Below are 55,499 nucleotides of genomic sequence, written 5' to 3'. Positions count from 1 at the left end.
GCGGCCGCCAGCACCCAGCGCGGCACGTTCCACCGCGCGGCGAGCACGGCGCAGGCCAGCGCAACCGGCACGAGGCGGTAATCGGCGAAGTCTCCCCCGCCCAGATGACGCGGCATGATGAAGCTGAGCGCCACGAAGATCAGCGCCGCGCGCCCAATCCGGCCATCCACGCGGCCCTGCCGCCACGCGATTGCCGCCACGCCGACCAGCAGCACAACGGTAAGCAGGTCAAGCTGGGCCGACTGATCGCGCAGGGCCATGATCCAGTTCGACACCTTGTCGACCAGCACGCCATCGCCCCACGACGTGCCGCCCTTGCCCGAACCGGCCAGCAGAGTCAGCAGGGCCGGCGGCCACAGCGGCCATGTGCGCGGGATCGCGGCGAGGAAACCGCGTCGTTGCCACTCATGCCCGAAGACCAGCACGCCCAGCACGCCCCATGCGGAGAGATGGCAGAGCCAGACCAGCGGCGCGATCAGCATGAAGGCGTGCGGACGCCAGCGCTTGCCCTCCCACGCCACCCAGCCGGCAAAGGCGAAAAAGGCCAGCGCCAGCCCCAGCCCCCAGTTGACGAAGCCCATCAGCACCGATGGCGACCACACCGTCACCAGCGCCAGCAATCCGCCTATGCCGATACGCTTGTGCAGCACGCGGTCGACCGTCAGCAACGATGCCGCGAGCAGCGCCGGTACCAGCACGGCAATCACTCGCCCCGCGGCTTCCAGCCCCAGCAGTTTCGCCAGCGGCCAGACCAACAGGTCTGCACCAAGGTTGGGAATCCATTGCCACGTGAAGCCGTAATGCCGCTGCAGGTCGGCGCTGGCGTCAAGGTTCAGCATCACGTGCCAGCGCGCCAGATGCGCCGGATAGTCCGCCATCTGCGGCCATGTTGCCAGCAATGCCGGCAGCGCGGCGAGCAGGGAAAACGCAGCAATTGCCAGCCACGCTCGCCGCGCTGCAATCATTTCGCTGCCTTGACCGCTGGCACAGGCGGGGCCTCAGGCTCGGGCAGCACCGGCTCGGGATGGTGCATCCGGGCGAGGAACGTATTCTGCGTGCGGAAGATGACCTGCGCCCCCTCAGGCATGCCGACCGGCGGCCTTGCACCATAGTACCAGAGGAAGTCGGCCTTGTAAGCCGGAGCGAAATTCTTCAGGTCCACGCGCTGTTGCTTGCGCAAAAGATAACGCTGCGATGGGTCGGCATAGCTCCAGCCCGGCGCCTTCACCTGCAGCATGTGCACGCCGGGAATGGCGAAGTTGCAATTGGTCAGCGCATCTCGCCGTACCGTGGCATAGGAGCCGATGTGGCCGTTGGGCGGGATCGGCCAGAGCCCCGACACTTCCTCGAACGCATAGGCCACGCGCGCGCCGCGCGGGACGAGGTCGAGCGCCTTGACCATCTCCGCCGTGGCCAGCGAATGACTCTTCCACGCCAGCGTCGTCACCGCGATGCGGATGAGGAACGGCCCGGCGGCCAGCGCCATCGAGAAAGCGGGCGGGCGAAAGTCGATCGAGAGCAGCCCCAGCATGATCGCTACAGCCACCAACCGGTAATCGGCGTAATCCCCGCCCCCCAGATGCCTTGGGACCACCAGCGCCAGCATCGCTATCAGCAGCGCCGACCAAGCCAGCCGTCCGTCGAGCTTCTTCGTGAACAGCGCCAGCACCGGCAGAGCGACGAACAGGCAGACCGTGGCAACATCAAGATAGCCACGCTGGTCGCGCAGCGCGGTCTTCCAGAAAATCCATTTCGACAGCAGCGCGCGGCGGCCATAACTGAACGATGCCGGCGCCTGCTGGCCGGCAAGGATCGTCGGCACGATCGGCAGCCACAGCGGCACCGTAGCCAGCACCGCACGCCAGATCGATTCGAAACGGCTATGCCCGGCCACGTGCAGGCGGTGGCATTCATAGGCGAAAACCATCACCCCCAGCACGCCCCAGCCCGACTGGTGGCACAGCCAGATGATCAGCCCGATCGGCACGAACGCTGCACCGCGCCACTTCTTGCCTTCGCTCCGCACCCAGAAGGCAAAGGCGAACAGCACCAGCGCGAGGCTGAGTGTGAAGTTCATGAAGCCCATCAGCAGCGCGGGCGACCAGATCGTGCCCATCGCCAACAGCGTACCGATTCCCACCCGCCCACGCAGCGCGCGCTCGACCGAGATCAGGCCAAGTCCGGTGAGCAGCGGGATCATGACAAGGATGATCTTGCCCCCGGTTTCCAGCCCGAACAGAGCCGCCAGCGGGAAGATCAGCAGGTCCGCGCCCAGATTGCCCGACCAGGCCCAGCGGAAGCCGTAATAGCCATCGAGCACCGGATTGGTGCCGCGTTCCAGCATGACATGCCAGCGCGCCAGATGCGCCGGATAGTCGGTCATCATCGGATAGAGAGTCAGCAACGGCGGCAGCGTCGCAACGAAAGCAAGCAGCACCGCCGCCCAGTACCACGCATCACGTGGCGGCGGCTGGGAAGGTCTATACTTGGGGAAGGCAGACGCCATCGATCCTCGCGGGGTAGTCACTGGCGGCGCACCGCCGCACGGGCGGCGGCGCATTTCCGGTTCCATCGCGAACGACGGAAAATGGCAGGAGTGGGGGGACTCGAACCCACGGCCCTCGGTTTTGGAGACCGATGCTCTACCAACTGAGCTACACTCCTGCAGGCGAAGCGGCCCTTAGAGCGGGCGCGCGGGGTTGGCAAGGCGTTTGGGGAGGATGTGCTGGGGAAACCTACCTGAACCGCTTCACAGCAAAGCCATCGAACAGTGCCTCGTTAGAAACAAGCGCCATGTCCTCTGCCTGCGCCTGTGCGATCAACATGCGGTCGAACGGGTCCTTGTGGGCGATGTTCATTTCTCCGGCCATGCGCGCGTGCCGGACCGCGATCGGCAGTTCGACGAAGCCTTGATCGGCAAGGATCGCCTCGAACTCGCGCGCCAGCAATTCCGCGTCAGGCAGCTTGCCGATACGGAACTTGGTCGCGACCTCCATCGCCGATGCGGCGCTGACGAAAATCGCGTTAGCTTCATCGCCAATTGCCTCTCGCGCCTTGATTGAGAGCGCCTTGTCCCCCGCCAGCCACCAGATCAGCGCATGGGTATCGAGCAACAGGTTCAAGCGAGATCCCAGCTTTCGGCCTCGTCATCGGGCAACGGCTCATGAAAGCGCGCATCGATGGCAATCTTGCCCTTGAGCGCGCCGAACTTGCGCTTGCCCGGCGGCGAAACCGGCACCAGACGGACGGCCGGAACCTTGCCCCGCGCGATGACAACTTCGCCGCCCGCCAGCGCCTGCGCGATCAGGCGGGAGAGATTGGTCTTGGCGTCGTGGACAGTGAATTGGGTCATGCCGGGTTCCTTAGCTAGATTGCTTAGCTAAGTTTTGCTCTGAAGTCAAGAATGACTAGGGGAGCCTTGCGGCTGATATTCAGGCTAAGCCAGCAGTCACCGTAGCCGTATCGCTCCTGCCGCTCTGACGCCGATTTGCGCTCCTTGAATCATCTCAACTCTCTTTCAATTTTGATACAGCCTCCTTCACAAGCAGACCACGCTCATTCAAAAATATGGTCGAGCCCGCGAACTCATCAGCGTGTCTTACAGGTGACACATATGCCAAACTTCTTACCTGAAAATCGCGACCAATCTTCTGAATTTCGCGATAGGTTGCACCTGTCATTTCAGACAATCTTTTGTATCCCCAAGACCTTTCTTTTGAGCAGAGCAAAATTACTTTTCGCTCCAACGGCGTGAACCTTTTCGCGTAGGCTTCTGCACTGGTTGGAGTCAAAGGGATCATGGCAATTCCTCAATCTATTGAGGCAAGTCGGTGTTCCAATGGCACATTCTCCGCTGCCATGCTACCTTCCTCGCCATGCACGCCCCCGCCGGTATGATCGAGCCTGAGCTCCTGATGCTCGCCTATCGCAGCGGGATATTTCCGATGGCGGACAGCCGTGAGGATGCCGAGGTGTTCTGGGTCGAGCCGCGGCGGCGGGCGATTCTGCCGCTGGATGGATTTCACTTGTCGCGCAGCCTAGGCAAAGTGGTGCGGCGGGGTACGTTTGAGGTGACCTGCAACCGCGCCTTTGCCGAGGTAATGCAGGCCTGCGCCGGGCCGCGCCGGGACAGTGGCGAGACCTGGATCAGCGCGCGGATCGAGGCGAGCTATAAGCGCCTGCATGAGCTGGGCCGCGCCCATTCGGTCGAGTGCTGGCAGGACGGGCGGCTGGTCGGCGGGCTTTATGGCGTGGGGTTCGACCGGGTGTTCTGCGGCGAATCGATGTTCAGCCGGATGCCTGATGCCTCGAAAGTGGCGCTGGCCTGGCTGGTGGCGGCGCTGCGGCGCTCTGGCGTGACGCTGCTTGATTGCCAGTTCATGACGCCGCATCTGGCCACGATGGGCGCGGTTGAGATCACGCAAGCGCGCTATCTGAAGCTGCTCAAGGCAGCCCAGACTTATTCTGGAGAAGGCGAGGCCTTGGGCGACGGTTTGGCGGCGGGTGATGGGGAGGCACTGGCGCTGCCCGAAGGCTTCGGCGCGCTGCTGGCCGAGGCGGAGGCGTCCTCTTCCTCACCCGGGAACTTCATCGCGCAGTCCTTGACCCAGACATCATAGACCGGGTGTTCGACCACGTTGAGCGACGGCGAATTCTTGAACAGCCAGCCGGAAAACACCTTGCGCCAGGCCAGCGGCTTGTCGGCAGTCTCGCGTTCCTCGACATAGACCTGCACGAAAGCCCCGGTTTCCTTCGGGCGCTCCCACGGCGCAGTGCGCTCGCAAGTGCCGAGCTTGACGAAGACATTGCCGAAGCGCTTCGATTCGCCGCTTTTCAGGACGATGTCCTGCTGCAGGTTGTTGCGCTTGTTGAGCAGGCCGATCGTCGCCACGCGGTCCTTCACCGGGGTGCCGAATTCACTTTCGGCCATTCCCGAGGCGATGGTAACCGGGCCGGCGAGGTCCTTGGGCACTTCAGTGGCGCGCGCTTCCGTGTCCTCAGTCGGCTCACTGCTGCAACCGACCAAGGCGAGCAATGCGCCGCATAGCAGGCCGAAGCGCAGATTCACGCGTCAGGCGATGCTACTAGACCGTCGCCCTCCGGCGACCAGGCTTCGTAATCACCCGTTGCAGCCGCGCGCTTGCCGCCCTTGTCCAGCGCGCCGGCTGGCTTGTAGGCTGCGGCGGTACCGGTGGCATTGGGGGTGTAATCCACCTCCCAGATACGCGGCGGTGGCAAGTGGCTTTCGGGCACGGCGTCATACGAATTGTGCAGCCAGCCGTGCCATTCGGACGGGACGCGGCTGGCATCGTTGGCGCCGTTGTACAGCACCCAGCGGCGCTCCATCCCGGCAAAGGGATGGCCCGCGGGGTTGCGCTTTTTCGCGCGGAAATAGCGGTTGCCCTGCCCGTCCGTGCCGACGTGGACGCCGGTTGTCGCGGAATTGAACAGGGTGCCGATGGTCGCGCCATCCCACCAGGTGAAGATCTTGCCGAGGATTCCCATGAGCCGCGCGTTAGCGCCAAGGCGCCGGGGCGGCAAGAGGCTGGGAAGCGAACCTCACCACTCAACCTTGTCGCCGGGCGCAATGCCCAGCTGCGCGGCGCGGCCCCCGTTCAGTTCCAGCACGGCAATCACCCGGCCATTCGAATAGAGCGGCGTCTCGTCATAAGGCACGGCCTGCGCCGCGATGTTGAGAATCTTGTGGTCAGTCCCGACAAAGATCAGATCAAGCGGGATCACCGTGTTGCGCATCCAGAACGAGGCCATTTTCGGCGGGTTCATCGGGAAGATCATGCCTTCGTCGGCGCCCATTGCCGTGCGGAACATCAGTCCCTTCGCCTGCTCCTCGGTGGTGCCGGCAACTTCGACCTTGAAGGCGTGCTTCGCCTTCGCCGAGGTAACGGTAAGCGAGACCACGGCGAGGCCCGAGGTGGGATGGCGCGTGCCGGCAGCGGGAGCGCTAGTTTGAGCGCTTTGCGCGCCTTCGCTCTTGCCCGAGGAACAAGCGGCGAGCGTTACGGCCAGAACGGTGGCGAGAGCGGAAAAGCGCATCAATAATCCTCTTCCTCGCCGGCCCAGCGCTCGGCGGCATCGATGGAGGCGGCATTGACCAATTCGCGCGCCATGTCGAGGGGGTGGCCAGCGCGCAGCATGGCCGAGAGCTGCTTTTCGCGGACGGCGCGGTCCTGCGCCCCGTCCCCGAACGGACCGAACTTGCGGCGTTTGAGCAAGGCGAGCGCGGCGCGGCGTTGTTCCGCCTTGCCGGCGCGGACCTCGTCACGCAGATCAGCGGCGATGCCGGCGGCGTTCAGCGCCTGATCGACCCGCCGCGTGCCATAGCCGCGCCGCATCAGGCTGCCGCTCTTGGCGCGGGCATAGTCGGCATCGTCGACATAGCCGAACTCGACCATGCGGTTAACCACGCTATCGATCGGTGGGGGCCCTTCCCCCTCCCAGCCGCGTTCGCGCAATTTGCGCCGCAGATAGGCCTCCAACTTGGCCGCAGACGTAGCGAAACGGGCGACATAGGACAGCGCAAATTCATCGAGTCGCGCGCCGTCGAGCGGTGGTGGCGGGCGTTTCTGGCGGGGACTTTGCCTCATTTCGCCATAATCGTGCCACAAAGCTTACCGATTGGGGAAGCCCGCATACAGCTCAGGGGGACATGGCAATGCGCGGTTCATGCGGCACGCCTATAGGCGGTCCGGACTATTGCCTTGGTACGCAACAGAAAACGGGTACGCACGAATGACGGACACCTTGCTGGTGCCGACGCCGAACAACGATGATCAGCCGCAGCGCTTGGCCGATTTTCATACTTTCGGCGAGGCCATCGACTATGCCGCACGTGGCAAAAAGGGGATGAATTTCCACGATGCCCGTGGAAATCTTGCCCGCGTCTATCCTTTCTCGGAACTGCGCGAAGATGCGTTGGTCGCCGCGCGCCGCCTGATCGCCAAGGGCATTGTCCCCGGTGACCGGATCGCCCTGATCGCTGAAACCGGTCCCGAATTCGCCGCCCTGTTCTGCGGCGCGGTCTATGCTGGTGCCTGGCCGGTGCCGCTGCCGCTGCCAACCAGCTTTGGCGGCAAGGAAAATTACATCGAACAGCTTGTCGTCCAGCTGCAAAGCTCGGACCCCAAGGTGCTGTTCTATCCCGCCGAGATTGGCGAGATGACCGGCGCGGCGGCGGCGCGGCAAGGCTGCGAAGGGCAATCGTGGGAAGACTTCGCGCTGACCGAAGCGCCCGATTGCGTTTTGCCCGAAAGCAGGCCGGACGACATCTGCTACCTGCAGTATTCCAGCGGATCGACCCGCTTTCCGCACGGCGTTGCGGTAACGCACGAAGCCCTGCTCAACAATCTTGGCGGCCATAGCCACGGCATGAAGCTGGGGCCGGATGACCGCTGCATTTCGTGGCTGCCGTGGTATCACGACATGGGCCTGGTCGGCTGCTTCCTGTCGATGATCGCCAACCAGATTTCGGTCGATTACCTCAAGACCGAGGACTTCGCCCGCCGCCCGCTGGCCTGGCTGGATATGATCAGCCGCAATCCGGGCAATTCTTGCTCTTATTCACCCACATTCGGCTACGACATCTGCGCCCGCCGCATCTCCAGCCAGACCCATGTGGCCGAACGCTTCGACCTGTCGCGCTGGCGCATCGCCGGCAATGGCGCCGACATGATCCGGCCTGACGTGATGCAGAGCTTCGTCAATGCCTTCGCCGATGCCGGGTTCAAGGCCAGCGCTTTTCTGCCGAGCTACGGCCTCGCCGAAGCGACTCTGGCCGTCACCATCATGCCGCCGGGCGAGGGAATTCGCGTCGAACTGGTCGAGGAAGAGCGCCTGTCTGGCTGCAAGCGCGATCTGTCGCGCCCGGCCCGCTACCGCGCCATTGTCAATTGCGGCAAGGCCGTGAAGGACATGGACCTCGAAATTCGGGGCGAAAAGGGCCAGGCGCTGGCCGACCATCACATCGGCAAGGTGTGGTGCCGGGGCCCATCGGTGATGCATTCGTACTTCCGCGATCCCGAAGCAACGGCGGAATGCCTCGTTGATGGCTGGCTCGATACCGGTGACATGGGCTATATGGTCGATGGCTACCTGTTCATCGTCGGCCGGGCGAAGGACATGATCATCATCAACGGCAAGAACCACTGGCCGCAGGATATCGAATGGGCGGTGGAACAGCTGCCCGGGTTCAACCACGGCGACATTGCTGCCTTCTCGGTTGAGAGCGAAAACGGCGAGGAAGTGCCTGCCGTGCTGGTCCATTGCCGCGTGTCCGACCCCGAAGAGCGCGTGCGCCTGCACACCACGATCCGCGACAAGGTGCGTTCGATCACCGGCATGAACTGCGTGGTCGAACTGGTCCCGCCGCGCACCCTGCCGCGCACCAGTTCGGGCAAGCTCAGCCGGGCCAAGGCGAAGAAGCTTTACCTGTCGGGTGAGATCGAGCCGTTCAAGCTGCTGCAGGCGGCCTGATCTGCCTGATCAGCGCCAGCGCCTGAACGTTCAGGCGAATTCTTCGGCCAACGCGTCTTCCTGCGCCTTCCAGCGCGGCGCGCTTGGCAGGACGATGAGCATCAGCCCGCCGATGACGCAGCCGATCACGCCGAGCATCAGGAAGCTGTCGTAGCTGCCCGAGGTGTCATAAAGCCGTCCGGCAATCAGCGGCCCCAGCGCGGTGGCAAAGGTGATGATCGCCGAGATCGTGCCATAGATCTTGCCGAAGTTGCGCATCCCGCCATATTCGGCGGCGAAGAACAGCGTGATGTTGGTCTTGGTGCCGATAGCGTAACCGTTCACGACCAGCGCGAAGATCACCAGCGGCATCGAACGCGCACCTTCCATCAGCGGCGCGAAGGCTAGCGCGCAGGCGGCCAAGGTCAGGCCGCCAACCCAGTTCGGGCGGAACCGGTCGAGCATCCAGCCGGTCGCCAGCTTGCCGATCACCGCCGCCACTGCGGACACGATCATCAACTGCGCCGCATGTCCGCGCGAAATGCCGCTTTCGGTCAGGATCGGGAACAGGTGGACGGAGAAGCCCTGCGTGACCGCCATGACAATGAACGACGAAATCAGGATCATCCACAGCGCCGGGCTGCGAAATGCCTGCTTCACGGTCAGGCCGGGCACCGCCGCCTTGATCTCGGCGGTTTCGCGCATCTCGTCAGCCGTCTGCGAGCCGGGTTTGGCGTAGCCGTCCTTGAACAGGAAATAGCAGATGACAAAGGTCATCGAACCCCAGCCGAAGGCCAGCCAGACATAGGCCTGACGCCAGCCGTAATTTTCGATCAGCCAGTTGCCCAGCATGGGCACGACCCCTTGCGAAACCGCGGTTCCGGCGATCACCAGCCCCAGCGCCAGACCCCGCGAATGAGTAAAGCGGTGCGCGACAGCGGCTGACCAGACCGTGCTTTTCACCGTGACAAGGATCATGCCGAACACGATCCACAGCCCGATCCACATCTCGGTCGATCCCGACATCAGCCCGAAACTCGCCATGCCCAGCGTCGTCAGCACGATCCCCGGCAAGGCCAGCCGGCGCGATCCGTATTTGTCGATCAGGATACCGAAAAACGGCGACAATATTGCGGTGACAAAGGTTGCCACGGCAAGTCCGGCGGACAGCGTGGTTCGGCTCCAGCCGAATTCCTGGCCCAGCGGCTGCATGAAGATGCCCGCCGCTGACAGCATGACCGAGAACAGCGAAAAGCCGACCGACGCGGCGAAGACCACGCTCCAGCCCTTCGACCATTCCTCGCGCGCACTGAGTGCCCCGGTTGCCATGCTTCATCGTCTCCCTTTGGACTCGACGCTAGGGCAGGAATGGCGCGTGATAAAGCGGGGCGGCATCTTGGCGGCGATGCTTTGCAGGTGTAATCTTTGTGCGAGGGAGAGGGAAATGGCCGGAACAGGCACAAGATCGATCGACCGCGACAGGTACGATGTCCTCGTCGGCTGGAAGCATGCGGCCTTCGACGACCGGCTGATCCTGCACCTGCAGACGATGGAGGGCGCCAGCCGTGTCGAGACCAGCCATGTCGTGATGACCGCGCAGCAGGCGACTGTGCTGGCAAATTACCTGCTCAAGGTTGCCGGGGCGAGCCCGCCGCCGCGCCCGCGCAGCCGGCTGGAGCGCTGGTTCGGAAGTTAGGGCCAGCTTGGCCTAGAGCGACGCCCCCTGGTCTGCGACGATCCACTTGCCGTCGCGAAACCGGTAGACGTGCGGTGAAATGCAGCGCTCCGCCGCATTGCAATCTTCCTGCACCGCCTTGACCAGCTTTTCGAAGTCCGGTCCCGGCGGCGATAGCCCGACAATCACCAGCTGGTCCGTCGCCGCGGTGACGAACAGGTTCGGCCCCGCCTTCTCGGCCAACCACGCCCAGTCTTCGGTCAGGCCCAGCATCGAGCCCATGTACTGAGGCCCCTGAAAGCCGGTCCACTGCTTGGCGACGGCGGCGGAATCAGGCACCTTCGGCAGCAGGCTGCGGGTCTGCGGCTCGGCGATGAGCCAGGCGTCTTCCTCGCTGAGGCCAAGTTCCTTGAGCGTGGCGCTGCCGACCATCGATACCGAATCCTTCGAATCCGCCACCAGCACCTTGAACAGGTCACCGCCAATCGGGCGGACAAAGGCCAGCTTTTCGCCCTTCCGCTTCCGCCCCACCTCCGCGATCGCCGCGACATAATCCTTACCGCGCACGACATAGCGCAGCGAACGCGCCGTCGGCTTGTCACGCGGGGCAAGGGTCTTGGCGATGAAATCGGCGCGGGCGGCGGTGCAGTCTTCCTCGCTTGCCTGCTGACAAAAACGCCAGATGCGGTCGAAGAAGATCGTGAACTCGCTCTCCTTGCCCTTTTTCAAAACCACAAGCTTGAGCGGATCGACCGTATCGCGCCGCACTTCGCGGCCCGGCAGGGCTTGCTCAAGCCGCGCCGAAGCGTCCGCCGAAAACGCGTCGATCGTGGGCGGGGCGGCCTGCAACGGGGCGGCCAGAAGCGAGATCGGGAGAATGTAATACCAGCGCATTGCGCCAATGCTAACCGACTGTGCCGCCAAGGCAAGCGGGCGGAGTTTCCGGCGATCCGCTTGCGCTGCGTGTCTTGTTTGCATAATACAGCTTGAACTGCCGCGATGATCGACCCATGTTGGCATCGCAAACCTTGCAAGGGATTCCGACTGACATGGCCACCAAGCCGACTGCCACTGCCGAACCGGTCCTCGAGCTGACCCCGCCCGATCCCGTCCCCGTGGTCGCGCCGGAAAAGGCGGCGGGCTTGGTCCCGGTAACCGCCGAAAAGAAGTCCGCGCTTGAGGAAAAGGCCGAGACGTTCGTTGCCGACCTGATCGCGCAGGACGCCAACAGCCCGGAATTCGGCAAGCGTATCGACCAGCTGACCTCCATGGGCCGCAAGGAAATCGCCGCCGCCGCCGGCATGGCGAACCGTTTTCTTGATCGTCCGGTCCGCGCGATGGACAAGGATTCGGGCGTCGGCGCGAACCTTGCCGAACTGCGCAAGACGGTGGAGGAACTCGACCCAGGCAAGAACGGCAAGCTGTCCACGGGCCGCAAGATCCTTGGCATCATTCCCTTCGGCAATTCGATGAAGCGCTACTTCAATTCGTACCAGTCGGCGCAGACGCACATCCAGTCGGTGCTGGGCCACCTTTCGTCGGGCAAGGACGAACTGCTGATGGACAATGCCGCGATCGACGTGGAGCGACACAAGCTGTGGGAGGCGATGGGCAATCTGGAACAGATGATCCTCATCGCCCGAACGCTCGACAGCAAGCTGGAAGAGGCCGCGAACGATCTCGACCATACCGATCCGGCCAAGGCCAAGGCGGTCCGCGAATCGGCGCTGTTCTACACTCGCCAGCGCACGCAGGACCTGCTGACCCAGATGGCGGTGACCGTGCAGGGCTACCTCGCGCTTGATCTCGTCAAGAAGAACAACGTGGAACTGGTCAAGGGCGTCGACCGCGCCAGCACCACCACTGTCGGCGCGCTGCGCACCGCGGTTACGGTCGCACAGGCGATGACCAACCAGCGCCTCGTCCTGCAGCAGATCACCGCGCTGAACGAGACCACCGCCAACATCATCGATTCAACCGGCACCCTGCTGAAAGAGCAGACCGCCAAGATCCACGAACAGGCCGCCAGCTCGACCATCCCGATGGAAACGCTGCAGCGTGCCTTCCAGAACATCTATGAAACGATGGACAACATCGATACCTTCAAGGTGAAGGCGCTGGAATCGATGAAGCAGACCGTCACCACGCTGACCGCCGAAGTCGAGAAGTCGAAGGGCTACATCGCCCGGGCCGAAGGCGCCGCGCAGGCATCGAAGTCCGTCGAAGGCCCCAGCGTGCTGAGCCTGGAGGGCTGAGAACTTGGCCAGCCCATCGCAGGAATCGGACCGCATCCTTGCCGGCGCCCGCCAGTCGCTCGACCACCAGCGCGCGGGTGGACGCCGCGCTGGCTCAATCGGCCGGCAATCGGCCGCGCTGAAGCGCCAGCATCTGCTGCGCAAGCTGGGCCGCATGGGCATGGCCGTGCTCGCCGTATGGTTCGCCGCGATTGTCGCCGGGCTCGTGATCGACGGCATCGGCTGGACCGGCATCATCCTGACAATCATCGCCAGCTTCGTCGCCTTTGGCGTGTTCGCGCGTTATCCGAAGATGAAGGTGCCGACGCTGGGCGATCTCAACAAGGGCGACGTTAAGGCGCTTGTCGGCCGCACCGAACTCTGGCTTGAGGCGCAGCGCCCCGCCTTGCCCGCGCCTGCCGTGCAGCTGGTCGATACCATCGGACTGCAGCTTGATGCGCTGGGCAAGCAATTGCAGGAAATCGACCAGACCCATCCGGCGGCGGTTCAGGTGCGCAAGCTGGTGGGCGAACATTTGCCCGGCGTTGTGCAGGATTATCGCAAGATTCCGGCGCAGTTGCGGCAGGAAGACCGCGCCGGCTCCAGCCCGGACAAGCAGCTTGCCGAGAGCCTCGGCCTGATCAGCGGCGAGATTGACTCCGTCACTCGCCAGCTGGCCAGTGGTGCGCTTGACGACCTGGCGATCAAGACGCGCTACCTCGATTACAAATATGGCGCGGGAGTCGAGGGCGAGGATACCCCCGCTCTGCCGAGGCCCTAATGCGCGTTGCCATTCCGCATGGCCTTGGCCGCGAGGAAGTCCGCCGACGGATGCACGCCCGCGTTGGTGAACTCGCTGGCTTCATCCCCGGCGGCATGGCGCAAGTCGAGCCGTCATGGCCGAGCGAGGATCACATGGACCTCGTCATCACGGCGATGGGCCAGCAGGTCGGCGCAAAAATCGATATCGAGGATGCGCAGGTGGTCTGCCATATCGATCTGCCTCCGGCGCTGTCCTTCATCGAACCGCTGGTTCAGGGCGCGGTCGAGAAAACCGGGCGCAAGCTGCTGACCTGAGCAGCCGGCGCCCGAAGTTCGATCAGAAGTCGTAGTCGAAGAACTTGCCGTCGAAATTGCCCTTCAGCGTCGTGATCGCCGCCGCCAGCTTGTGCGGGTCGGCCCCCGCCAGATAGCCATCGATGATCCGCTGGTAATTGCTGATCAGGCCTTCCTTGTCATAGCTCAGCCGCATGAAATCAAAGCCGCTGGCATGCATGCCGAGCTGCTGGATCGGGATGTTCGAATAGTCCTGCCGCGGGATCGGCGGGAATTCCTGGCTGTCGTAAGGCAGCATGGTCATTTCCTGCGGCACCGCCGGTTCCTCACCCGGTGCGAAGGGAGCCAGCGCCCACAGCTCGAACAGGCAGGATTCCGGTCCCAGCGGACGGATGCGATAGGACGACATGGCCGAGAACATCGGCAGCAGGAAGTAGTGCGGGAACAGGAATTCCACCGCGTTGACCGGATCGTTCACCGCCGCGGCGTTGAGATCGGGGACCGGCACGCCCTTGGCGCTCAGCTGTTTGTGGACCTGATCGTTGATCATGCCGAAGAACATCATCACCGCCTGCGCGGGATCTTCGGGAAAGGGGGCATCAACCAACGGCCGGGCAATCTCGATCTCGCGCTTGTCGACCATGCCGGCCATGCCTTCGCTGAGCAGTTCGAGGTGTTCCATCTGGCTGACGATATTGTCACGCACGCTCATGTCCGGGTTGATCGGCAGGCCAATACCCCCGGTGTCGAAACCGTACATCGAATTGTAGAGCGCGGGCGCGGTGCGCTGCAGCTGGGGGTGCGTGCGCATCACGTGGTAGCCTTCCATGAAGGCCTCCATCGCGACCTTCCAGTTGGCCGGCAGCACCGTGCCGTACCACCATTCGGAGCGCAGGTTCTGCATCCCGTGGGCATCGAGCGCCTTCATCACCGGGCCAAGGCTCTCGGACAGCGAAGGGGCATCGTCATCGTGGTTGATGAAGGCGCAGCCGCCCGCCAGTTCAACCCGGCAGGGCTTCAGCGCCAGATCGGCCTGATCCAGCTGGCGTTCCTCGAACAGGTGGCGGCCATAGACGAAGGTGTTCTCACCCTCCATGTTCCAGCGCCAGCCGTGAAACGGGCAGATGAAGCCCTTGCCCTTGCAGTTGCCGTGGGTCTGGCCATCGTTGAGCGGGACGCCGCGGTGGCGGCAGGCGTTGTGATAGGCCTTCACCCCGTCCTTGGTGCGCACGACGATGACCGACTTGCCGAGGTTCGAATATTCGATCCAGTCGCCCACTTCGGGAATCAGCTCAAGCCGGCAGGCCATCTGCCAGACGTGCGGCCAGAGGTGCTCGACCTCGGCCTTGTAGAAATCCTCGTCGTAGTACCGCTGGGATGGAATGCGGTCCGGTTCGGTGATCTTCAACAGAACCTGCCTGATTTCGGCCATCTGAAATTCTCCCGGAGGTGTGGCTTATGCCTTGCTGACCGGTTGTATAGCGCGGATTTCCCGGCGCAACCGGCAAGGGCGGGCACCACGCAGAACCCGCGGGAAAATCGGCTGGGCGGTGTTAGGCTCCGGATTTACCCCGCAAGGTCGGGATCGGGTCCAGCGGCAAAGGCGGCGAGCTGCTCCTCGAAGCGGCGGCGGATCGGTTCGTCGCGGTCGAATGAGGTCAGGATATAGAACTGCCCCCGCTCGATCCCGCGCACGGCCATTTCGCCCGCAACCCCGGCATCGAGCCCGCCGGGCATCTTGCCGCCGGGGCGCAGATTACCGCCGATTTTTGCGGTGTTCTCCGGCAGGTTGGTCATCACCAGGCCCGGGCACATGAGCGACACCCCGACGCCGTGCGGCGCCATTTCAACCCGCAGCGTCTCGCTCAGCGAAACGACGGCATATTTGCTCGCCGAATAGGCCCCGGTCGTCGCCCGCTCGCTCGACAGGCCAGCCATTGAGGCGACGTTGAGGATGTGGCCGTGCCCCAGCGCACGGATCCCCGCGCCGAACGTGACGATCCCGTTGTAGACGCCGTAGAAGTTGATGCCGAAAATCCGCTCGAAGCTTTCAGGCACTGAATCGGCGAGTTCCATACCATCTGGCGCAATCCCGGCATTGTTCACCAGCAGGTCGACCGGCCCAAACACTTCCTCGGCCTTCGCCTTGGCCGCCTGCCACTGATCCCGGTCGCGCACGTCGAGCAGCACGCCGCGCAGGGAATTGCCGCGCGTCGCCAGCACTTCGGCCAGCGCGTCGGCGTTGATGTCGGCAATGGTCACGCGCACGCCGCGCTTCACCAGCACATCGGCAATACCCAGCCCAATGCCGCTGGCTCCACCGGTGATGAAGGCGTGATTGGCGCTGGAAAGATCCATGGTCAGACGTCCTTCACGGGGATGGAAAAGCGGTCGGTATAGTCCTTGAAATGATCGCGTACCCACTTGGCCGAAAGCCCGAATTCCTCAAGCGTGTAGCTGTGCTTGCCGTGCTTGTTCTGCGGATTGTAATCCATCATCGCCTGCATCCCGGCCTGCGCATCAGCGGTGAACTCCGTCCCGAACCGGTCATATAGCGCACGCATCGTGCCAAGCGGGTCGGCGATCTGGGCGGCGTACTGGATGTCGAATATGGCCTGCTCGCCGTGCTTGTCGCGGAAGGCGTTCTGGCGGGCGATCATGTGATCGAAAGTCTGCAGCAGGCACTCTGCAATCTCGCCCAGCTTCATGTCCTCGGTATAGATCGGCCGCACCGCCTTCAGCAGTGAGCAGGCCGAGCCGACCACCTCGACCGGATCACGGTGCGTCATCACCAGTTCGGCGTCGGGATAGACGGTGGTCAGCGCATCGAGGAAGAGCGGGTGCCACGGGTTCTTGAGCGTCCACTTGCCGCCCACGTTCTGCTGCAAAAGCTGCAGGATCTGCTTCTGGAAGCGGAAGGCCGGCACATAATCTGCACCGAAGAACCATTCGCGGTAGCTCGGGATGTTGACCTGCGAATCATAGATCTGCGAGCAGAACGACTGCGCCATCGCATACTGGTCCTCGCTGGGTGAATCGGCGTCCTCCCAGTGGATCGCGGCGATCTGCGGCATGTACTTCATCGCCATCTCGCCCTTGGCCAGTTCGGCAAGATAGCGCGGATCGGACTTGTAGTCGGGAGCCGCGGGCGGCATCGCATCGAGCGCTTCGAACCGGCGATAGCAGCGCCGCGCCGGATCGGCGGAAAGCAGGTTGATCGTCATCGTCGTGCCGGTGCGCGGCAGGCCGAAAACGAAAGTCGGCTTGTCGATCGACACTTCGAGCAGTTCAGGGTGCTGCTTGGCATAGTCCACCACCTTCATGCGGTTGGACAGGTAGCTGGTGATCGATTGCTCCCACATCGCCGCACCGCGTTCGGAAAGCCGCGCCTCCTCGTTCGAGGCCTTGACCAGCACTGGCAGGCCTTCAAGTTGCGAGGGATCGCCCAGGTCCTCAAGGCCGGTGGCGGCGCGGGCATTGGCGATGATCGTTTCGACTTCCATGGGCATTTCCTAGATCGTGAAAGAGTAGCCGCCGTTGACCGGATAGGTCTGGCCGGTGATCCAGCTGGCGGCATCGGAACAGAGAAACAGCACCATGGCCGCGACATCGTCAGCGGTGCCGTAACGGCGGATGACATATTGCGAGAGCTGCGCCTTCGACATCGGCGTCTCGAGAAATTCGGCGAGCTGTTCCTCGCCCATCGGCGGGGTCAGCGTGGAGAGTGAAACCGCATTGCTGGTGATGCCATAGCGCCCCGTTTCCTTAGCGATCGAGCGCACGAACCCAGCGGCTCCGGCCTTGGCAGCGGCATAGGCAGCCAGTCGCTGTTCGCCGAGCCGCCCGGAATCGGAGACAATGGTGACGATACGCCCGCCTTTGCCCGCCTCGACCATTGCTGGCAGCGCAACATGGCAGCAGTTCATCACGCCGTAGAGATTGGTGCCGAAAAAGCGCAGCCATTCGGCGGGATCGGCCTGCCAGAATTCGGGCGAGCGGCCCATCTTGTCGCTCGGCCCGGCCATGCCTGCGTTGTTGACCAGCAGGGTGATCGTGCCAAGTTCGGCGCTGGCCTTGTCAAACGCCGCTTTGACCGAGGCATAGTCGGAAACGTCTGCCTGAACAGCGACTGCCTTGCCCCCGGCGGAGCGGATTTCTTCAGCCACGGCCTCGGCACGGTCCAGCACGAAGTCATTCACCGCCACGGCTGCGCCATGATCGGCGAGCGCCAGCGCAATGCCGCGGCCCGCGCCCTGCCCGCTGCCGGTGACGAGGGCGGCGCGTCCGCTGAGGTCAAGGATGTCGCGTGCGGCCAATGGTCTCTCCCGCCGTTCTGAGGCCTTCGCGTTATTTCCCCGCCGTCGTGGCAAGGCAAGGCGGGCTGCACACGCCGGGGCGATGCCATGCGACAGCCCTGTCGCAATTTCTGCTTTGCCGGTTGCCATCTGGCAGAGCGTCATGATCCAATAAGGGCAACTGAAAGGGAGAGCCATGCCTGATAGGCCGCCACTGCTGCATCGCCCGGGCTCTGCCTTCGGCGCCGGAAACGGACTGCTGCGCGCCGAGCACTTCCAGATGGCATGGGCGACGAATGATCTGGATCAGGCTCGTGCGCTGATGGCGGAGCGGCTGGGAGTCCGCGACTGGACACCTATCGGCGGACCCAACCCGCAAGGCGGTGAAACGCAGGTGTTGCTCGCGTGGGTGGGCACCATGATGTACGAGCTGATCACGGCGACCGGCCCCGGCTCTGGCATCATCATGGACCGGTTGCCGGCGGGTGACGGGTTCGCGATGAAGCATCACCACCTCGGCTACCTGATCGCTGACGAGGCCGAATGGCAGGCGCTGGAGGCCGAAACCGCGCGCGCCGGCTTCACCATGCCGCACAAAAGCGTGAACGCCGGCTTCATCACCAGCTGCTTCGTCGACGTGCCCGAACTGGGGCATTACCTCGAATACATCATGCCCGAACCGGCAGGGATCGATTTCTTCAACTCCGTGGCAAGGAACTAGGACAATGGCCGCGACATTCGATTTCACCGGCAAGGTCGTGCTGGTTACGGGCGGCGGTTCAGGCATTGGCCTCGCGACCGCCACCGAATTTGCCCGCGCAGGCGCAAAGTTGGCCATCGCCGGGCGCAAGATCGACCGGCTCGAAGCAGCCGCAGCGACGTTGCGCGAGGCAACCGGCGCGGAGGTATTCTATCACGCCGCCGACGTGCGCGACATCGAACAGTGCCAATCCCTGATCGCAGCCGTCGCCGGCCATTTCGGGCGGCTCGACGTGCTGATCAACAACGCTGGCGGCGCGCGTCATGCGGCGCTCCGCAATGCCAGCCTTGAGACATGGCGGCAGGACCTGTCGCTTAATCTCGACAGCGCGTTCTTCTGTTCGCAGGCAGCTTACCCGCACCTCAAGGCAGCGGCGGCAGAGACGGGCCACGCCGCCGTGGTCAACATCTCCTCGCTCGCCGGAAACAACGGAACGATGGGCTGCGGGGCCTATTCGGCGGCCAAGGCTGGGTTGCAGATGCTGACTCGCGTCGCCGCTGCCGAGTGGGGTCCGAAGGGCATCAGGGTGAATGCAGTCGCCGCCGGGATGATCGCCACGCCGCTCGCCAAGGCCAACTGGGCCAAGGCCGGATTTGACGCCACAAAGGCCTGCGCTGCGTTCCCCCTGCGCCGCCCCGGCGAGCCCGAGGAAGTCGCGCAGGCGGTGCTGTTCATGGCGTCCTCCAGCGCCAGCTACATCACCGGCGAAACGCTGATCGTCGGCGGCGGGCCGCAGATCAAGGGTATGATCGACACCGATGACTGATCCGCATTCCCCTCCCCCGCGCTTTGCTGGCAGCGAGGCGCAATTGCACGAAGCGGCGGCAACGCTGATCGAGGGCTGGGCTGATTTCGGCGCGGGCGATTACCGGCGCGGGCTGGAGGTATTGCTCCATTCGATGGACTACGATCCGCGCTGGAGCGAGGAGGGACGGCGGCGCGGCTGGATGGGGCTCGCCTCGGTCCTCGCCGCGCGCGGTCATGCGGTGCGCGCCATGGCGCAGACGCCCGGTTGGGACGCCCACGCCATCACCGCGCCGATCATCATCACCGGCGTGCCGCGCACCGGGACGACCGCGCTGCACAAGCTGCTCGCGGTCGATCCGCAGTTCCAAGGCCTGCAGACCTGGATCACCGGCGCCCCCCAGCCGCGCCCACCGCTCGATACGTGGGAGGCCAATCCCCGCTTCCAGCGCTCGGTCGCCGAACTGGAAGCCCGCCACCGCGAAAAGCCCGCCGCACTCGCGGCCCATGCCATGGCCGCCGAGGAAGTCGATGAGTGCTGCCTGATCCTGCGGCAGGGTTTCGTCTCCAACCTGTTCACCTGCGGCTGGTCGGCGCAAAGCTATGACCTGTGGCGGCGTGAGCAAAGCGAGGCGCATTGCTACGCCCATTTCGAGCGCGTGCTGCGGCTGGTCGGCAGCAACGAAGTTGATTCCGAAGGTAATGGCAAACGCTGGCTGCTCAAGAACCCCGGCCATATCGAAAACCTCGATGCGCTGTTTGCGCAGTTCCCCGACGCGAAAGTCATCCAGACGCACCGCGATCCGGCCAAGGCGATCCCCTCGCTCTGCGCGCTGCTGATCGGCAACCATGCGCTGTTCGAGGAAGGCCGGATCGAGGAACGTGCATGGCAGATGGGCCTTGCCGAGACCGAGAAATGGGCGCGCGCCATCCGGCGTGCGGAGCCGGTGCGGCAGGCGCATGCCGGACAAGTGCTCGACGTGATCCACAGCGATTTCCACCGCAATCCGATCGGCACGGTCGAGCAGATCTACGCCTTTGCCGGGCTCACCCTTGGCGATGAAGTCCGCGCCGGAATGGCCGTGCGGATCGAGGAAAAGCCCGAACTGGCGCATGGCCCGCACCGCTATTCGCTGGAAGACTTCGGCCTGTCCGCCGGCCTCGTTCGCGAGGTATTTGGCGATTACGTCGAACGCTTCGACCTGCTGGAGAAGCGCGCATGAAGGCTGCGATCTATGCCGGCAAGGGCGGGCCAATCACCATCGAGGACCTGCCCGATCCCGTCCCCGGCGCGGGCGAGGTGGTCATCCGCGTCCATCGCTGCGGTCTGTGCGGCACCGACTTGTCGATGACCAAGGGCGAGCTATTCGACTTCGGGCAGGGCCAGTTCGGCCACGAATATGCCGGCGAAATTGTTGCGCTGGGCAAAGGGGTCGAAGGATTGCGGCTGGGGCAGAAACTGGCGGTAAATCCCTCTGGTGCCTGCGGGCATTGCGCCGGCTGCGCCGGCCATAACCACGTCATGTGCCGCGAAGCGCCGAGCGCCGCGCAGGGTTTTGCCGAATATGTCCGCTTCGCCGCGAACCTCGCCGTGCCGCTGCCTGACGTGTTGTCGCTGGCTGACGGCGCGCTGATCGAACCGCTCGCGGTGAGCCTCTACGGCCTGCGCCAGTCAGTCATCCGCGCAGGCGACCGGGTGGTCGTGCTCGGCGGCGGGACTGTAGCGCTTTACGCAATCTACTGGGCGAGGCGCATGGGCGCATCGAAGATCGTTGCCCTCTCCCGATCCGAACGCCGCCGCGACATGTGCCTTGCCATGGGAGCGGACGCCTTCGTCCCCTTCGGCGCGAACGAGGTCGGGGAGACCATCGAAGCGCTTGGCGGCCCGGCAGATATCGTCTTCGAATGCGTCGGCGCGGAGGGGATGCTGTCCAAGTCGATCCAGCACGCCAAGACCTACGGCAAGGTTGTCAGCCTCGGATTCTGCACGAAACCCGATCCCTTCATGCCCGCGCTGGCCGCCTACAAATGCGTCACCATGCAGTTCCTCGTCGGCTACGGCATGGACGAATTCCTCCACATCGCCCGCGAGATGGACAAGGGCCACGTTGACCCCAAGACCATCATCACCAGCGAAGTGCCGCTGATCGCCCTGCCGCAAACAATGGACCTGCTGCGCGGCGCCAACAACGAAACGAAGGTGCACGTGTTGTGCTGAAGGGATGCAAGCCATGAGCGACGCCGAAGCAAGGGGCCTCGCCCTGTTCGCCGAGATCTACGGCGAGGAAATGGCCGAAGGCACCCGCCGCATTTATGAGGAAGGCACCGCCTTCGGCTCGGAACAATCGCGCTGGACGATGGAATGGACCTTCGGTTCGGTCTGGGCGCGAGAGGGTCTGGCGCGCAAGATGCGGTCCTGCACCGTGCTCGGCATGCTGATCGCCCAAGGCGCCGCGGACGAGATCCGTTATCACACGCGGATGGGCCTGCGGAACGGCCTGACCCGCACCGAGATCGAGGAAATATTCTACACCGCATTTCCCTATTGCGGCTTCCCCAAGGCGGCGACGGCCAAGCGGGCGATGCTGCTGGGGTTCGAGGATTACGACAAGCAGGAACAAGGCAAGTGAGCATGCAACTCGACGGACTCCAACTTGATGGCTTGGGCTATCGCGGCAAGACCTGCGTCGTCACCGGCGGCGCATCGGGCATGGGCGAGCAGGTCGCGCGCATCCTCGGCGAACTTGGCGCGAAGGTGCACATCGTCGACATTGCCGAGCCCAAAGTACCTTGCGAAAGCTATACCCCGCTCGACCTGTCCGATTTCGATGCCGTGCGTGCCGCCGCCGAACAGCTAAAGGCCCTCGCCCCGATCCACTTCCTGTTCCCCTGCGCCGGCCTGCCGCCGATGGTGAAGGGGCCGCTCTATTGCATGCGGGTCAACTATGTCGGCACCCGGCTGTTTGTCGAAAGCCTGGAGCCCGCGCTGGCAGACGGTGCCAGCATCGCGCTGATATCGTCGGACGCGGCGATGGGCTGGATGAAGAACCTCGGCCAGTCCATGCAAATGCTCGCCATTTCCGATCCGGACGAGGCAATCGCATGGGTCGAGGCCGATCCTGAAAACCGCCTGCGCGACGGGTACACCACGTCAAAGGAAATGCTGGTCGTGTGGACCGCAAATGCGGCGGTGAAGCTCGGGCTGGAACGCCGCATCCGGCTGAACTGCATCGGACCCTGCCCCACCCGCACCGCCTTCATGGACGTGCAGGAGACCGCACTGCCCGACGGCTTCCTTGACAAGTGGCCCTACCCCTCGCTCGGGCGCATGGCGACGGCAGAGGATCAGGCCTGGCCGCTCGTGTTGCTGGGCAGTCCATTGAACGCTGCCATCACCGGCACATTCCTTTACACCGACCAAGGCTTTGCTACCGGCGTCTTCACCGGTGCGATCGACCCCGCCTTCATGAGCGGATCGAAGCTCTAATTTGCAGGATTCACAATGACCGAAACCAAGGCCGCACCGCCCGCTCCAAAACGCCCGCGCCCGCGCCTCGATGCGATCAACCGCCCGTTCTGGACCGGCGGCGCAGAGGGCAAACTCTACATCGCGCATTGCGGTGATTGCGGGGAATGGACGCATCCGCCGCGCGAATTCTGCCGGCACTGCCAGAGCGAGAATGTGTCGCCGCAGGCCGTTCCCGGCACCGGCGTGATCGATACGCTGACGGTCAATCACCAGCCGTGGATGCCCGGCCTGCCGGTGCCCTTCGTCATCGCCCGCGTGAAGCTGGATGGCGCGCCGGGCGTGGTCCTGACGACCAATGTGGTCGGCTCGCCGGTCGACGAGGTCGACTTTGACGACCGCGTCCGTGTCACATTCGAGGAACAGGACGGCATCTGGTTCCCCCTTTTCGAGAAGGAGGCCTGAGCCATGGCGCTGAAGCACGAAGCCTACATCACCGGCATTGGCCAGAGCGAAGTCGGCGTGCGGCTGGCCCGTTCGCCAATGGGCATCACGATGGATGCAATCAAGGCAGCCATGGCCGATGCCGGACTGACCTTTGACCAGATCGACGGGGTTGCTACCTATCCGGGGCGCATGGCCGGCTTCCTCGGCTTTTCGCCGATCGGCGTCGATGAAGTGATCGAAACCTGCGGCATCAAGGCGCGCTGGCACATGGGCGGCGGCGAGATTCCCGCCCAGCTTTCCGCCATTGCCGAAGCCGCCGACGCCATCCGCAATGGCCACGCGCGCCACGTGATCTGCTTCCGCACGGTCTATGAAGCCGCCGCCATGTCGCGGCCAGAGGAATTCCCGCCAGTCCGCCGCGAATTCGTCGAAGGCAGCTCGCAATGGACCGCGCCATACTTCGCGATTTCGGCGGCCTGCTGGGTGGCGCACTATGCCATGCGCCAGATGAAGCGCAACGGCATGACCCGCGAGCAGCTCGCGCAGATCGCGCTCAACGCCAACCGCAACGCACTGGACAATCCGAATGCGCGGGCGATCACCAAGAAGCCGCTGACGCTTGACGAGTATATGGAGGCGCGGCTGATCACGACGCCGTTCTGCCTCTATGATTGCGACCGGTTCAGCGATGCCTCGACCGTGCTGATCCTCTCGGCCGGCGATGCGCTCGACGAGGTCAAGACCACCCCGATCCGCGTCGCCGCCAGCGCGGGATCGGTGCACCGCTATTCGTGGGACCAGCCGGACTACATGGCAAGCTACGCCACCGGTCCCGACCTGTGGGCGCAGACCGACTACAAGCCCAGGGACGTTGGCACCGTCCAGTTTTACGATGGCTTCGCCTTCTTCCCGATTTCTTGGCTGGAAGCGCTGGGGTTCTGCGACATTGGCGCGGGGCATGAATTCATCGACGGCGGCACGCGGATCGCGCGCGACGGCGAACTGCCACTCAATACTGCCGGCGGACAGCTGGGCGCAGGACGGCTCCACGGTTTCGGCTTTGCCTATGAAGCGGCGCTGCAATTGCGCGGGGATGCCGGCGCACGCCAGATCCCCGGTGATCCGAAGGTGGCCGTGGCGACATCGGGCGGCGGTCCGCTCGCCGCCGCGCTGCTGCTGGCGCGCGACTGATGGGTGTGTTGGCGGGCAAGCGAGCGGTCGTCACCGGCGCGGCGAGTGGCATTGGCGCGGCCATCGCCCGGCGCTTTGCGGCTGAGGGTGCGAAGGTGATCCTGGCCGACATCGACGGCCCGGGCGTGGAAAAGCTCGCTGAAGAAATCAACCAGATCGCCTTCACTTGCGATGTTTCAAGCGTCAGCGAAATCGGCCGGCTCTTCGACCGTGCCAAAGACGAATGGGGCGCGCTCGACATTCTGGTCAACAATGCAGGTGTCACTCACGCCGCTGAGCTCGATGACCTGACCGAGGAAGCCTATGACCGCGTCATGGGCATTAACCTCAAGTCGATGGTCTTCGCCACGCAAGCCGCGGCGCGGCTGATGGAGCGCGGGGGATCGGTGATCAACATGAGCTCGGTCAATGCCGTGCTCGCGATTCCGACGCAAATTCCCTACGTGATTTCCAAGGGCGGCATCAGCCAGCTGACCACGGTCACCTCGCTCAGCCTCGCCCCGCGTGGTATCCGCGTCAATGCGATCGGGCCGGGCACGATCCTCACCGAAATGGGCAAGGCGTTCCTTAACGACGAAGCCGCGGTGAAGCGCGTGATGAGCCGCACGCCCCTCGGCCGCGCTGGCGAGCCCGAAGAGGTCGCCGATGTCGCGGTATTCCTCGCCGGTGAGCAATCGAGCTACATCACCGGCCAGACAATCTATTGCGATGGCGGGCGGCTGGGCCTCAACTACACGGTATGAGGCCGGTGCATGGTGGGCGCTGACGGGCTCGAACCGCCGACCCTCTCGGTGTAAACGAGATGCTCTACCAACTGAGCTAAGCGCCCATGCACCGGTAAGCCGCGCTATTGAGAGGTTTTTGGCGGCGCGTCAACCGGGTTAAGAGAGGCAGAAGCGGTCTTCAAATACGCTGGCCGAAACAGCGCCTGACCCCAAGGACCATCCGGTCGTGCTGGTCGCATGGAGCGATGCCGAGGCCTATGCCGATTGGGCGGCCAAGGCCCTGCCCACCGAGGCGGAGTTCGAATATGTGGCGCGCGGCGGGCTGGAAGGCAGCGACTATGCCTGGGGCGACGAACTGGCCCCCGGCAGACAGATGATGGCCAATTACTGGCAGGGGCCGTTCCCGTTTTCCAACACCAGACCTGACGGTTGGGAGCGCACCTCGCCAGTTCGCAGCTTCCCGCTGAACGGCTATGGGCTGTTCGACATGATCGCCGATACCTGGGAATGGACCGCCGATTGGCGGAGCGAGCGCCCGCAGACCCTGGCCAAGATGCGCGGCGATGCCTGCTGCACGCTCGACAAACCCAGAGGCGGCAAATTGCCTGCCAGCTTTGATCCGGCCCAGCCGCAGGTCAGGATCGGCCGCAGGTCAGGATCGGCCGCATGGTGCTCAAGGGCGGATCGCACCTCTGCGCGGAAAACTATTGCCAGCGCTATCGCCCCGTCGCGCGGCATACCGAAATGATCGACTCCGCCACGAACCCCATTGGTTTCCGGTGCGTAGTGCGGAAAAAGGGCTGAGGGCGTAGGGCTGTTTGCGCTGGCCGGGCAGTTGGGCGGCTCGCTTTCCCCGCCTTTTGTCCGCGATCTATTGAAAACACACGATTGGTTTGTGCTGTAGTGCGCTTTTCTGGGGCATCTGCACAAATTTTGGTTAGAGAGGGCCGCGATGGACCATGAACCGCTCCCGCTTGCCCTTGAACGCGCCCGCCGCGTGATGGAGCGCGTGCAGCAGGGACACGCGGTGAGCGCCTATGAGATGGCGCAAGCGCGTGAGACTTTTGAGCGCGCTTTGCAGGAATTGCAGCGCGGGCAGGCGGTACGGCGTGACAACCTGCTGATGGCAGCACTGGCGGGGGCGATGTGGGCTTCGTGGATCACCGGAACCGCAATCCTGCTTTGGGCCTGAGTGCTGGTTGGTCAGCGCTGATTGGCGATTTGGTCTACCAGAGCGCGGGCAGCGGCAAGGACATCAGACCATGTCTCCTCGAATCCGGCAGCATCGCCGAAATAGGGATCGGTCAGTGACTGCCCCTCACGCCCTGCGACGAGATCGAGCACCAGCGCCAGTTCCGCGGTCGCATTGGCCGGCTGCATCGCTTGCAGGTGTGCAAGGTTCTGGTGGTCGGCAGCGATGATCTTGGTGAAGCGCGTGAAGTCGGCGGGGCGGACCTGGCGGGCGCGGTATCCGGTGATGTCCTCACCGTGCCGCGCGGCGGTGGCGATGGCCCGGCTGTCTGGCGGCTCGCCCGAGTGCCAGTTGCCGGTTCCGGCGGAGTCGATCTCGATATCCAGCCCGGCCTCCCGTGCTGCTTTGCGCAAGGCGGCTTCGGCCAGCGGCGAGCGGCAGATGTTGCCCAAACAGACGAAGAGAGCGGAGGGGGTTGCCATGGCGAGGACCTAAGCCGCGTTCTGCATGTCAGGCAAGAAAAAGGGGGAGGAACAGGCCTGCGGGGCTGGCGCAGGAGGGGGACGTTCCTCCCCCGATGCCGTCCCCCGGAGTGAGGGGTGGGAGACGGCGGGCAGCTGGAAAAAAGGTGCAATCAGATCGGTCGGGCGGGCCCATCGTCAATCGCGGTAAAGAAGCGCGCCATGGCGTCGGCGGCGGCTTCGGTCAGTTCGATGAAGGCGCGGCGGCGGTCGCTCACGTCCTCGACCCGCACGAAGAGTCCGCAGGTGATCATCTGGCTGATCCAGCGCAGCGCGGTGGACGGCGGCACGCAGGCCGCGATGCACAGCGAGGTCACCGACACGCGCTTGTTTTCGCCGCGCGCGGCGGTGAGATCGAGCAGCATGTCCCAGGCCGGATCGGAAAACAGGTCGGCCCCGAAATAGCGCGCACGCTGTTGCCGCTGGCGCAGGATCGAGCGGACCATCGGCGCATGAGGAAGCGCCGGCCGGGCAGAGCGAAGCAGCGCCGTCTCGCTTTCCGAAGATCCGGCCCAGGCAAGAGCCGGCGAGCGCAGCGCAGAATCTCCGCCCTGTTGGAGCCCTTCGAGCCGCTGGGCGATGGCCTCCACCTGCTGGGTCAGCCGCATCAGCGCGAAACGGTCCGCCTCGGCAAGTTCGCGCACGCCGTGGCTCGGCGAAAGCGCCCGAACCCGGCCAAGCGCAATGACGAAATCGGTCCGCCCCGCATCCACCAGCAATTGCGCGCCGGACTGGTCGATACAGCCGAACACGGAGTCCAGCGCCTCCATCGATGTCGAAACAATCAGTTGGGCGCCGGACTGGTGAACCCGCATGTCGAGCCGGGCGAGGACGGCCAGCGTCTGGGCATCGGCGACAGGGCAATCGAAGACAATCACTTCGCCCAGCGGATGCGCGTCACCGCCCACCAGTGCCGCAATGCCTTGCGCCGAGGTGACATGATAGCCGGCGTTGACCGCATCTTCGCGCAATTGTGCGAGCACATGCGGCCGATCAGCAAAGACCGCGAGGCTCAGCGCCGCGCCGGCATCATTGGCGGCAAAGGCCTGCTCAAGATGGGCTGGCGCACTATGCGCGAAGGGGGCCTGCGACATGGTTCCGACTCCTGCTCGATATGAACAGGAGTAGAACAAACGCAGGCCGTGTCAAGAATGTTCTTGCTCTGATCTCAATCCGCAAACGGATCGCGGACCAGGATCGTGTCCTCACGCTGCGGCGAAGTGCTGACCAGCGCCACCGGCGTTTCGATCAGTTCCTGCACGCGCTGGATGTACTTCACCGCCTGCGCCGGCAGGTCGGCCCATGACCGCGCGCCGGCCGTGGTGCCGCTCCAGCCGTCCATTTCCTCGTAGATCGGCTCGACATTGGCCTGATCGGCGGCGTGGCTGGGGAAGTAGTCGAGCACCTTTCCATTCAGGCGATAACCGGTGCAGATCTTCACCGTCTCCATCCCGTCCAGCACGTCAACCTTGGTCAGCGCGATGCCGGTGACGCCCGAGATCGCGCAGGACTGGCGCACCAGCACGGCATCGAACCAGCCACAACGACGCTTGCGCCCGGTGACCGTGCCGAATTCATGGCCGCGCTCACCCAGCCGCTGGCCAACGGCGTCTTCCAGCTCGGTCGGGAACGGCCCGGCGCCAACGCGCGTGGTATAGGCCTTGACGATGCCGAGCACGAAGCCGGTGGCGCTGGGGCCTAGGCCCGAGCCCGATGCCGCCGTGCCGCTCACCGTGTTTGACGAGGTGACAAACGGATAGGTGCCGTGATCGACATCGAGCAGCACGCCCTGCGCGCCTTCGAACAGGATGCGCGCGCCGGCCTTTTTCACCGTGTTCAGCCGCTTCCACACCGGTTCGGCGAACTGCAGCACGGACGGGGCAATTTCCTTGAGATCAGCGATCAGCTTTGCCCGGTCGACCGGCGGCTGGCCGAACCCGGCGCGCAGCGCATCGTGGTGCGCGCAAAGTCGGTCAAACTGCGATTCCAGATCGTCAAGATGCGCGAGATCGCACACGCGGATCGCCCGGCGGCCGACCTTGTCTTCATAGGCCGGGCCAATGCCGCGTCCAGTGGTGCCGATCTTGCCCGATCCCGCAGCGGTTTCGCGCAGGCCATCAAGGTCGCGGTGAATCGGCAGGATCAGCGGGCAGTTATCGGCAATGGCGAAGTTGCTGGTGTTGATCACCACGCCCTGCCCTTCGAGCTTCGCGATCTCGTCCCGCAGGTGCCACGGATCGAGCACCACGCCGTTGCCGATGATCGACAGCGTGCCGGTGACGATGCCCGATGGCAAAAGGCTGAGCTTGTAGACCTGATCGCCGACGACCAGCGTGTGCCCCGCATTGTGCCCGCCCTGAAAGCGCACCACGGCGTCGGCCCGGCTGGCCAGCCAGTCGACAATCTTGCCCTTGCCTTCATCGCCCCACTGGGCGCCGATGACGGTGACGTTGGCCATGGTTACAGTCCCTCACCTGCCAGAGAAATCCACAAGCGCCCTTCGACAGGACTCGGCGCGGGGGACGGACCAGTGCGGACCGGTGAAGGTCTTCGCAAACGGTGGCGCCTCTGGCCCAAGGCGGAGGGGGAGTCAAGGCCGCACGGCGATGCGCTGGGTGACAGAGGCATAGCGATTAATGGAACGCCACCGTTTCTTTATCTTGCACCCCGGCGCGAGTCACGATAGCCTTCGCCCATAAACGGGAGAGTTCGCCAATGACCGCCATCACCACCCTCACCCCAGTGTCCGAAATCGACCTTGCCCAGTTCCCCTGGGCAATCCCGACCGATCGTTATGTCAGCCCCGAAATCGCACAGCGCGAGCGCGAGGCGATCTGGATGAAGTGCTGGCAGATCGCCGGCCGGGCAGACGAACTGCCCAACCCCGGCGACTGGAAACGGCACGAAGTGCTCGACCAGTCGTTCGTCATCGTGCGCGGCAAGGATGGCAAGCTGCGCGGCTTCGTCAACGCCTGCCGCCACCGCGGCAACATCCTGTGCGACGCGGCCAAGGGCCACACGCCAAAGTTCACCTGCCCCTATCACTTGTGGACCTATGACCTTGACGGGTCGCTGTTCGCCGTCGCGCGCCCCGATCTAGTGGGGCCGATCGACAAGGCGGAACACGGCCTGATTGAAGTGCCGGTCGACACCGCCTTCGGCTTCATCTTCTTCAATCCAGATGCCGGGGCCGCGCCGCTGGCCGAGTACCTGACCGCCGAAGTTACCGAGCGGCTGGATGCCTACAAGCTGGGCGAAATGACCCCCGTCGGCCTCGACGTGCGCGAGGAGCTGGATTGCAACTGGAAGGTCGTCATCGACGCCTTCAGCGAAGGCTATCACATCATCGGCGTCCATCCCGAACTGCTCAAGGTGATCGACCTGCAGGCGGGCAATTCGCGCCACGGCATGTTCGGCGATCACGGCTGTGCGGTATCGCCGTTCGAGGTCAAGGACGCGGCCAATGCCAGCCTTGAAGAACAGGTCCAGGCGATCCGCGATCTGCCCTCCACCTTCCCCACGGTGGCGGAAGTCCTGCCACTGTTTGAATCCATGATCGCCGCGCGGCGCGATGGCGATGGCGCGCTGGTGCTGAGTGACGGCGAGACCGTGCGCACCATCCTGCAACAGGCGACCCGCCAGACGCTGACCGCCAAAGGCCTCGACGCTTCAACCCTTGTCGATGACCAGATGAGCGACAATCAGGGTTGGTTCCTGTTCCCAAACTTCTTCATGACCATCCGCGCCGGTGAGGCGACGACGATCATGGCCTGGCCGCATCCGTCGGGCGATCCGGGCAAGTGCGTCTGGCATGTTACCGCCTACATGTGGCTGCCCGAGGCCCTGCGCAGCCAATACCGCGTCCAGCCAGTAACGGTCACCGAACGCGGCACCTTCCCCTATTTCCTCGCGCTGCAGCAAGACTATGACCAGATGCCGCGCCAGCAGGCAGGCCTGCGGAATGAAGGGCTGACGCACCTGTCACTGGTGCGCGAGGAGCTTTCGGTAGCGCGGTTTCACCGGGTGTGGAACCGGTGGATGGGGGAGAAATAGTCTCCATCCGCCAGCCAGTCGGAACGTGATGTGCGTGTCCCCGGCGCGCGCGGATCAAACCATTTTCCTACACGCCCCCGATGTGCCAAACTCCCCGCCATGACCCAGCCACAAGGCGCTCCCCCTGAGCGCCGCCGCACCCATCCCCGCTTTTCCAAAGCCGCGCCGCCAGCGCGGCTTTTGTGTGTCTGGGGCATGTCCTTGGGAATATTCAGGGAACCGCTTTCGGAAGTGTTTCATCAACTTGCATTGCGCGCAACTGGGCTGCGGGTCATGATCACACCTCGCGACAATTCACGACTGGCTAATCTTGGCAGGCACATTACCCTGCGCGCCGAACGGAGAATGCCCATGCGAAACAAGCTGTTCCTTGCCCTTAGTGCTTGCGCCCTGCTCGCCACATCGCTGGCCCCATCGATCGCCGGGGCCGCACCCGGCGACCGGCTGCGCGAGCGGATAAAGGCGCGGATGGCCGAACGCATGCACACTAGCGATGCGCAGGTGCCCAAGCTGGCTCCGGACAAGACCTTCACTTACGGCTCCGATCCCCTGCAGACCGGCGACCTGTGGTTTCCCAAGAGCCATATCAACGATCATTCGGTGCCGCTGGTGATCTTTGTCCATGGCGGCGGATGGAAGCGCGGGAGCAAGGACAATGCCGCCAGCCGCTATGCCCCGGCGCATTTCACCGGCCTTGGCTATGCCTATGCCTCGATCGATTACCGGCTGGTGCCGGCCGCGCGGGTCGAGGATCAGGCGGAGGACGTCGCCCGCGCGGTCAAGGCGCTGATTGGCGATGCCAAGAAGCTCGGCATCGATACCTCGCGCATTGTCCTGACCGGGCACAGCGCCGGCGCACATCTGGTGGCGCTGGTTGGCACGGATGAGTCGTATCTGAAGAAAGCTGGGCTATCCTTTGCCGATATCGACGGGGTCATCCCCAACGATGGTGCCGCCTATGAAGTCTCCGCCCAGCTCGCACAGGCGGGCCGGATGATGAAGGCGACTTACGAGCAGGCCTTCGGCACCGATCCCGAGCGGCAGAAGGCACTTTCGCCGACGCACCATGCGGTGGCACCGAACGTCCCCGCCTTTCTGCTGCTCCACGTCCAGCGCGAGGATGGGGTGTCGCAGAACAAGGTGCTCGAAGCGGCGCTGAGGAACGGCGGCACAAGGGTTCAGCGCAATGAGTTTCCCGGCACGGGACTGCAGGGCCATGCCGAGATCAACCGCCGGCTGGGCGATCCGACCTATGCCGCGACCGGCGTGGTCGATGCTTGGCTGAAGGACCTGTTCGGGGGTTAGATGCGTGTGACGATCACTTCCTGCCGATTGAGCGCACAGGCCGCGTAATGCGTCAGGAAGGAGGTGTCGGCGGCATCGCGGCCAACGCCGATCTTGGCCATGTCAGCCCCGGTCGCCATGCCGGTGGCGTCGGCCATGTACCATGCTCCATCGAGGAATACCTCGGCGACGGCGTGGAAATCGGGTGGGGTCACGCCGGGGGCATAGCCGCTGACGAAGCGTGCAGGCACGCCGGCGGCGCGGGCGAGCGTGATCAGCATGTGCGCATAGTCGCGGCACACGCCTTGGCGCAGGACATAGCTTTCGAGCGCCCCGGTGTTCGATGTGCTGACGCCGGGAACATAGGAAAAGTGGGTGGCGATCCAGTCGCGCATCGCCTCCACCGCCGCCCCGCCTGCCAGCCCGGCGAATTCGCTTTCGACGATGTGCTCGAAATGGTCGGCCTGGCAATAGCGCGATGGCATGAGGTAATCGACTGTCTCGGCCGGCAACAGGTGAGTTGGCGTGGCGGCCAGTCCGGACAGGTCGGTAACCAGCCGCTGCACGGTAACTTCCGAACGATAGGACACGGTCAGCCGGTCCTCGACATCGAGCCAGATGCGGTCGCCGATGTCGTCGTGCCCGGGAATGCGCGCGAAATGCTGGACCGGGCTGATCGCGATATGCGCGCCATCGACGCGCTGCTCAGGGATCATCGCCGCCTCGATCTGGAGGAGGACGGCGGTTCGCGCTTCGAAAGTGTAATCGAGCTCGGTTTCGATGGCGAGCCGGACGGGTGCTGTCATTCCAGCCTAATGCGCGGGGAGGCGTTTGGCTGCAAGCGCGATGCGACGAGCATCGTTAAAGTGCGACCGCGTCCGTCCCGTCGAGCTGGTGGGTGCAGCCCAGCGCCTTGGCATCGCAGTCCGCGCAAAGCGCCGCGACCGTGCGCCAGCCGGCTTCGCGGAGCTTGCCAGCCGCAGCCGCATCGTGGCCGAGCGGCAGGAACAGCGTGTCGCGCGCCGCGCCGGTGTCGGTCAGCGTGTCGATCAGTTCATCCGGGTAAAGCGAGAAGCCGATCGCCGGCTCGCTTGGCGCGCCAGCCGCGCCAAGGATGGCATAAGTGCCGCCCCGGCCTATCGCGCCCGACAGCCCTTCGGCATAGAGCGTGAAGCCGAACCACGACTGGTATTCGAAGCCGTGGCGCTCGCTGGGATCGAGCGTCAGCCGAGCCATCGGGCCAACCCGCGCGGCGATTTCGCGCAGTGCGGCGATGCGGGATGAGAGCGCGCCACCGGCGTCGATCGCGGCCAGCCGCTCGATCGCGCTGTCAAACGGGCCGATCGCGGTGAGCAGCGGCAGGTAGGCCTCGCCGCCGGCAGCGACGAGCGCGCCGGCGTCCTTGGCATCCAGTTCACGACGCACGGCTTCAATCTTGTCGGCGGCAAGCGGGATTGCTTTCGCGGCAAGGGTATCGACGAGATCCGGAAGCGTGAAGTCGACCGAAATCCCGGTCGCCCCGGCGGCCTGCAACGCCGCGATGGCAACGGCGACAATCTCGCCAGCAGCAGCGACACTGTCCGACCCGATCAGTTCGGCCCCGATCTGCAACCGCTCGCGCGCCGGGTTCAGCCCGTCACCCTTGATGGTCAGGACATGCCCCTGATAGCATAGCCGCAGCGGCCGTGCGGCGCCAGCAAGCCCCGTCGCCGCCATGCGCCCGACCTGCACGGTAATGTCCGAGCGCAGCGCCAGTGTGCGCAGGCTCGCGGGATCGACGAAGCGGAACATGCGGCGCGGCTGGACGCCGGCCATGCGGCTGGCCATCGACTTCTCGAACTCGATGCTCGGTGGCTGGACGCGGTCGTAACCGTGGGTGTCCAGCACGTCGAGAACGCTACGGGTCAGCCGCGCGGCGCAGGCTGCGCTGGCGGGCAGGCGGTCTTCAAGACCTTCGGGAAGCAGGTCGCGATCAGTGTCCATGGCCGGGCCTTAGTCAATTCGACGTCCCGGCGAAAGCCGGGACGTCGAGAGCATCAGAACGCCAGACGCATGGCGCGCTTCACGCCCGGCAAGGCCTTGGCCTTTTCAAGCACATCGGCGGGCAGTGCAGAGTCGAGCGACAGCAGCAGGATCGCCTCCCCGCCCGTTTCGCGCCGGCCGAGGTGGAAGGTGCCAATATTGATGCCGTTCTCGCCAAGTAGCGTCCCGATGCGGCCGATGAACCCGGGAGCATCTTCATTCACGATGTACATCATGTGACCGGCAAGGTCGGCTTCGATGCCGATGCCAAAGATCTCGACGAGGCGCGGGCTGGCGTTGCCGAAAAGTGTGCCGGCGACCGAGCGTTCACCCGCATCGGTCTTCACCGAGACGCGGACCAGCGTGTGGTAATCGCCGGCCTTCTCGGTCTTGACCTCACGGACCTCGATGCCGCGTTCCTTGGCGAGGAACGGCGCGTTGACCATGTTCACCGTGTCCGACTGGGTACGCAGGAAACCGGCAAGGACTGCAGCGACGATCGGCTTGGCGTTCAGTTCAGCCGCAGCGCCTTCGGTGTGGATCGAGATGCGCGGGATCGTGCCGGTGGTGAGCTGGCCCATCAGGCTGCCGAGGTTTTCGGCAAGCGCCATGTAGGGCTTGAGCTTCGGCGCTTCCTCGGCGGAAAGGCTGGGCATGTTGAGCGCGTTGGTGACGCCGCCATTGACGAGATAGTCGGCCATCTGCTCGGCCACCTGCAGCGCAACATTGACCTGCGCCTCCGTGGTCGATGCACCAAGGTGCGGGGTGCAGATGAAGTTCGGAGTGCCGAACAGCGGCGATTCCTTGGCCGGTTCGGTCTGGAACACGTCAAGCGCAGCCCCGGCTACCTGCCCGCTGTCGAGCGCGTCCTTCAGTGCCGCTTCGTCGATCAGGCCGCCGCGTGCGCAATTGACGATGCGTACGCCCTTCTTGGTCTTGGCGAGGTTTTCGCGGCTCTGGATATTGCGCGTCTGGTCGGTCAGCGGCGTGTGCAGCGTGATGAAGTCGGCCTTGGCCAGCAGGGTATCGAGATCGGCCTTCTCCACGCCCATTTCGATCCCGCGTTCCTCGGTGAGGAAGGGATCGAAGGCGACAACCTTCATCTTGAGGCCGAGTGCGCGGGCAGCGACGATCGAACCAATGTTGCCCGCGCCGATCAGACCTAGCGTCTTGCCGGTGACTTCGACGCCCATGAAGCCGTTCTTCGGCCACAAGCCCGCCTGGGTCTGGGCATTGGCTTCGGGGATCTGGCGGGCCAGCGCGAAAATCATGGCGATGGCATGTTCGGCGGTCGTAATCGAGTTGCCGAACGGCGTGTTCATCACCACGACGCCCTGCGCCGAAGCGGCCGGGATATCGACATTGTCGACACCGATGCCGGCGCGGCCGATGACCTTGAGGTTCGGCGCGGCGTCAAGGATTTCCTTGGTCACGCGGGTCGATGAGCGGATGGCGAGGCCATCGTATTCGCCGATGCGAGCGATCAGTTGTTCGGGAGTTTCGCCAGTGATGACGTCCACGTCGCAGCCGCGTTCGGCAAAGATCTTCGCGGCGTTGGGGTCCATCTTGTCGGAAATGAGTACGCGGGGCTTGGTCATTTTCTTATCCTTGTGAGCCCCCGCGCAGGCGGGGGCCTCGTGCAATTGCAGAGCGGATCAGGAGGCATGAGGTCCCCGCCTTCGCGGGGACTCACGAACTAGTTCTTGAGCGAGGCGTAAGCCCAGTCGAGCCACGGCCCGAGTGCTTCGATATCGGCGGTGTCCACCGTCGCGCCGCACCAGATGCGCAGGCCGGCGGGGGCATCGCGGTATCCGGCTATGTCGAATGCCGCGCCTTCCTTCTCGAGCGCGCCGGCAAAGGCCTTGATGAAGTCCGCATCCGCGCCTTCGACCGACAGGCAGACCGAGGTCTTCGAGCGGATCGCTTCGTCAGCACACAGGTGGCTGAGCCAAGGCCGCGACTGGACGATGGCGTCGAGCGCGGCGGCATTGGCATCCGACCGCGCCTGCAGGCCCTTCAGAGCGCTTTGTCCATTGGCAAGACCCTTGGCCCATTCAAGCGCAAAGATCGCGTCTTCAACCGCCAGCATCGACGGCGTGTTGATCGTTTCACCCTTGAACACGCCCTCAGCGAGCTGGCCCTTGGAGACAAGGCGGAAAACCTTGGGCAGCGGCCATGCGGGAGTATAGCTCTCGAGCCGTTCGACCGCGCGGGGGCCGAGGATCAGCACGCCGTGGCCGCCCTCGCCGCCCAGAACCTTCTGCCAGCTGAACGTGGCGACATCGATCTTCGACCAATCGATGTCATAGGCAAAAACTGCGCTGGTCGCGTCGGCAAAGGTCAGGCCCTCGCGGTCCGCAGGGATCCAGTCGGCATTCGGCACGCGCACGCCGGATGTGGTGCCGTTCCAGGTGAACAGCACGTCGTCGGCGAAGTTCACCTGCGAAAGATCGGGGAGCTGGCCATAGTCAGCGCGGATCACCGTGGGATCGAGCTTGAGTTGCTTGGCCGCGTCGGTCACCCAGCCTTCGCCGAAGCTTTCCCAGGCCATCGTCGTCACGCCGCGCGCACCGAGCATGGTCCACATCGCCATTTCGAAAGCGCCGGTATCCGAACCGGGCACGATGCCGATGCGGTGCGTGTCGGGCAGCTGGAGCACTTCGCGCATCAGGTCGATGCAGTACTGCAGACGCGTCTTGCCGATCTTGGCGCGATGCGAGCGGCCAAGGCTTGTCGTGGCGAGTTTTTCGGGGGAATAGCCCGGCGGCTTGGCGCAGGGACCGGAAGAGAAGTAGGGACGCTCCGGAAGCGCCGGCTTGGTATCAGTCATGTAGTCTCTCCTTACAGAGAGCACGCGCGGCGTTGGGACCGCGTGGCCCGGCGCCGCTCCTAGTGCTGCGCTGCAACGAGTCAAGCGCATTATCCCCCGGCTCGATCCGCGTCGCAGCACGGAAACTCGGCGTTAACCATTTTCCGCGTAATTTTGCCCAATGCGCCGGATAGTCATCCTGCTGCCGATAGTGGCCCTGCTCAGCGCCTGCGGAGGCATGATCCCCGGCGGCCGCGCACCGCAGAAACAGACGGTCCAGCGTTCGACTCAGGTCTTCACCCCCAGCCCCGAAGCACAGCAGTGCTACAACGGACTCGGCCTTGCGAAAGCGAGCTTCACTCCGCTGCCCGACCAGTATTACGGCGCGGGCTGTTCGGCGGTGAGTTCGGTCCGGCTTTCCGGCCTGAGCAGCGACGATTCCCGCTTCGGTGTGACCAATCTGGGCGCCGTCACCTGCCCGCTGGCACAGACCTTCGCCAACTGGGCGCGATTCGGTGTGGATCGCGCGGCGCGGCAAATCCTCGGTTCCCCGCTCGCCCGGATCGAGACGATGGGCAGCTATTCCTGCCGCACCATTGCCGGGCGCGACAAGCTGTCCGCCCATGCCACGGCCAATGCCATCGACGTGTCCGCCTTCGTCCTTGCCGATGGCCGGCGCATTTCGGTGACCGGCCAATGGAGCGGCGGTACCGCGCAAGAACGCCAGTTCCTGCAAGTGATCCACGCCAGCGCCTGCAAGCGATTTGGCACCGTACTCGGCCCGGCCTACAACGCGGCGCACAGCGACCATTTCCACGTCGAGGTCAGCGCGCGGAGCTTCTGCCGCTAGCCCTCCAACCACAGTTGCAATCCGCGCAAGTTGATGAAGTACATGCGAAGCGCAGCTTGTTTACGCGCGCATGAGCGAGATCCGGAGGCACGAAAGCCGCGCACTGGGCGCGGCTTTCGGGAAAAGCGAAACGGATCGCGGCCGGGCTCGCGGCACCAGCCTTTGGCGTAATGTCATGGGCGCCACTGTGGCAGATGCGGACCATGTAGGAAAACGGTTGGTGGGGCCAGAGCGACAATTTCGCGCGGAATTTTCCGCGCTATAGTCCCCGGATTGCGGCCCAAAGCAGCGCGCGCGAATAGATGCGGTGGAACCAGCCCAGCGCGGCGAAAGTCATTTGCCCCATCGTCCGGCGGGCTCCGGTCTGTCCGGTCAACACCACGGCGGACCCGAACCACAGCCGGGTGCCACCGTGCTCCAATGGCTCGGCCATCAGCCACGAACGCGTAGCCTGTTGGAAATCGCAGAGCAGAACTTCGTTGGTGGTGCGCGCCTCGACAGTCCACGCAGCGAAATGGTCGGTTTGCCCTGCTGCAAGCGCGCGGATGTCCTGCGCGCTCGATCGCTTGCCAAGAAGCGCCATCAGCAGGAACCGCTCGGGCCGGAAGCAGGCGCTGGAATAGAACGCCTCGACAAAGCGGGAAAAGGCCACCTGACCCGGCACTTCGGCGATGAAGCAATCGGTATAATTGCCCGCCCGGCCATAAGCCGCGAGCAGCGATTTTTCCGGAACTTGCCCCCTGCGGATCGCCAAGCCTAATCCGCCCAATCGAGCTGGCGCAGGACTTCGGCAATCGCCTCGGGATCGAGCGCGAAGCCCATGTGGGCGCAGCGCAGTGCCACGGCGCGGTCGCGTTCACCGGGGCGGCCGCAGGAGGCGCGCGGGCTTACGACGCCGTCGCGCGGGCTCCACAAGGCGATGGTCGGCACCGGCGGCTTTTCGGACACATTGTGCCCGATCGGTGCTTCATCGACGCGGTGGCCGGTGATCATCTGGTAAGCGCGCCAGGCATTGTTGGCGCGGCGATCGCCCGAGAACGGCGTGCCCATGGTGATCACGCAGCTGACCGATTGCGGTACGATCTTGGCCGCTTCGCGCGCGAACAGACCGCCAAGGCTCCAGCCGACCAGCGCGACTGGCGCGGCTTCGCTGGCGGCAAGGTCCTCGATCCGGGCGACCAGCGCGGCGAAGTTGGCTTCGGTCGGGCCAAGGTTGAAGCCCTGCCCCCAGTCATGCGGGCGGTGGCCCGCATCTTTCAGGGCGCGCGACAGACGGCGCATCCGCAGGGTATGCGATCCAAAACCGGGCAGCACAACCACGGGCTGCGGGCGCAGGGCCGGCGGCGATTTGGCGAGGGGGCGTGTGGCCAGCGCGATCGATGCGGCCTCTCCCCACAGCAAGTGGCGGGCCGGGCCATGGACGCCTTCAGGGCCGGGTTCGCGGGCAAGCGCGGCGCGGCGGCGAAACTCGACGCTGCGCGAAAATGCCTCGTCTCGCAATCGGGTCAATGCGTTCATGGTTCCGATATGGCGAGCGCAAGACGAACATGCAATGAACGAAAGCGATGTTTCCTTCAGGCGACCATGCGCAGATCGTCGCAGACCGGGCGGTGCTGGTGAGCAAGATGTTCGACCACCGGGCCGTAAAGTGGTCGGGAAAATGCCACGCCGATCTTCGGCCCCTTGATCCAGCGGATAGTTCCGCAAACCGATTCCAGACCTTGCGGCCGCAGGATCACGCTGTCGCCGCAGGACACTTGCATTCCCCAGCATTCGAGCCGGCAGCCATGTTCGCTGAGATCGGTCACCAGAACCGGTTCACCCGGTCCGCCAGGCAGTCGCAACCGCGCCGGCATGGCAACGTCAATCCGCCGGCTGCGCCGCAGGTAGGCAAGGTTATGTGCCACGACCGTTCTCCACTCCATCCACGCCAAGCAGGACGGCGGAAGCGGCGGCGGCTTAAGGGTGGATGTCCGGGCGACCCACCCTGGATGGGCCTTCCTTGCCCGTCGTCCCCGCTGTGTCGGCGCTGTCTTCGCCCCGATATCCAGCGCTCGCTTTCAGCCGTTCGATCTGGCGCCGGGCGGCTTCGGCGAGCGAGCCGCCGTGTGGGTTGTTGGCGATCGGGCCCAGATGGAGCAGCGCCTCGTCGCGCCGACCGTCGCGGACAAGCTGCATCGCCAAGGTCATCCGGAGGCCGAAATCGAACGGCGCAACCACGGTGGCGCGCTGCAGTGCCTCGACCGCGTTCACGGTAGGCTTGCGGCCCTGTTTGACAAAACTCAGGTAGAAATTGAGCAGCGGCAGCGGGTGGTCATTCTCGATCGCATTGAGCGCAAGGAAAGTTTCGCGCGCCTTTCGGAAGCCCGCACTATCGCCCGACCGTTCAGCCATTCGCATCTGGGCATAGCCCTTCTGCAGATAGGCATTGGCCTGTCCGGGATCCGCCTTGATCGCCACATCGGCAGCAGCCATCGCCTCGGCATCGTTGCCGGCGTCGAACTCTGCTTCGGCCAGCGCCGCCTCCACCGCAGCTTCATCCGGGAAACGCGCGGCGATGGCCCGGGCGTCCTTGAGCACCAGTGGCGCCGAATCGCCATCGACCCCGACTTGCGAGCGCACGCGGACCGGCAGCGCCGCCACTTCGCCCGGCCGCAACGGGCGCAGGGTGACCTTGGGCGCGCTCAGCATTGCAGGAGCCAGCTTGAGGTAAGTGAACTTGTTCTTGCGCAGGTAAGCGTCGATTTCCTTGTCGAGCACGGTGAGATCGCCAAAGGCCGCGACGCCTGCCTCGGGCGAGCTTTTCCCAGCAGCGACCGCCTTGTGATAGGCGGTAAGCTGGCCCTTCCGCTTTTCAGCAAAGGTCAGGTAGTGATAAAGCAGCCACGCGCGACCATAGAATGCATCGTATTCCTTGCTCTTGCCCCGGCGCTTTTCATAATGGTCGGGATCGAGCAGATCGGTCACCGTCACATCGCGCGCCTGCATCAGTTCATAACCACGGTGTTGCGCCGCGCGGCCCAGCGATACCGAACCGTCACCGCCGAACGCTGCCGAGGCAAAGAATTCCGCCGCGCCTTCCGATGACCAGCGCGGAGCTGCAACGCCGCTGCTCGAAATCAGGAAGTGGTGAGCATATTCGTGCAGCAGCACGATCATCGAAAAATTCGGATCACCGCCGCTCTGCGCGCTTTCGACCGAAGGGACCACGGCAAGCGAGCCGCCCGCCCGCGCCTTGTAGAAACCGGAAACGAACTTGCTGCCACCGCCGTAAAGTTTGCGCACGGCATCTTCGTTGCCGACAATGAATACCGTCACCCGGTTCGACGGACTGGGCAGCGACACCTGCACACCGGTAACCAGCGCCATGGCCGAATGATAGCGTTCAAGCTGTTCTGAAAAGCGGCGCAGGTTGGATTCGCTTGTATTGCCGTAAATGACGAAGTGGTCGCTTTGCGCTTCCTGCCACGCGGCCTGCGCCGAAGTTGGCATAGTCGTCGTTGCCATGGCCGCCAATGCCACCGCCGCCAAGAATCGCCGCACCATGTCTGCCCCCATCATCGTGTCGGGCAAGGCTACTATGTGGTTGAGCGAATTGCCAGAACCGGTTTCGTCAGGCTGCTTTCAGGCTGCGCACCAGCCGTCCGGCCAGGCCGCGCAGCCGCTGTACCGGCGAAGGCGCGGCTTCTTCCACCCCGCCCGGCCAGATCACATGGCGGCTTGATACCGAGACCTGGATCATGTTGCGCGGGCGCTTGCAACCGGTCACCGCCTCGACCGAATGCCACGAACGTTCCGAGCAAGGGAACAGCACCGCCCGGTTGGGCCGCGGCGTGACGCGGGCCACCGGGGTGCCGTCCTTATCGTGCAGGACAAGATCGCCTCCCGAATAGCTGTCCGGCCCCGGCTCCTCGAAATAGATCAGCATCGTCGCCAGGCGGCGGCGATGGTCAAGGTGCGCACTGCGGGCATAGGCATCCTTGCCCTGCATGAAATCGAACCGCACGAAGAGGTCCTCAGGCGCGAAGCCTTTGGCCGGGATCGCCGTCATTTCCTTTTCGCGCCGGTCCTCGATGGCATCGACATGGCGCAGGCTCTCCCGCGCCGCCGTGCAGGACTGGTCGATCTCATCCGCGAACAGGTCGGCAATCTGCGCGATAAATCCGGGGCTGTTGCATTCGTCGAACAGTGCTTGCCAATCGGGGCTGGCCGCCATCACCGCGTCAAAGCCGGGATCGCCGCGGTGGATGGTGTGCCCGGTCGGGCCGCTGGCCGGCGGACATGGCGGATAGCTCGCCTCCAGCCGGGCATAGGTCTCCGCCGGCAGAACGCTATCAATCACGCAATGAGGAAACGGGGCCGCAGTGGGCCGCACGCCAGAAAATTTCAGCATCATCGCCTCGGGTCGCAATCGGGACAGCGCCCCTGATGCTGGCAGAGCGTCGCTCTGTCTAGTTACTTCTACCTATTGGCTCTGGACCCGCTTTCGCGATTGGGGCGGGATGTGTAGATGCGGGGACGATGCCGAGCCGGGACCCTTTGCCGACGTGCGCGATGCTGTGGATCGGCCCGGGCCTGTCCGCGCTCGAACGCGCGTGCATGCGCTCGGTCATGGCCCAGGGGCATCACCTGGTGCTCTACACTTATGACGAGGTCGCGGGGGTTCCCGAAGGCATAGAGCAGCGCGACGCCACCGAAATCCTGCCGCGATCGGCGATCGTCCGCCACAAGAGCGGCAGCGTGGCGCTGTTTTCCGACCATTTCCGCTTCGAATTGCAGCGCCGGGGCCTCGGCCTGTGGCTCGATGCCGATACCTACCTGCTCGCCCCGCTCGATTATCCGCACGGTGCCCACGTGTTCGGCTGGAACGAACCGGATTGGCTGGGGGCCGGCGTGCTGCAATTGCCGGAGGACAGCCTGATTGTGGCCGAAGTGCTCAGCCTGTTCGAGCGGCCATATGTGCCCCGCTGGCTGCGCTGGCAGGACCGGCTGCGCAGTCATGCCAAGGCGGTGTTGGCCGGCGGCGTGACACTGGGCGACCTGCCATGGGGCGTCGCCGGTCCGATCGCGCTGACGGGGCTCGCCCGCAAGCACGGCGTGATCGGCGAAGCGCAGCCCCGTGCCACCTTCTACCCGTTTGACTATGCGGAAGGAGCCTGGATCTTCGATCCCGCGCGCTCGCTGGAGGAATGGATCACGCCGCAGACCCGCGCGATTCACCTGTACAATCATATGATCGCCCCCCGCAAAGCCGAGGCCGCCGCCCCCGGCAGCTTCATGGCGCGCCTGCAGGCCGAGGGCGCATGAGCGCGCCTGCATTTGGCCTGCTGTCCTATCCCGGCATCGCCAATCTGGGTGATCCGATGCAGTCGCTCGCCGCCCGCCGCTTCCTGCCGCGCGTCGATGCGCTGGTTGAACGCGAGCGGATTTCGCAGCCGCCGCCGGGCGGGCATGAACGCCTGCGCGTGATCCTCAACGGCTGGTTCATGCACGATGCCAATTACTGGCCGCCGCACCCCTTGATCGAGCCGCTGCCGCTGGCGATGCACTTCGTCGAGCCCGGCCGCAGCCGCCTGCGCCGCTGGGCAAAGTCGCCGCTCGAACGGATGATGACGGGCGCCGGCGCGGACTGGCTGCGCCAGTGGGGGCCCATCGGCGCGCGCGACCTGTTCACCGCCGAGCAACTCGAAGCGCGCGGCATCCCGGCGTGGCATTCGGGCTGCCTGACGCTCACCCTGCCTCGCCCCGAAGGCGCGCCCGCGCATGGCCGCATCGTTGCCTGCGATCTGCCCGCCAGAGCGCTTGAAGCCTTGCGCCGCGCCAGCCCTCACCCGGTCGAGGCGGTGACTCACGAAGGGGGCGAAGGCCTGTCCGTCGACGCGCAAATGGCCGCCGCGCAGGGCCTGCTCGAGCGCTATGCTGGCGCGGCCTGCGTCGTCACCACGCGCATCCACGCCGCCATGCCCTGCCTTGCCATCGGCACGCCCGTGTTGCTGCTGGTGCCGGGGAGCGCCGGACGCCGCGTGCGCGACCAGCTCGGCCTGATGCACCACTGCGACGAGGGCGACTTCGTGGCCGGCCGCTGCGACTACGATCTGCGCGATCCCCCGCCCAATCCGCAAGCCCACCTGAAACTCGCCGCTGAACTGGAACTGCGCGCCCGCGCCTTCGTCAGCCGCTAGGCGCTGCCCGCGCATAGTCGAGACGCCGCCACCGCAGTTGCGTGCCATGCAAGTTGATGAAACACACCCGAAAGCCCTCGCACGCGCGCGACGGAGCGAAGCCCGGATACACGAAAGCCGCGCTGGGGGCGCGGCTTTCGCGAAGATCAGAGCGGATCGCGTCCGGGCTGGAGGCGCCGGCCTTGGGGGCGAGGTCATGGCGCGGAGTTTGGCAGGTTTGGGGGATGTAGGACAGGGGTTTGGGTGTGAGAGGCCAGATGGACTTTGAGCCGATTATCGGGAACAAGTTCAGGCGCAGCACATTCTCAGCGGAATTTTTGATATGATGATAAGACGCTATTATCTCGTCATCTTTCTAATTGGACTCATCTTAGCTGTTGCTCCGTCAAACATTTATGCCAACAATGCAAAACAGGCCAGCGCCTCCGCGGAAGCGCCAACGTATTCGACTGACATTTTGGATGAACAAACCAGAATTGACCAAGCGAAGGAGTATCAGGCGCCATGTGCAAGAGACGAAATAAACTATCAGTCCGATCTTTGCGCGCAATGGCAGGCCGCAGCTGCTGCTAGAGATGCAGCAGACTGGGCATTCTGGTCGCTTGGTGTAGCCCTAGTCGGTTCGATTGGAATAGTTATAGCACTCGGACTTACGATGCAGTCCAATCGCATCGCACGTGACACCGCTAGGCGCCAACTTCGAGCTTATGTGTTGCCGACAGAGATTCAGCATTCTGGCTTCGAAGTGGGCAAGATTGGCAAGGTGCAATTAAGCCTCTCCAATGCCGGGCAAACGCCAGCATATAATGTAATGTCCTACGTCCAAGTTGATCTTTACCCATCGGACGTTGACGAGTCTTTCCTCGTGCCAAAATTTCCGGATGAGCTTTCCGAATCCCCGATTGGACCAGGGCATGGATTCGGCGGGCAAAATGAAATGCCCAGAGTCTTGGACGCACGGCTATGGGATGCATACGTTGCCGGAAAGGCACATTTTGTCGCATTTGGAATGACGAGCTACCGAGATATTTTCGGCATTCAGCAAAATACGCAATTCCGATTTAGGGCACGTTATTTAGACGGGACTGTCATTCGATTTGTAGTCGCTCCTAAGGGCAATTCCGCCAGCTAATGCAGCGAAAATGATGACAATGGCCCTTCCAGTTCTTGGCTAGCTCGGGAACACACGTGCGCCTAGGACTTGATGGTGGAAACGAGCTTCGAACTAATCCCATTGCAGAACAAACCGCAAACCTCCATATCCCCAACATGGCCGAAATCGTCATCCGCCGTGGGCTGGAAGAGCCTGACACGTCCGGCTCCTTTGTGCCGCACAAGCCCGCGCGTCCGGAAAAGGCGGAGGGCGGGCGGCCGTTCCGCATCGTCTCGGAATACCAGCCGGCGGGCGATCAGCCGACCGCGATTGCCACGCTTGTCGAAGGCATTACCGATGGCGAGGCGACGCAGGTGCTGCTGGGCGTTACCGGCTCTGGCAAGACCTTCACCATGGCGCAGGTCATTGAGGCGACGCAGCGTCCGGCGCTGATCCTGGCGCCCAACAAGATCCTTGCCGCGCAGCTTTATGGCGAGATGAAGAGCTTTTTCCCGGACAACGCGGTCGAATATTTCGTCTCCTATTACGACTATTACCAGCCCGAGGCCTATGTCGCCCGGTCGGACACCTACATCGAGAAGGAAAGCTCGGTGAACGAGGCGATTGACCGGATGCGCCATTCGGCCACCCGTGCGCTGCTGGAACGCGATGACGTGATCATCGTCGCCTCGGTCAGCTGCATTTACGGCATCGGCTCGGTCGAAACCTATTCGGCGATGATCTTTGACCTGAAAAAGGGCGGGACCGAGGATCAGCGCGAACTCATCCGCAAGCTGGTCGCGATGCAATACAAGCGCAATGACACCGCCTTTGCCCGCGGCAATTTCCGCGTGCGCGGCGACAACCTCGAAGTCTTCCCCAGCCACCTTGAGGATATCGCCTGGCGGATCAGCTTCTTCGGTGACGACATCGAGGAGATAGCCGAGTTCGACCCGCTGACCGGCAAGAAGGGCGCGACCCTGAACACGGTGCGGATCTACGCCAATTCGCACTATGTCACGCCCGGCCCGACGATGAAGCAGGCCGCCTCGGCCATCCGTTTCGAGCTGGAGGAACGGCTCAAGGAGCTGGAAGCCGAGGGCAAGCTACTCGAACACCAACGGCTGGAACAGCGGACCAATTTCGATCTGGAGATGATCGCAGCCACCGGATCCTGCGCCGGGATCGAGAATTACAGCCGCTTCCTCACCGGCCGCCTGCCGGGCGAACCGCCGCCGACGCTGTTCGAATATCTGCCCGACAATGCGCTGCTGTTCGTCGACGAAAGCCACCAGACCGTGCCGCAGATCGGCGCGATGTCCAAGGGCGACCACCGGCGCAAGATCACGCTGGCCGAATATGGCTTTCGCCTGCCCAGCTGCATCGACAACCGCCCGCTGCGCTTCAACGAATGGGACGCGATGCGGCCGCAGACCGTGGCCGTCTCCGCCACGCCGGGCTCGTGGGAAATGGAGCAATCGGGCGGTGTCTTTGCCGAACAGGTGATCCGCCCGACCGGCCTGATTGACCCGCCGGTGTTCATCCGCCCGGTCGAGGATCAGGTGCAGGACTGCATCGAGGAATGCCGCAAGGTGGCGCAGGCCGGCTATCGCACGCTCGTCACCACGCTGACCAAGCGCATGGCCGAGGACCTTACCGAATTCATGCACGAGGCGGGGCTGCGCGTGCGTTACATGCACTCCGACGTCGAGACGCTGGAACGCATCGAACTGATCCGCGACCTGCGGCTGGGCGTCTATGACGTGCTGGTCGGCATCAACCTGCTGCGCGAAGGGCTCGACATTCCCGAATGCGGGCTGGTGGCGATCCTCGATGCCGACAAGGAGGGCTTCCTGCGCTCCGAGACCAGCCTGATCCAGACCATCGGCCGCGCCGCGCGCAATGTCGATGGGCGGGTGATCCTCTACGCCGACCGCATCACCGGCTCGATGGAACGCGCGATGGCGGAAACCGACCGCCGCCGCGAAAAGCAGCACGCCTACAACATTGAACACGGCATCACGCCCGAAAGCATCAAGCGCGACATCCACAACATCGTCGCCGACACCGCAAGCCGCGACGGCGTGCTGGTGGATATCGAGGATGACGGGATCAACAACCTCGTCGGCCACAACCTGCGCGGCTATATCGAGGACCTCGAAAAGCGCATGCGCGCTGCCGCGGCGGACCTCGAGTTCGAAGAAGCCGGCCGCTTGCGCGACGAAATCCGCCGGCTGGAATCGACCGAGCTCGGCATTCCCGATGGCGAGCGCAAGGCGCCGATTGTGGGGCGCAGCAATGAAGGCAAGCCAGGGACGCGCAAGACCCGTTACGGCAAGAGCCAGAAGAAGTGGGGACGGTGATCCTTTCCCGCCGCGCTGCATTGGCGGCAGGCGGGGCCTTGACGCTCGCCGCGCGCCTGCCCGCCGCGCCGCGAACCACGGTGAAGGTGCGGACCGGGCTGGACCGGGTGCTCGCCGATCCCACTCCGCTCATGGCCAAACGCATCGGACTGCTCACGCACGATGCCGCGCTTAGTGCGAATGGACAGCGCGGGGTGGATGCGCTGGCGGCGCTGCCGAGGGTGAACCTCACCGCCTTGTTCGCGCCCGAACACGGGCTGGCCGGAACGGCGGCAGCCGGTGAACATGTCGGCGATGCGCGGGATGGCAAGACGGGCGTGCCAATCTACAGCCTCTATGGCGCACGGCCCGCGCCCGAACCGGCGCAACTGGCGGGGCTCGACCTGTTGGTGATCGATCTGCAGGACGTTGGCCTGCGCTGCTACACCTACGCCGGCACCGCGCTCAAGGCGATGGAGGTGGCGGCCGCGGTCAAGCTGCCGGTGCTGCTGCTCGACCGGCCCAATCCACTGGGCGGGCTGGTGATCGAGGGCACCGCGCTGGAGGATCAGTGGCTCGGCAAGACGCCCGTTACCGCGCTGCCGACGCTCTATCGCCACGGTCTGACGCTCGGCGAGATCACGCGCTATCTCACGCTCGGCGGCTTTGGATGGAACATTGCGGTTTCCCCGATGGATGGCTGGACACGGGGCATGGGAACCGAAGTGTTCGGCCCCGGCGGGCTGCCCTTTACCCCGCCATCGCCCAACCTGCGCAGCCCGGCGGCGATCCTTGCCTACGCGGCGAGCGTGCTGGTGGAGGGCACCAATGTGTCCGAAGGGCGCGGCACGGATGCTCCCTTCGAACTGATCGGCGCGCCGTGGATCGATGGCCCGGCACTAACCAGAGCGCTGGCCAAGGCGCTGGGGCGGCAGAAATTGTGGGGCGTCAGGTTTGCACCCGCGCGGTTTACGCCTGCAAGTTCAAAGCACGCAGGCCTATCATGTGGCGGCGTGCGACTGACAGTCACCGATGAACGTCGCTACCGCGCGTTCGATACCGGAGTGGCACTCGTATGCGCGCTGCGCCAGCATGCCTCCGAACGCTTTGCCTTCCTTCCGGGCAACCCGCCGTTCTTCGACCTTCTCGCCGGACGCGGACTGGTGCGCCAGTCGATCGCCAGCGGCTGCGCTGAACGCGCCGTAGCCGAGGCCTGCGAGCGCGACCGGCGGCGCGGCATCGAATGGCAGACATCGGGCCGAATTTACACTTCTTGACACGGACTTGTGGCAAAGTGCCGCAATGCCGTTGCAACGCCGCGCGCCATGCGGGATGAGCCGCGCACGATGTTGATGTCCCGCCTGCCGCTTATCCTGATCCTGACGCTCGCCGCCTGTTCGCGGGGCGAGGATGCCGAAACACCCGAACAAGCGAAGCGGCTGGTCCTGCCATCGCAGCCGGCCCCCTTGCGCGAGCCGCCCAAGCAGCCCGAGGGTACGGTGTGGACGGCGCTCGGCAATGGCGCGGCGGCCTTCGGCGTGCCCGGGCAGGCGCCGCTGCTGACCTTGGCCTGCGAGAGGCGCGGCACGCTGGATGCTGCGCTTCGTTTCACCCGCACCACGCGCGCCGACGAAGGCGCCAAGGCGCTGTTCGCGCTGGAGGGCAACGGACACGTCGCGCGGGTCAAGGTCGATGTCGTGAAGTCCGGCGATCCGGGCGAATGGCAGGGCACGGTCAGCGCCTTTGATGAGCGCATCGAAGCCATTCGCGGGTCTTACGGCGTTGCTGCAACGCTGCCCGGCGGCGGCACCCTGCGCTGGGGCGGGACCGGCATTCCGGGAGCCGTGCTCACCGATTGCCGCGCCGGCCTGACTCCACCCAAGGCGGCACCGAGCGCTGCGGCCAGCGAGTCTGCCGAACCGGCGGACGAAGGCTGAGCCTTTGAAATCTGTGGCTAGGCCGAAAGCCTGCCGAACTGCGATTCGAAGGCCGAGACATCACCGGCGGCGAGGTATTTCGCCTGCTCCACCCAGTTGTCCTTGGCCGGACGCCCGGCGAACGGCCCGAGCTTGCTGTCGAGCACGGCAAGATCGGCCTCGGTCATCGCCGCGATCTGCGCGAAAGTCGTGATGCCGAGCGTCGGCAGCAGGGCCTGAAGTTTCGGCCCCAGCCCCTTGATCCGCGCAAGGTCATCGCCCGCGGGCGCCGCTGCCGCCATCGGCGGCGGAGCAGCGGGCGGCGGCGGGGCGACGGGTTCATAGTCAGGTTCGGGGGCGGGTGTGATCTCCGGTGCCGGCGCGGGCGCTGGCTCAACTTCGGGCGTGGGTTCGGTAATTGGCGGGGACACGGGCGAGGCCGGTTCGATCTCCGGCTGGGTCGCGGCCTGCACTTCCTCAACCTGATCCTGCGCGGCCACGGCCACGACTTCAGCAACGCCGCCGAGCACTCCGCCTGCCGGCGACGGGATCACCTGAGGAATCGCCGCAGCCGGAGCCGCATCGATCAGCGCCTGGTTGCGCCGCGCCGGCGCGGCGCCTTCATCGAGCACATCGGGCTTGTATTCGCGCTTGGCCGGCTTGCTGCCGCGCGCCAGCAGCCACCATGCGACCAGCAGCACGGCGAGCGCGACCACGCCCAGCACCAGCCAGTTCGCTTGAATTGTTTCCATCATGGCAAAAATCCCTTCGGGTTCATGGCCAATGACTAGGACAATCGCGCGCGAGTTGAAAGTCTAACGAGAGCCGCTTAGTCCGTCCGCGATGCCGACCAGCTTGATGAATTCCTGCCGATAGAAATCGGTCGGACTGCCCGCAAGTTCACTCACCTGCCCCATGGAAAATCCGGCGAGCAGCGGATCGCCGCGCAGCTTCTGGCCAAAGGCGGCGACGGCTGCGGCAAAGCGGAAATCGGGCGAAGGCGCGCGCCGGTTCCACATCGCCATCGCCGGCACCGGCTGTTCGATCAGCCGCGATGTCGTGCCATCGGGCAGCTTGTAGCGCAGCTTGACGAAGGCCATTTCGCCCGAGCGCGCCACCATTGCCGGCGGCTTGTCATCGGGCAGCGCGTCATAACGGCGCGCGTCGGTCCAGCCCTTGAAGCCGGCGGGGACCACTTCATAGATCGCCGTGACCTGATGGCCTGAGCCAATATCGCCAGCGTCGACCTTGTCGTTGTTGAAATCCTCTTCGCGCAGCGCGCGATTTTCATAGCCGACCAGCCAGTACTGGCTGATCTGCGCCGGGTTGAATTCAACCTGGATCTTCACGTCCTTGGCGATGGTGAAGAGGGTCGATCCCATCTCCTCGCCCAAGACCTTTTTCGCCTCAAGCGCGCTATCGATATAGGCGTAGTTGCCGTTGCCGTGATCGGCCACCCGCTCCATCAGGCCTTCGTTGTAATTGCCCGTGCCGAAGCCCAGTGTGGTCAGCGTAATGCCGGAATCGCGCTCCTTCTCGACCATGTCGATCAGCGTCCTGGTATCAGACACGCCCACATTGAAATCGCCATCGGTGGCGAGCAGGATGCGGTTGACGCCGCCGGCGATGAAGTTGTCGCGGGCGATCTGGTAGGCCAGCTTCAGCCCCGCCCCGCCCGCTGTCGATCCCCCGGCGCTCAGCCGATCGAGCGCGGCGCGGATCTTGGCATCATCGTTGGTCGGTTCGAGCACAAGGCCCGCCGCGCCCGCATAGACCACGATCGAGACCTTGTCCTGCGGGCGCAATTCGCGCGACAGGCCGGCGAGCGCGGTCTTCACCAGCGGCAGCTTGTCGGGCGAATTCATTGATCCCGAGACATCGACGAGGAACACCAGATTGGCCGCCGGACGGCTGGCGCGCGGCAGGTCATAGCCGCGCAGGCCGATGCGCAGCAGCCGCGTATCCGGGTTCCACGGCGTGACCATGGCATCGGTCGTCACCGAAAAGGGCGCGGCCTTGCTGGCCGGCAGCGGGTAATCATAGCGGAAATAATTGATCAGCTCCTCGGTCCGCACGGCGTCCTTGGGCGGCGTCTGTCCGGCGGAGAGGAAACGGCGCGTGTTGGCATAGGCGCCGGTATCGACATCGACCGAAAAGGTGGAAACCGGATCGGTCCGCGTGTGCTTGATCGGGCTGATGTCCTTGCCATCGTACTTTTCGCGGCCTGGATCGCTGGCGACCATCACCGGCGGCACGTAGCCGTAGCGCGCATCAGGCCGCGCCATCTTTGCCGATGGCTTATACATATTGAATGCGTCCTGCGCGCCCACAGCTGACGGCACAGGCGGCGGTGGTGGGGGAGGGGGAGGAGGTGGTGCTGGTGGCGGTGGCGCCTGCTCTGCAGAATTGCCGCGAACGGCAACCGAGTCCGCCGCGCAGCCTGAAAGCACGCCGACAAGCATCCCGGCAAGAGCACATGTCGTGGCAAGCGATGCTAGATTACGCATGGCAAAGTCCCCTTCCTTCACAACCCGCTGTAAAGGAGCGACTCAGCGCGTGAACGCTTTCTGAACATCAAAAGGCCGCCAGCCAGACGCTAGCAAGTGTTTCAACCGCCAACGTTTTTGCGGAACAGCACCCGGTCCTCGGGGCCGAAACCCTTGTGCCAGATCACCCAGCCATAGACCCCCAGAATCATCGGAATGCCGATCAGCAGCTCCGCCCATTCGGGCAGGAACCGCGTCGCCGCCGCACCGACTGCCATTGCCGGGATCGCGGCGACGACCAGCGACCAGCGCCAGTTGTTGACCGGCTGGCCCAGGATGCGGCCCAGTACCAGCGACTTGGCGATCGAGGTGAAGGCCAGCGCCAGCATCAGCCCGCCGGCAGCAGCGGCGGCGGCATATTTGTCATTGAAGCCGAGATGCTTGACCAGCAGGATGCCGCCCACCGTGAACCCCACTTGCAGCACGATGGTGCCCACCGAGATTACGAGGTTGCGCATCCGTGCGAGGTAGATCAGCGCCGCCTCGCTCACAACAGCCGTGGCGGCCACAACCTCTGCCAGCAGCAACAGGTTGAGCGCGCCGTTGCCGCCGACGAATTCCGGCCCGATCAGGCCCATCACGCCGGCGCCGGGAATGCCCAGCGCCAGCGCCACGCCCAGCTGCGCGGCGGTGATCCAGAAACCCACCTGACAGACCTGCCGGGCGATCCCGGCATAGTCCTTGTCCTTGATCGAACGGGTTATGACCGGGCCAAGGATCGGCTCGAAACTGGTCTTGAACTTCTGCGGCAGCGAAGCGATCTGCTGCGCCGCGTAATAGACCCCGACCGCCACTGGCGAGGCAAAGGCGCCCAGAATGGCGATGTCGAGCCGCCGCGTGCCCCATTCGACCAGATCCGCCACGGCGAGCGGGGTGGAGGCCAGCGCCGTCTTCCACAGGCGCAGAGGGTGCGGATTCCACTGTTGCGGCAGTCCGTATGAACGGAAAAGCGGCACCAGCGTTACGGCAAAGGCTGCGCACTTCGCCAAAAGATAGGCCAGCGTCAGCCCGCTTTCCGGAAGGAAAACCAGCAGCGCGCTGGCGCCGATCGTCAGCACCCAGGGCTCGACCAGCGATCGCGCGCGCACGGTCGTCGCCACGTCATAGCGGTAGGCGAGCGCGGCCAGTGTGATCTCGGTCAGGGCATTGGGCAGGATCGCCAGCGGCAGCAACCGGTCCCACGCAGTATACTGCCCGGCCGGGAACATCGGCAGCGGAAAGGCGAAGAGCAGCAGTCCGGCGGCGACCGACAGCAGGGTCGTCAGCACCAGCCCGTCCGCGACAATGCTGGCCGGGTGACCGGGCTCTTCCGCCAGCCGCTGCGCAAGACCGCGCCGCTGGCCGAGCGCGCAGACCTGCGCCACCAGTTCCACCGCGACGATGGCCGAGGCATAGCGCCCCAGCGCCTCGACCCCGTAAAGCCGCCCGGCGATGAACAGGAAAGGCGCGGTGCCGAGCAGCCGCAGCACAAAGCCGAGCACATTGGTACGCCCGCCCTTCGCCAGTGCGGCGATATCCTTCTGGTGTTCGGCTTCGGTCACTGCGCGGCTGCGATCATTGGGGGCGGCCTGCCTCTGCACGGAGCGGGCGGGCGAGCAGGCGGGCAACGGCCTCACGAGCACTGATTTCACCCGAAAGCAGCGCGGCAACCGTCTGAACGATCGGCATGTCGACGCCTTCGCGGGTGGCAATGTCCGCCAGCACCGGCGCGGTGTGCGCGCCTTCGGCCACCGAATTCTTGCCCGCCAGCGCCTCGGCCGAGGACAGCCCCATACCCAGCGCCTTGCCGAGCGAGAAGTTGCGGCTCGATGTGGATGAGCAAGTGAGCACGAGATCGCCAAGCCCGCAGAGGCCGGCAAGCGTATCGGCCCGGCCGCCGCGCGCGAGGCCGAAGCGCAGCATTTCGGCATAGCCGCGTGCGATGAGCGCGGCGCGGGCGTTCTGGCCCAGCTCCAGCCCATCGACCACGCCGCAAGCAATCGCGAGCACGTTCTTTACCGCGCCGCCGATCTCCGCGCCGATCAGGTCGTCCGAATAGTAGGGTCGCAAAGTTGGCCGCGAAATCACCGGAGCGAGCCGGTCCCACTGCGCCTGTCCACCAGCGCAGGCGAGCGTGACCGCAGTGGGCAGGCCGGCGGCGACTTCATGCGCGAAAGTCGGCCCGGACAGCACGGCGATCTCCGCAGACGGCGCGGCTTTCGCGGCGATCTCGCCGGTGAGCATCCCTGTGCCAGCCTCGATGCCTTTCGAGCAGAGCAGAAGGTCCCGCTTGCGGTCGGGCAGATCGGAGAGAACGCGTGCGAGATGCTGCGCCGGGACGACCGCGAGGACTGTCTGTAGATCGGCAATATCGCCAATCTGGTTCGTTGCCGTGACATTATCCGCCAATCTGGCGCTCGGCAGAAACAGGCTGTTGGTTCGCGCCGTATTGATCTCCTCGACCAGCTCCGCCTCACGCGCCCAGAGCAGCACGGGGGTTCCGTCGCTCGCCAGGACTTGCGCGAGCGCTGTGCCCCAGGCGCCTGCGCCGATCACACCGATGGTCATGCCTTCACCCCTGCCCCGCGCACCGGCGCGGCATCGGGATCGAGCGGCCAGCGGGGACGCGCGGCAATATCGAGCGGATCGGGGGCGAAATCGTGGCTCATCAATCGCTCCATTCCGGCCCAGCCGATCATCGCCGCATTGTCGGTACACAGCGCCAGCGGCGGCGCGACGAAAGGCAGGCCGTGTTCGGCGGCGAGCTGTTGCAGCCCGGCACGGATCGCCTGATTGGCCGCAACCCCGCCCGCCACGACCAGCGCGGTCATGTCCCCCGCCGCAGCCATGGCGCGCCGCGTGCGGTCAATGACGCAATCGAGCGCGGCTTCTTGGAACGAAGCGGCAATGTCGGCGTCGGAATAATCAGCTTGATTCTGCTTCGCCCGCATCACCGCGCTTTTCAGTCCGGCGAAGGAGAAATGCGGTTCATCGCTGCCCAGCAAGGGGCGCGGCAGGCGGACCTTTTTCGCATCGCCCTCGCGCGCCAGCCTTTCGACCGCCGGGCCGCCCGGATAGCCGAGCCCGAGGATCTTGGCCGTCTTGTCAAACGCCTCGCCCAGCGCATCATCGATGGTCGTGGCGAGGCGGCAGTAACGGCCAAGTCCCTGCACTTCGAGCACCTGGCAATGGCCGCCGGACACCAGCAGCAGCAAGTAAGGATAGGCCAGCGAGGCATCCGCCAGCCGCGGGCTGAGGGCGTGGCCTTCAAGGTGGTTTACCGCGATCAGCGGCTTTTCGGCGGCCATGGCCAGCGCCTTGGCGCTCACCAGCCCGACCATGACGCCACCGATCAGCCCGGGGCCAGCAGTTGCGGCCACGGCATCGACATCGGCCAGCGTCATTCTGGCATCGGCAAGGGTCGCAGCTATCAGCGGGGCGAGCCGCTCGGCATGGGCGCGGGAAGCGATTTCGGGGACGACCCCGCCATAGGGGCGATGCTCTTCATCCTGCGAGGCAATGCGCTGGGCAAGCACGGTCCGGTCCTCGCGCACCAGCGCGGCCGCCGTTTCGTCACAGGACGATTCAATTCCGAGGACCACCCGCATCGATATCTTTCCCTTAACCGGAATGCCGATTAGGGCAAGC

Annotated in this window: 56 protein-coding genes, 2 tRNA genes and 2 pseudogenes (1 of these 60 running past the window's edge); 26 read left to right on the top strand and 34 right to left on the bottom strand. The window is 64.5% G+C overall.

Annotated elements, in window-relative coordinates; all coding sequences use genetic code 11:
• From RMO89_RS03265 to RMO89_RS03240, 6 genes are all read right to left on the bottom strand, one after another.
• Positions 1–965, bottom strand: the 5' portion of a protein-coding gene (locus RMO89_RS03265; RefSeq protein ID WP_310531189.1) for a hypothetical protein. The gene continues 463 nt to the left of window position 1, outside the view; 965 of the gene's 1,428 nt are visible here — the first part of the coding sequence; it begins with the start codon at positions 963–965; its stop codon lies off the left edge, out of view.
• Positions 962–2,560 (bottom strand): hypothetical protein, encoded by a 1,599-nt coding sequence (locus RMO89_RS03260; protein ID WP_310531187.1) that lies wholly within the window; start codon positions 2,558–2,560, stop codon positions 962–964. Before RMO89_RS03260 ends, RMO89_RS03265 begins: the two co-directional genes overlap by 4 nt.
• Positions 2,561–2,588: 28 nt before the next feature.
• A tRNA-Trp gene (locus RMO89_RS03255) sits at positions 2,589–2,664 on the bottom strand.
• Between the two features lie 71 nt (positions 2,665–2,735).
• Entirely contained in the window at positions 2,736–3,122 is a 387-nt protein-coding gene (locus tag RMO89_RS03250) for a type II toxin-antitoxin system VapC family toxin (RefSeq protein ID WP_310531186.1), read from the bottom strand.
• Positions 3,119–3,352 (bottom strand): type II toxin-antitoxin system Phd/YefM family antitoxin, encoded by a 234-nt coding sequence (locus RMO89_RS03245; RefSeq protein WP_310531185.1) that lies wholly within the window; start codon positions 3,350–3,352, stop codon positions 3,119–3,121. Before RMO89_RS03245 ends, RMO89_RS03250 begins: the two co-directional genes overlap by 4 nt.
• A gap of 154 nt (positions 3,353–3,506) precedes the next feature.
• Positions 3,507–3,800: a hypothetical protein gene (locus RMO89_RS03240; protein ID WP_310531184.1), complete on the bottom strand. Its 294-nt coding sequence runs from the start codon at positions 3,798–3,800 to the stop codon at positions 3,507–3,509.
• 75 nt (positions 3,801–3,875) lie between these two features.
• Between RMO89_RS03240 and aat the strand changes: the two genes are divergently transcribed.
• Positions 3,876–4,619 (top strand): leucyl/phenylalanyl-tRNA--protein transferase, encoded by a 744-nt coding sequence (gene aat, locus RMO89_RS03235; protein WP_310531183.1) that lies wholly within the window; start codon positions 3,876–3,878, stop codon positions 4,617–4,619.
• A 35-nt stretch (positions 4,620–4,654) separates the two neighbouring features.
• Here the strand turns inward: aat and RMO89_RS03230 are convergent.
• The 4 genes and pseudogenes from RMO89_RS03230 to RMO89_RS03215 all read right to left on the bottom strand — a co-directional run.
• Positions 4,655–4,930 (bottom strand): annotated as a pseudogene (locus RMO89_RS03230) (DUF2155 domain-containing protein); the annotation flags it as partial.
• A gap of 134 nt (positions 4,931–5,064) precedes the next feature.
• Positions 5,065–5,505: an NADH:ubiquinone oxidoreductase subunit NDUFA12 gene (locus tag RMO89_RS03225; RefSeq protein ID WP_310531181.1), complete on the bottom strand. Its 441-nt coding sequence runs from the start codon at positions 5,503–5,505 to the stop codon at positions 5,065–5,067.
• 54 nt (positions 5,506–5,559) lie between these two features.
• Positions 5,560–6,054 carry a DUF192 domain-containing protein gene (locus RMO89_RS03220; protein WP_310531180.1) on the bottom strand — a complete coding sequence of 165 codons (495 nt, stop codon included), beginning with the start codon at positions 6,052–6,054 and terminating at the stop codon, positions 5,560–5,562.
• Complete coding sequence (locus RMO89_RS03215) at positions 6,054–6,605, bottom strand: RecX family transcriptional regulator (protein ID WP_310531178.1); 552 nt, start codon at positions 6,603–6,605, stop codon at positions 6,054–6,056. Before RMO89_RS03215 ends, RMO89_RS03220 begins: the two co-directional genes overlap by 1 nt.
• 145 nt (positions 6,606–6,750) lie before the next feature.
• Between RMO89_RS03215 and RMO89_RS03210 the strand changes: the two genes are divergently transcribed.
• Positions 6,751–8,490: a fatty acyl-AMP ligase gene (locus RMO89_RS03210; protein ID WP_310531177.1), complete on the top strand. Its 1,740-nt coding sequence runs from the start codon at positions 6,751–6,753 to the stop codon at positions 8,488–8,490.
• Between the two features lie 30 nt (positions 8,491–8,520).
• On the opposite strand, the gene RMO89_RS03205 is transcribed toward RMO89_RS03210, so the two are convergent.
• The gene (locus RMO89_RS03205; protein ID WP_310531176.1) at positions 8,521–9,798 is read right to left on the bottom strand and encodes an MFS transporter; all 1,278 of its coding nucleotides are present in this window, start codon (positions 9,796–9,798) and stop codon (positions 8,521–8,523) included.
• A gap of 115 nt (positions 9,799–9,913) precedes the next feature.
• On the opposite strand from RMO89_RS03205, the gene RMO89_RS03200 reads away from it, so the two are divergent.
• Positions 9,914–10,165, top strand: coding sequence for a hypothetical protein (locus RMO89_RS03200; RefSeq protein WP_310531175.1), 252 nt, complete (start codon positions 9,914–9,916; stop codon positions 10,163–10,165).
• A 12-nt stretch (positions 10,166–10,177) separates the two neighbouring features.
• Here RMO89_RS03200 and RMO89_RS03195 read toward each other — a convergent pair whose 3' ends face one another.
• Positions 10,178–11,038 (bottom strand): hypothetical protein, encoded by an 861-nt coding sequence (locus tag RMO89_RS03195; protein ID WP_310531174.1) that lies wholly within the window; start codon positions 11,036–11,038, stop codon positions 10,178–10,180.
• A gap of 155 nt (positions 11,039–11,193) precedes the next feature.
• Here RMO89_RS03195 and RMO89_RS03190 point away from each other — a divergent pair, with 155 nt between their 5' ends.
• The 3 genes from RMO89_RS03190 to RMO89_RS03180 are packed head-to-tail and all read left to right on the top strand — an operon-like array spanning position 11,194 to position 13,455.
• Entirely contained in the window at positions 11,194–12,399 is a 1,206-nt protein-coding gene (locus tag RMO89_RS03190) for a toxic anion resistance protein (RefSeq protein WP_310531173.1), read from the top strand.
• 4 nt (positions 12,400–12,403) lie between these two features.
• On the top strand, positions 12,404–13,159 hold the full coding sequence (locus RMO89_RS03185; protein ID WP_310531172.1) for a hypothetical protein: 756 nt from the start codon (positions 12,404–12,406) through the stop codon (positions 13,157–13,159).
• On the top strand, positions 13,159–13,455 hold the full coding sequence (locus tag RMO89_RS03180; protein WP_310531171.1) for a polyhydroxyalkanoic acid system family protein: 297 nt from the start codon (positions 13,159–13,161) through the stop codon (positions 13,453–13,455). The genes RMO89_RS03185 and RMO89_RS03180 overlap by 1 nt, the downstream gene beginning before the upstream one ends.
• Before the next feature lie 22 nt (positions 13,456–13,477).
• Here the strand turns inward: RMO89_RS03180 and RMO89_RS03175 are convergent, their stop codons facing one another.
• The 4 genes from RMO89_RS03175 to RMO89_RS03160 all read right to left on the bottom strand — a co-directional run bounded on the left by RMO89_RS03175 (position 13,478) and on the right by RMO89_RS03160 (position 17,750).
• Positions 13,478–14,866: an aromatic ring-hydroxylating dioxygenase subunit alpha gene (locus tag RMO89_RS03175; protein ID WP_310531170.1), complete on the bottom strand. Its 1,389-nt coding sequence runs from the start codon at positions 14,864–14,866 to the stop codon at positions 13,478–13,480.
• 134 nt (positions 14,867–15,000) lie between these two features.
• Complete coding sequence (locus RMO89_RS03170; protein WP_310531169.1) at positions 15,001–15,792, bottom strand: SDR family oxidoreductase; 792 nt, start codon at positions 15,790–15,792, stop codon at positions 15,001–15,003.
• A 2-nt stretch (positions 15,793–15,794) separates the two neighbouring features.
• Positions 15,795–16,937, bottom strand: a complete 1,143-nt coding sequence (locus RMO89_RS03165; RefSeq protein WP_310531168.1) for a sulfotransferase — start codon at positions 16,935–16,937, stop codon at positions 15,795–15,797.
• Between the two features lie 9 nt (positions 16,938–16,946).
• A complete protein-coding gene (locus RMO89_RS03160; RefSeq protein ID WP_310531166.1) occupies positions 16,947–17,750 on the bottom strand; it encodes an SDR family NAD(P)-dependent oxidoreductase in 804 nt (267 codons plus the stop codon).
• Between the two features lie 175 nt (positions 17,751–17,925).
• On the opposite strand from RMO89_RS03160, the gene RMO89_RS03155 reads away from it, so the two are divergent.
• The 9 genes from RMO89_RS03155 to RMO89_RS03115 are packed head-to-tail and all read left to right on the top strand — an operon-like array spanning position 17,926 to position 25,080.
• A complete protein-coding gene (locus tag RMO89_RS03155; protein WP_310531165.1) occupies positions 17,926–18,450 on the top strand; it encodes a hypothetical protein in 525 nt (174 codons plus the stop codon).
• A 4-nt stretch (positions 18,451–18,454) separates the two neighbouring features.
• Positions 18,455–19,255 carry an SDR family oxidoreductase gene (locus RMO89_RS03150; RefSeq protein WP_310531164.1) on the top strand — a complete coding sequence of 267 codons (801 nt, stop codon included), beginning with the start codon at positions 18,455–18,457 and terminating at the stop codon, positions 19,253–19,255.
• A complete protein-coding gene (locus tag RMO89_RS03145; RefSeq protein WP_310531163.1) occupies positions 19,248–20,456 on the top strand; it encodes a sulfotransferase in 1,209 nt (402 codons plus the stop codon). Before RMO89_RS03150 ends, RMO89_RS03145 begins: the two co-directional genes overlap by 8 nt.
• Positions 20,453–21,451: an alcohol dehydrogenase catalytic domain-containing protein gene (locus tag RMO89_RS03140; RefSeq protein WP_310531162.1), complete on the top strand. Its 999-nt coding sequence runs from the start codon at positions 20,453–20,455 to the stop codon at positions 21,449–21,451. The genes RMO89_RS03145 and RMO89_RS03140 overlap by 4 nt, the downstream gene beginning before the upstream one ends.
• 13 nt (positions 21,452–21,464) lie before the next feature.
• Entirely contained in the window at positions 21,465–21,863 is a 399-nt protein-coding gene (locus RMO89_RS03135) for a carboxymuconolactone decarboxylase family protein (protein ID WP_310531161.1), read from the top strand.
• Positions 21,864–21,865: 2 nt separating this feature from the next.
• Positions 21,866–22,720, top strand: coding sequence for an SDR family oxidoreductase (locus RMO89_RS03130; RefSeq protein ID WP_310531200.1), 855 nt, complete (start codon positions 21,866–21,868; stop codon positions 22,718–22,720).
• A gap of 15 nt (positions 22,721–22,735) precedes the next feature.
• Positions 22,736–23,164, top strand: coding sequence for an OB-fold domain-containing protein (locus RMO89_RS03125; protein WP_310531160.1), 429 nt, complete (start codon positions 22,736–22,738; stop codon positions 23,162–23,164).
• 3 nt (positions 23,165–23,167) lie between these two features.
• Positions 23,168–24,337: a thiolase family protein gene (locus RMO89_RS03120; RefSeq protein ID WP_310531159.1), complete on the top strand. Its 1,170-nt coding sequence runs from the start codon at positions 23,168–23,170 to the stop codon at positions 24,335–24,337.
• Positions 24,337–25,080 (top strand): SDR family oxidoreductase, encoded by a 744-nt coding sequence (locus tag RMO89_RS03115; RefSeq protein ID WP_310531158.1) that lies wholly within the window; start codon positions 24,337–24,339, stop codon positions 25,078–25,080. Before RMO89_RS03120 ends, RMO89_RS03115 begins: the two co-directional genes overlap by 1 nt.
• Before the next feature lie 10 nt (positions 25,081–25,090).
• Here RMO89_RS03115 and RMO89_RS03110 read toward each other — a convergent pair.
• Positions 25,091–25,166 (bottom strand) — tRNA-Val (locus RMO89_RS03110).
• Positions 25,167–25,276: 110 nt separating this feature from the next.
• Here RMO89_RS03110 and RMO89_RS03105 point away from each other — a divergent pair.
• Both RMO89_RS03105 and RMO89_RS03100 read left to right on the top strand, forming a co-directional pair.
• Positions 25,277–25,866 (top strand): annotated as a pseudogene (locus RMO89_RS03105) (SUMF1/EgtB/PvdO family nonheme iron enzyme); the annotation flags it as partial.
• A gap of 148 nt (positions 25,867–26,014) precedes the next feature.
• Complete coding sequence (locus tag RMO89_RS03100; RefSeq protein WP_310531157.1) at positions 26,015–26,254, top strand: hypothetical protein; 240 nt, start codon at positions 26,015–26,017, stop codon at positions 26,252–26,254.
• Positions 26,255–26,265: 11 nt separating this feature from the next.
• Here the strand turns inward: RMO89_RS03100 and RMO89_RS03095 are convergent, their stop codons facing one another.
• The 3 genes from RMO89_RS03095 to RMO89_RS03085 all read right to left on the bottom strand — a co-directional run bounded on the left by RMO89_RS03095 (position 26,266) and on the right by RMO89_RS03085 (position 29,233).
• Positions 26,266–26,736 carry a low molecular weight protein-tyrosine-phosphatase gene (locus tag RMO89_RS03095; RefSeq protein WP_310531156.1) on the bottom strand — a complete coding sequence of 157 codons (471 nt, stop codon included), beginning with the start codon at positions 26,734–26,736 and terminating at the stop codon, positions 26,266–26,268.
• Positions 26,737–26,888: 152 nt separating this feature from the next.
• Positions 26,889–27,869, bottom strand: a complete 981-nt coding sequence (locus tag RMO89_RS03090) for a MarR family transcriptional regulator (protein ID WP_310531155.1) — start codon at positions 27,867–27,869, stop codon at positions 26,889–26,891.
• A gap of 74 nt (positions 27,870–27,943) precedes the next feature.
• Positions 27,944–29,233 (bottom strand): adenylosuccinate synthase, encoded by a 1,290-nt coding sequence (locus RMO89_RS03085; RefSeq protein WP_310531154.1) that lies wholly within the window; start codon positions 29,231–29,233, stop codon positions 27,944–27,946.
• 257 nt (positions 29,234–29,490) lie between these two features.
• Here RMO89_RS03085 and RMO89_RS03080 point away from each other — a divergent pair, with 257 nt between their 5' ends.
• The gene (locus RMO89_RS03080) at positions 29,491–30,828 is read left to right on the top strand and encodes an aromatic ring-hydroxylating dioxygenase subunit alpha (RefSeq protein WP_310531153.1); all 1,338 of its coding nucleotides are present in this window, start codon (positions 29,491–29,493) and stop codon (positions 30,826–30,828) included.
• A gap of 468 nt (positions 30,829–31,296) precedes the next feature.
• The gene (locus RMO89_RS03075) at positions 31,297–32,133 is read left to right on the top strand and encodes an alpha/beta hydrolase (protein WP_409035506.1); all 837 of its coding nucleotides are present in this window, start codon (positions 31,297–31,299) and stop codon (positions 32,131–32,133) included.
• Here RMO89_RS03075 and RMO89_RS03070 read toward each other — a convergent pair.
• The 4 genes from RMO89_RS03070 to RMO89_RS03055 form a co-directional block, all read right to left on the bottom strand.
• A complete protein-coding gene (locus RMO89_RS03070) occupies positions 32,130–32,918 on the bottom strand; it encodes a transglutaminase family protein (protein WP_310531151.1) in 789 nt (262 codons plus the stop codon). The two genes, RMO89_RS03075 and RMO89_RS03070, sit on opposite strands and share 4 nt — an antisense overlap.
• 55 nt (positions 32,919–32,973) lie before the next feature.
• Positions 32,974–34,095, bottom strand: coding sequence for an ATP phosphoribosyltransferase regulatory subunit (locus RMO89_RS03065; RefSeq protein WP_310531149.1), 1,122 nt, complete (start codon positions 34,093–34,095; stop codon positions 32,974–32,976).
• Positions 34,096–34,148: 53 nt separating this feature from the next.
• Positions 34,149–35,732: a phosphoglycerate dehydrogenase gene (gene serA / locus RMO89_RS03060; RefSeq protein ID WP_310531148.1), complete on the bottom strand. Its 1,584-nt coding sequence runs from the start codon at positions 35,730–35,732 to the stop codon at positions 34,149–34,151.
• A 98-nt stretch (positions 35,733–35,830) separates the two neighbouring features.
• Entirely contained in the window at positions 35,831–36,964 is a 1,134-nt protein-coding gene (locus RMO89_RS03055; RefSeq protein WP_310531147.1) for a phosphoserine transaminase, read from the bottom strand.
• Positions 36,965–37,154: 190 nt separating this feature from the next.
• On the opposite strand from RMO89_RS03055, the gene RMO89_RS03050 reads away from it, so the two are divergent.
• Entirely contained in the window at positions 37,155–37,793 is a 639-nt protein-coding gene (locus RMO89_RS03050; RefSeq protein ID WP_409035505.1) for an extensin family protein, read from the top strand.
• A 259-nt stretch (positions 37,794–38,052) separates the two neighbouring features.
• Here the strand turns inward: RMO89_RS03050 and RMO89_RS03045 are convergent, their stop codons facing one another.
• The 5 genes from RMO89_RS03045 to RMO89_RS03025 all read right to left on the bottom strand — a co-directional run bounded on the left by RMO89_RS03045 (position 38,053) and on the right by RMO89_RS03025 (position 42,135).
• A complete protein-coding gene (locus tag RMO89_RS03045) occupies positions 38,053–38,547 on the bottom strand; it encodes a hypothetical protein (protein WP_310531146.1) in 495 nt (164 codons plus the stop codon).
• Positions 38,548–38,549: 2 nt separating this feature from the next.
• The gene (locus tag RMO89_RS03040) at positions 38,550–39,311 is read right to left on the bottom strand and encodes an alpha/beta fold hydrolase (RefSeq protein ID WP_310531145.1); all 762 of its coding nucleotides are present in this window, start codon (positions 39,309–39,311) and stop codon (positions 38,550–38,552) included.
• 56 nt (positions 39,312–39,367) lie between these two features.
• Complete coding sequence (locus tag RMO89_RS03035; protein ID WP_310531143.1) at positions 39,368–39,700, bottom strand: PilZ domain-containing protein; 333 nt, start codon at positions 39,698–39,700, stop codon at positions 39,368–39,370.
• A gap of 52 nt (positions 39,701–39,752) precedes the next feature.
• Entirely contained in the window at positions 39,753–41,339 is a 1,587-nt protein-coding gene (locus RMO89_RS03030; protein WP_310531142.1) for a DUF1570 domain-containing protein, read from the bottom strand.
• A 67-nt stretch (positions 41,340–41,406) separates the two neighbouring features.
• The gene (locus RMO89_RS03025; RefSeq protein ID WP_310531141.1) at positions 41,407–42,135 is read right to left on the bottom strand and encodes a 2OG-Fe(II) oxygenase; all 729 of its coding nucleotides are present in this window, start codon (positions 42,133–42,135) and stop codon (positions 41,407–41,409) included.
• Between the two features lie 179 nt (positions 42,136–42,314).
• Here RMO89_RS03025 and RMO89_RS03020 point away from each other — a divergent pair, with 179 nt between their 5' ends.
• From RMO89_RS03020 to RMO89_RS02995, 6 genes are all read left to right on the top strand, one after another.
• The gene (locus tag RMO89_RS03020; RefSeq protein ID WP_310531140.1) at positions 42,315–43,100 is read left to right on the top strand and encodes a hypothetical protein; all 786 of its coding nucleotides are present in this window, start codon (positions 42,315–42,317) and stop codon (positions 43,098–43,100) included.
• A complete protein-coding gene (locus tag RMO89_RS03015) occupies positions 43,097–43,975 on the top strand; it encodes a polysaccharide pyruvyl transferase family protein (protein ID WP_310531138.1) in 879 nt (292 codons plus the stop codon). The genes RMO89_RS03020 and RMO89_RS03015 overlap by 4 nt, the downstream gene beginning before the upstream one ends.
• A 322-nt stretch (positions 43,976–44,297) precedes the next feature.
• Positions 44,298–45,107, top strand: a complete 810-nt coding sequence (locus tag RMO89_RS03010) for a hypothetical protein (RefSeq protein ID WP_310531137.1) — start codon at positions 44,298–44,300, stop codon at positions 45,105–45,107.
• Between the two features lie 137 nt (positions 45,108–45,244).
• The gene (gene uvrB / locus RMO89_RS03005; RefSeq protein WP_310531136.1) at positions 45,245–47,431 is read left to right on the top strand and encodes an excinuclease ABC subunit UvrB; all 2,187 of its coding nucleotides are present in this window, start codon (positions 45,245–45,247) and stop codon (positions 47,429–47,431) included.
• Entirely contained in the window at positions 47,428–48,687 is a 1,260-nt protein-coding gene (locus tag RMO89_RS03000; RefSeq protein WP_310531135.1) for a DUF1343 domain-containing protein, read from the top strand. Before uvrB ends, RMO89_RS03000 begins: the two co-directional genes overlap by 4 nt.
• A 69-nt stretch (positions 48,688–48,756) precedes the next feature.
• The gene (locus RMO89_RS02995; RefSeq protein ID WP_310531133.1) at positions 48,757–49,347 is read left to right on the top strand and encodes a hypothetical protein; all 591 of its coding nucleotides are present in this window, start codon (positions 48,757–48,759) and stop codon (positions 49,345–49,347) included.
• Between the two features lie 17 nt (positions 49,348–49,364).
• Here the strand turns inward: RMO89_RS02995 and RMO89_RS02990 are convergent, their stop codons facing one another.
• The 5 genes from RMO89_RS02990 to tsaD form a co-directional block, all read right to left on the bottom strand.
• Positions 49,365–50,081 carry a hypothetical protein gene (locus RMO89_RS02990; protein ID WP_310531132.1) on the bottom strand — a complete coding sequence of 239 codons (717 nt, stop codon included), beginning with the start codon at positions 50,079–50,081 and terminating at the stop codon, positions 49,365–49,367.
• Between the two features lie 60 nt (positions 50,082–50,141).
• Positions 50,142–51,632 carry a VWA domain-containing protein gene (locus tag RMO89_RS02985; protein ID WP_310531130.1) on the bottom strand — a complete coding sequence of 497 codons (1,491 nt, stop codon included), beginning with the start codon at positions 51,630–51,632 and terminating at the stop codon, positions 50,142–50,144.
• Between the two features lie 302 nt (positions 51,633–51,934).
• Positions 51,935–53,452: a lipopolysaccharide biosynthesis protein gene (locus tag RMO89_RS02980; RefSeq protein ID WP_409035504.1), complete on the bottom strand. Its 1,518-nt coding sequence runs from the start codon at positions 53,450–53,452 to the stop codon at positions 51,935–51,937.
• Complete coding sequence (locus tag RMO89_RS02975) at positions 53,427–54,419, bottom strand: NAD(P)H-dependent glycerol-3-phosphate dehydrogenase (protein ID WP_310531129.1); 993 nt, start codon at positions 54,417–54,419, stop codon at positions 53,427–53,429. The genes RMO89_RS02980 and RMO89_RS02975 overlap by 26 nt, the downstream gene beginning before the upstream one ends.
• The gene (gene tsaD, locus RMO89_RS02970) at positions 54,416–55,459 is read right to left on the bottom strand and encodes a tRNA (adenosine(37)-N6)-threonylcarbamoyltransferase complex transferase subunit TsaD (protein WP_310531196.1); all 1,044 of its coding nucleotides are present in this window, start codon (positions 55,457–55,459) and stop codon (positions 54,416–54,418) included. Before tsaD ends, RMO89_RS02975 begins: the two co-directional genes overlap by 4 nt.
• Positions 55,460–55,499: the final 40 nt, after the last annotated feature.

This window comes from Novosphingobium sp. (assembly GCF_031424035.1).
In the GTDB taxonomy this organism is placed as follows: Bacteria; Pseudomonadota; Alphaproteobacteria; order Sphingomonadales; family Sphingomonadaceae; genus Novosphingobium.
This window is presented reverse-complemented; position numbering and strand designations above follow the sequence as displayed.

Bases quoted from the DNA above. Each gene is read 5' to 3' on its own strand.
- RMO89_RS03260 (WP_310531187.1), bottom strand. From the start codon at position 2,560: ATGCGCCGCCGCCCGTGCGGCGGTGCGCCGCCAGTGACTACCCCGCGA.
- RMO89_RS03245 (WP_310531185.1), bottom strand. From the start codon at position 3,352: ATGACCCAATTCACTGTCCACGACGCCAAGACCAATCTCTCCCGCCTG.
- RMO89_RS03240 (WP_310531184.1), bottom strand. From the start codon at position 3,800: ATGATCCCTTTGACTCCAACCAGTGCAGAAGCCTACGCGAAAAGGTTC.
- aat (WP_310531183.1), top strand. From the start codon at position 3,876: ATGCACGCCCCCGCCGGTATGATCGAGCCTGAGCTCCTGATGCTCGCC.
- RMO89_RS03225 (WP_310531181.1), bottom strand. From the start codon at position 5,505: ATGGGAATCCTCGGCAAGATCTTCACCTGGTGGGATGGCGCGACCATC.
- RMO89_RS03220 (WP_310531180.1), bottom strand. From the start codon at position 6,054: ATGCGCTTTTCCGCTCTCGCCACCGTTCTGGCCGTAACGCTCGCCGCT.
- RMO89_RS03215 (WP_310531178.1), bottom strand. From the start codon at position 6,605: ATGAGGCAAAGTCCCCGCCAGAAACGCCCGCCACCACCGCTCGACGGC.
- RMO89_RS03210 (WP_310531177.1), top strand. From the start codon at position 6,751: ATGACGGACACCTTGCTGGTGCCGACGCCGAACAACGATGATCAGCCG.
- RMO89_RS03205 (WP_310531176.1), bottom strand. From the start codon at position 9,798: ATGGCAACCGGGGCACTCAGTGCGCGCGAGGAATGGTCGAAGGGCTGG.
- RMO89_RS03200 (WP_310531175.1), top strand. From the start codon at position 9,914: ATGGCCGGAACAGGCACAAGATCGATCGACCGCGACAGGTACGATGTC.
- RMO89_RS03195 (WP_310531174.1), bottom strand. From the start codon at position 11,038: ATGCGCTGGTATTACATTCTCCCGATCTCGCTTCTGGCCGCCCCGTTG.
- RMO89_RS03190 (WP_310531173.1), top strand. From the start codon at position 11,194: ATGGCCACCAAGCCGACTGCCACTGCCGAACCGGTCCTCGAGCTGACC.
- RMO89_RS03180 (WP_310531171.1), top strand. From the start codon at position 13,159: ATGCGCGTTGCCATTCCGCATGGCCTTGGCCGCGAGGAAGTCCGCCGA.
- RMO89_RS03175 (WP_310531170.1), bottom strand. From the start codon at position 14,866: ATGGCCGAAATCAGGCAGGTTCTGTTGAAGATCACCGAACCGGACCGC.
- RMO89_RS03170 (WP_310531169.1), bottom strand. From the start codon at position 15,792: ATGGATCTTTCCAGCGCCAATCACGCCTTCATCACCGGTGGAGCCAGC.
- RMO89_RS03165 (WP_310531168.1), bottom strand. From the start codon at position 16,937: ATGGAAGTCGAAACGATCATCGCCAATGCCCGCGCCGCCACCGGCCTT.
- RMO89_RS03155 (WP_310531165.1), top strand. From the start codon at position 17,926: ATGCCTGATAGGCCGCCACTGCTGCATCGCCCGGGCTCTGCCTTCGGC.
- RMO89_RS03150 (WP_310531164.1), top strand. From the start codon at position 18,455: ATGGCCGCGACATTCGATTTCACCGGCAAGGTCGTGCTGGTTACGGGC.
- RMO89_RS03145 (WP_310531163.1), top strand. From the start codon at position 19,248: ATGACTGATCCGCATTCCCCTCCCCCGCGCTTTGCTGGCAGCGAGGCG.
- RMO89_RS03140 (WP_310531162.1), top strand. From the start codon at position 20,453: ATGAAGGCTGCGATCTATGCCGGCAAGGGCGGGCCAATCACCATCGAG.
- RMO89_RS03135 (WP_310531161.1), top strand. From the start codon at position 21,465: ATGAGCGACGCCGAAGCAAGGGGCCTCGCCCTGTTCGCCGAGATCTAC.
- RMO89_RS03130 (WP_310531200.1), top strand. From the start codon at position 21,866: ATGCAACTCGACGGACTCCAACTTGATGGCTTGGGCTATCGCGGCAAG.
- RMO89_RS03125 (WP_310531160.1), top strand. From the start codon at position 22,736: ATGACCGAAACCAAGGCCGCACCGCCCGCTCCAAAACGCCCGCGCCCG.
- RMO89_RS03120 (WP_310531159.1), top strand. From the start codon at position 23,168: ATGGCGCTGAAGCACGAAGCCTACATCACCGGCATTGGCCAGAGCGAA.
- RMO89_RS03115 (WP_310531158.1), top strand. From the start codon at position 24,337: ATGGGTGTGTTGGCGGGCAAGCGAGCGGTCGTCACCGGCGCGGCGAGT.
- RMO89_RS03100 (WP_310531157.1), top strand. From the start codon at position 26,015: ATGGACCATGAACCGCTCCCGCTTGCCCTTGAACGCGCCCGCCGCGTG.
- RMO89_RS03095 (WP_310531156.1), bottom strand. From the start codon at position 26,736: ATGGCAACCCCCTCCGCTCTCTTCGTCTGTTTGGGCAACATCTGCCGC.
- RMO89_RS03090 (WP_310531155.1), bottom strand. From the start codon at position 27,869: ATGTCGCAGGCCCCCTTCGCGCATAGTGCGCCAGCCCATCTTGAGCAG.
- RMO89_RS03085 (WP_310531154.1), bottom strand. From the start codon at position 29,233: ATGGCCAACGTCACCGTCATCGGCGCCCAGTGGGGCGATGAAGGCAAG.
- RMO89_RS03080 (WP_310531153.1), top strand. From the start codon at position 29,491: ATGACCGCCATCACCACCCTCACCCCAGTGTCCGAAATCGACCTTGCC.
- RMO89_RS03075 (WP_409035506.1), top strand. From the start codon at position 31,297: ATGGCCGAACGCATGCACACTAGCGATGCGCAGGTGCCCAAGCTGGCT.
- RMO89_RS03070 (WP_310531151.1), bottom strand. From the start codon at position 32,918: ATGACAGCACCCGTCCGGCTCGCCATCGAAACCGAGCTCGATTACACT.
- RMO89_RS03065 (WP_310531149.1), bottom strand. From the start codon at position 34,095: ATGGACACTGATCGCGACCTGCTTCCCGAAGGTCTTGAAGACCGCCTG.
- serA (WP_310531148.1), bottom strand. From the start codon at position 35,732: ATGACCAAGCCCCGCGTACTCATTTCCGACAAGATGGACCCCAACGCC.
- RMO89_RS03055 (WP_310531147.1), bottom strand. From the start codon at position 36,964: ATGACTGATACCAAGCCGGCGCTTCCGGAGCGTCCCTACTTCTCTTCC.
- RMO89_RS03040 (WP_310531145.1), bottom strand. From the start codon at position 39,311: ATGAACGCATTGACCCGATTGCGAGACGAGGCATTTTCGCGCAGCGTC.
- RMO89_RS03030 (WP_310531142.1), bottom strand. From the start codon at position 41,339: ATGGTGCGGCGATTCTTGGCGGCGGTGGCATTGGCGGCCATGGCAACG.
- RMO89_RS03020 (WP_310531140.1), top strand. From the start codon at position 42,315: ATGCCGAGCCGGGACCCTTTGCCGACGTGCGCGATGCTGTGGATCGGC.
- RMO89_RS03015 (WP_310531138.1), top strand. From the start codon at position 43,097: ATGAGCGCGCCTGCATTTGGCCTGCTGTCCTATCCCGGCATCGCCAAT.
- RMO89_RS03010 (WP_310531137.1), top strand. From the start codon at position 44,298: ATGATGATAAGACGCTATTATCTCGTCATCTTTCTAATTGGACTCATC.
- uvrB (WP_310531136.1), top strand. From the start codon at position 45,245: ATGGCCGAAATCGTCATCCGCCGTGGGCTGGAAGAGCCTGACACGTCC.
- RMO89_RS02995 (WP_310531133.1), top strand. From the start codon at position 48,757: ATGTTGATGTCCCGCCTGCCGCTTATCCTGATCCTGACGCTCGCCGCC.
- RMO89_RS02990 (WP_310531132.1), bottom strand. From the start codon at position 50,081: ATGATGGAAACAATTCAAGCGAACTGGCTGGTGCTGGGCGTGGTCGCG.
- RMO89_RS02985 (WP_310531130.1), bottom strand. From the start codon at position 51,632: ATGTATAAGCCATCGGCAAAGATGGCGCGGCCTGATGCGCGCTACGGC.
- RMO89_RS02975 (WP_310531129.1), bottom strand. From the start codon at position 54,419: ATGACCATCGGTGTGATCGGCGCAGGCGCCTGGGGCACAGCGCTCGCG.
- tsaD (WP_310531196.1), bottom strand. From the start codon at position 55,459: ATGCGGGTGGTCCTCGGAATTGAATCGTCCTGTGACGAAACGGCGGCC.